The organism is Acinetobacter sichuanensis, assembly GCF_003024515.2.
GTDB classification, from domain to species: Bacteria; Pseudomonadota; Gammaproteobacteria; order Pseudomonadales; family Moraxellaceae; genus Acinetobacter; species Acinetobacter sichuanensis.
On the sequence record NZ_PYIX02000026.1, the window covers coordinates 1 to 57,671 of the forward strand.

The 57,671-nt window shown below is 37.3% G+C and carries 53 protein-coding genes and 3 pseudogenes (1 of these 56 running past the window's edge); 38 read left to right on the top strand and 18 right to left on the bottom strand.

Annotated features, from left to right (window positions below):
• The 7 genes from C9E89_RS14420 to C9E89_RS14455 all read left to right on the top strand — a co-directional run.
• The coding region (locus tag C9E89_RS14420) for a YadA-like family protein (protein WP_171405139.1) at nucleotides 1-2,776 on the top strand (2,776 nt) is incomplete at its 5' end.
• Between the two features lie 65 nt (nucleotides 2,777-2,841).
• A complete protein-coding gene (gene tpgA, locus C9E89_RS14425) occupies nucleotides 2,842-3,642 on the top strand; it encodes a trimeric autotransporter adhesin/peptidogylcan-associated protein TpgA (RefSeq protein WP_107009042.1) in 801 nt (266 codons plus the stop codon).
• Between the two features lie 207 nt (nucleotides 3,643-3,849).
• Nucleotides 3,850-4,275, top strand: a complete 426-nt coding sequence (locus C9E89_RS14430; protein WP_107009043.1) for a hypothetical protein — start codon at nucleotides 3,850-3,852, stop codon at nucleotides 4,273-4,275.
• Between the two features lie 348 nt (nucleotides 4,276-4,623).
• A complete protein-coding gene (gene ilvD, locus C9E89_RS14440; protein ID WP_107009045.1) occupies nucleotides 4,624-6,453 on the top strand; it encodes a dihydroxy-acid dehydratase in 1,830 nt (609 codons plus the stop codon).
• A 234-nt stretch (nucleotides 6,454-6,687) separates the two neighbouring features.
• Nucleotides 6,688-8,022 (top strand): hypothetical protein, encoded by a 1,335-nt coding sequence (locus tag C9E89_RS14445; RefSeq protein ID WP_107009046.1) that lies wholly within the window; start codon nucleotides 6,688-6,690, stop codon nucleotides 8,020-8,022.
• Nucleotides 8,003-8,290, top strand: a complete 288-nt coding sequence (locus C9E89_RS14450; protein ID WP_107009047.1) for a chorismate mutase — start codon at nucleotides 8,003-8,005, stop codon at nucleotides 8,288-8,290. Before C9E89_RS14445 ends, C9E89_RS14450 begins: the two co-directional genes overlap by 20 nt.
• Nucleotides 8,291-8,637: 347 nt before the next feature.
• Nucleotides 8,638-9,381: a sulfite exporter TauE/SafE family protein gene (locus C9E89_RS14455; RefSeq protein WP_107009048.1), complete on the top strand. Its 744-nt coding sequence runs from the start codon at nucleotides 8,638-8,640 to the stop codon at nucleotides 9,379-9,381.
• Between the two features lie 2 nt (nucleotides 9,382-9,383).
• Here the strand turns inward: C9E89_RS14455 and C9E89_RS14460 are convergent, their stop codons facing one another.
• The gene (locus C9E89_RS14460) at nucleotides 9,384-10,289 is read right to left on the bottom strand and encodes a LysR family transcriptional regulator (RefSeq protein WP_107009049.1); all 906 of its coding nucleotides are present in this window, start codon (nucleotides 10,287-10,289) and stop codon (nucleotides 9,384-9,386) included.
• Between the two features lie 194 nt (nucleotides 10,290-10,483).
• On the opposite strand from C9E89_RS14460, the gene dapB reads away from it, so the two are divergent.
• Nucleotides 10,484-11,299 carry a 4-hydroxy-tetrahydrodipicolinate reductase gene (gene dapB / locus C9E89_RS14465; protein WP_107009050.1) on the top strand — a complete coding sequence of 272 codons (816 nt, stop codon included), beginning with the start codon at nucleotides 10,484-10,486 and terminating at the stop codon, nucleotides 11,297-11,299.
• 55 nt (nucleotides 11,300-11,354) lie between these two features.
• Nucleotides 11,355-12,005 carry an START domain-containing protein gene (locus C9E89_RS14470; RefSeq protein WP_107009051.1) on the top strand — a complete coding sequence of 217 codons (651 nt, stop codon included), beginning with the start codon at nucleotides 11,355-11,357 and terminating at the stop codon, nucleotides 12,003-12,005.
• A gap of 58 nt (nucleotides 12,006-12,063) precedes the next feature.
• Here the strand turns inward: C9E89_RS14470 and C9E89_RS14475 are convergent, their stop codons facing one another.
• Nucleotides 12,064-13,236, bottom strand: coding sequence for an MFS transporter (locus C9E89_RS14475; protein WP_107009052.1), 1,173 nt, complete (start codon nucleotides 13,234-13,236; stop codon nucleotides 12,064-12,066).
• A gap of 6 nt (nucleotides 13,237-13,242) precedes the next feature.
• A complete protein-coding gene (gene dkgB, locus C9E89_RS14480; protein WP_107009053.1) occupies nucleotides 13,243-14,052 on the bottom strand; it encodes a 2,5-didehydrogluconate reductase DkgB in 810 nt (269 codons plus the stop codon).
• A gap of 116 nt (nucleotides 14,053-14,168) precedes the next feature.
• On the opposite strand from dkgB, the gene C9E89_RS14485 reads away from it, so the two are divergent.
• Nucleotides 14,169-15,059 (top strand): LysR family transcriptional regulator, encoded by an 891-nt coding sequence (locus C9E89_RS14485; protein WP_107009054.1) that lies wholly within the window; start codon nucleotides 14,169-14,171, stop codon nucleotides 15,057-15,059.
• Here C9E89_RS14485 and C9E89_RS14490 read toward each other — a convergent pair.
• Entirely contained in the window at nucleotides 15,019-15,426 is a 408-nt protein-coding gene (locus C9E89_RS14490) for a hypothetical protein (protein ID WP_107009055.1), read from the bottom strand. The two genes, C9E89_RS14485 and C9E89_RS14490, sit on opposite strands and share 41 nt — an antisense overlap.
• Before the next feature lie 110 nt (nucleotides 15,427-15,536).
• Between C9E89_RS14490 and C9E89_RS14495 the strand changes: the two genes are divergently transcribed.
• Complete coding sequence (locus C9E89_RS14495; protein ID WP_107009056.1) at nucleotides 15,537-16,973, top strand: aminotransferase-like domain-containing protein; 1,437 nt, start codon at nucleotides 15,537-15,539, stop codon at nucleotides 16,971-16,973.
• A 187-nt stretch (nucleotides 16,974-17,160) separates the two neighbouring features.
• On the opposite strand, the gene ahr is transcribed toward C9E89_RS14495, so the two are convergent.
• The 8 genes from ahr to C9E89_RS14535 all read right to left on the bottom strand — a co-directional run bounded on the left by ahr (nucleotide 17,161) and on the right by C9E89_RS14535 (nucleotide 22,384).
• Nucleotides 17,161-18,183, bottom strand: a complete 1,023-nt coding sequence (ahr, locus tag C9E89_RS14500) for an NADPH-dependent aldehyde reductase Ahr (protein ID WP_107009057.1) — start codon at nucleotides 18,181-18,183, stop codon at nucleotides 17,161-17,163.
• Between the two features lie 41 nt (nucleotides 18,184-18,224).
• A complete protein-coding gene (locus C9E89_RS14505) occupies nucleotides 18,225-18,779 on the bottom strand; it encodes a DNA-3-methyladenine glycosylase I (RefSeq protein WP_107009058.1) in 555 nt (184 codons plus the stop codon).
• 27 nt (nucleotides 18,780-18,806) lie between these two features.
• Nucleotides 18,807-19,052 carry a hypothetical protein gene (locus C9E89_RS14510; protein WP_107009059.1) on the bottom strand — a complete coding sequence of 82 codons (246 nt, stop codon included), beginning with the start codon at nucleotides 19,050-19,052 and terminating at the stop codon, nucleotides 18,807-18,809.
• Nucleotides 19,053-19,083: 31 nt separating this feature from the next.
• Nucleotides 19,084-19,620 carry a M23 family metallopeptidase gene (locus C9E89_RS14515; protein ID WP_107009060.1) on the bottom strand — a complete coding sequence of 179 codons (537 nt, stop codon included), beginning with the start codon at nucleotides 19,618-19,620 and terminating at the stop codon, nucleotides 19,084-19,086.
• An 85-nt stretch (nucleotides 19,621-19,705) separates the two neighbouring features.
• A complete protein-coding gene (gene mutY, locus C9E89_RS14520) occupies nucleotides 19,706-20,740 on the bottom strand; it encodes an A/G-specific adenine glycosylase (RefSeq protein WP_107009094.1) in 1,035 nt (344 codons plus the stop codon).
• A 137-nt stretch (nucleotides 20,741-20,877) separates the two neighbouring features.
• Entirely contained in the window at nucleotides 20,878-21,246 is a 369-nt protein-coding gene (locus C9E89_RS14525) for an HIT family protein (protein ID WP_107009061.1), read from the bottom strand.
• Nucleotides 21,247-21,301: 55 nt separating this feature from the next.
• On the bottom strand, nucleotides 21,302-22,042 hold the full coding sequence (locus C9E89_RS14530) for a dienelactone hydrolase family protein (RefSeq protein ID WP_107009062.1): 741 nt from the start codon (nucleotides 22,040-22,042) through the stop codon (nucleotides 21,302-21,304).
• A gap of 183 nt (nucleotides 22,043-22,225) precedes the next feature.
• The gene (locus C9E89_RS14535) at nucleotides 22,226-22,384 is read right to left on the bottom strand and encodes a DUF1328 domain-containing protein (protein WP_107009063.1); all 159 of its coding nucleotides are present in this window, start codon (nucleotides 22,382-22,384) and stop codon (nucleotides 22,226-22,228) included.
• 189 nt (nucleotides 22,385-22,573) lie between these two features.
• Between C9E89_RS14535 and C9E89_RS14540 the strand changes: the two genes are divergently transcribed.
• From C9E89_RS14540 to C9E89_RS14565, 6 genes are all read left to right on the top strand, one after another.
• A complete protein-coding gene (locus C9E89_RS14540; RefSeq protein ID WP_107009064.1) occupies nucleotides 22,574-23,026 on the top strand; it encodes a YcgN family cysteine cluster protein in 453 nt (150 codons plus the stop codon).
• Nucleotides 23,027-23,098: 72 nt separating this feature from the next.
• Complete coding sequence (locus tag C9E89_RS14545) at nucleotides 23,099-24,019, top strand: alpha/beta hydrolase (RefSeq protein ID WP_107009065.1); 921 nt, start codon at nucleotides 23,099-23,101, stop codon at nucleotides 24,017-24,019.
• Between the two features lie 69 nt (nucleotides 24,020-24,088).
• The gene (locus C9E89_RS14550) at nucleotides 24,089-25,363 is read left to right on the top strand and encodes a replication-associated recombination protein A (RefSeq protein WP_107009066.1); all 1,275 of its coding nucleotides are present in this window, start codon (nucleotides 24,089-24,091) and stop codon (nucleotides 25,361-25,363) included.
• Between the two features lie 178 nt (nucleotides 25,364-25,541).
• Nucleotides 25,542-27,860: a glycerophosphodiester phosphodiesterase family protein gene (locus C9E89_RS14555; RefSeq protein ID WP_228199048.1), complete on the top strand. Its 2,319-nt coding sequence runs from the start codon at nucleotides 25,542-25,544 to the stop codon at nucleotides 27,858-27,860.
• A gap of 9 nt (nucleotides 27,861-27,869) precedes the next feature.
• A complete protein-coding gene (locus C9E89_RS14560) occupies nucleotides 27,870-28,697 on the top strand; it encodes a metallophosphoesterase family protein (RefSeq protein ID WP_107009068.1) in 828 nt (275 codons plus the stop codon).
• Nucleotides 28,694-29,251, top strand: a complete 558-nt coding sequence (locus tag C9E89_RS14565) for a DUF4303 domain-containing protein (RefSeq protein ID WP_107009069.1) — start codon at nucleotides 28,694-28,696, stop codon at nucleotides 29,249-29,251. The genes C9E89_RS14560 and C9E89_RS14565 overlap by 4 nt, the downstream gene beginning before the upstream one ends.
• 59 nt (nucleotides 29,252-29,310) lie before the next feature.
• Here the strand turns inward: C9E89_RS14565 and purC are convergent, their stop codons facing one another.
• From purC to dapA, 3 genes are read right to left on the bottom strand one after another with little or no spacing between them, the layout of a single operon-like run.
• Nucleotides 29,311-30,030 carry a phosphoribosylaminoimidazolesuccinocarboxamide synthase gene (gene purC, locus C9E89_RS14570; RefSeq protein ID WP_068975543.1) on the bottom strand — a complete coding sequence of 240 codons (720 nt, stop codon included), beginning with the start codon at nucleotides 30,028-30,030 and terminating at the stop codon, nucleotides 29,311-29,313.
• Between the two features lie 37 nt (nucleotides 30,031-30,067).
• Nucleotides 30,068-30,676 carry a lipoprotein-34 precursor (NlpB) gene (locus tag C9E89_RS14575; RefSeq protein ID WP_107009070.1) on the bottom strand — a complete coding sequence of 203 codons (609 nt, stop codon included), beginning with the start codon at nucleotides 30,674-30,676 and terminating at the stop codon, nucleotides 30,068-30,070.
• Between the two features lie 15 nt (nucleotides 30,677-30,691).
• Nucleotides 30,692-31,585 carry a 4-hydroxy-tetrahydrodipicolinate synthase gene (dapA, locus tag C9E89_RS14580; RefSeq protein WP_107009071.1) on the bottom strand — a complete coding sequence of 298 codons (894 nt, stop codon included), beginning with the start codon at nucleotides 31,583-31,585 and terminating at the stop codon, nucleotides 30,692-30,694.
• A gap of 691 nt (nucleotides 31,586-32,276) precedes the next feature.
• Between dapA and mhpT the strand changes: the two genes are divergently transcribed.
• The 3 genes from mhpT to C9E89_RS14595 all read left to right on the top strand — a co-directional run bounded on the left by mhpT (nucleotide 32,277) and on the right by C9E89_RS14595 (nucleotide 35,346).
• Nucleotides 32,277-33,488, top strand: a complete 1,212-nt coding sequence (mhpT, locus tag C9E89_RS14585) for a 3-(3-hydroxy-phenyl)propionate transporter MhpT (RefSeq protein ID WP_107009072.1) — start codon at nucleotides 32,277-32,279, stop codon at nucleotides 33,486-33,488.
• A 139-nt stretch (nucleotides 33,489-33,627) separates the two neighbouring features.
• Nucleotides 33,628-34,263 (top strand): bifunctional nicotinamidase/pyrazinamidase, encoded by a 636-nt coding sequence (gene pncA, locus C9E89_RS14590; RefSeq protein WP_107009073.1) that lies wholly within the window; start codon nucleotides 33,628-33,630, stop codon nucleotides 34,261-34,263.
• 87 nt (nucleotides 34,264-34,350) lie between these two features.
• Nucleotides 34,351-35,346 carry a bile acid:sodium symporter family protein gene (locus C9E89_RS14595; RefSeq protein ID WP_107009074.1) on the top strand — a complete coding sequence of 332 codons (996 nt, stop codon included), beginning with the start codon at nucleotides 34,351-34,353 and terminating at the stop codon, nucleotides 35,344-35,346.
• 44 nt (nucleotides 35,347-35,390) lie between these two features.
• On the opposite strand, the gene C9E89_RS14600 is transcribed toward C9E89_RS14595, so the two are convergent.
• Together C9E89_RS14600 and C9E89_RS14605 are read right to left on the bottom strand one after the other, a co-directional pair.
• Nucleotides 35,391-35,858, bottom strand: a complete 468-nt coding sequence (locus C9E89_RS14600; protein ID WP_107009075.1) for a DUF523 domain-containing protein — start codon at nucleotides 35,856-35,858, stop codon at nucleotides 35,391-35,393.
• 150 nt (nucleotides 35,859-36,008) lie between these two features.
• The gene (locus tag C9E89_RS14605) at nucleotides 36,009-36,890 is read right to left on the bottom strand and encodes an IS982 family transposase (protein ID WP_107009076.1); all 882 of its coding nucleotides are present in this window, start codon (nucleotides 36,888-36,890) and stop codon (nucleotides 36,009-36,011) included.
• 181 nt (nucleotides 36,891-37,071) lie between these two features.
• On the opposite strand from C9E89_RS14605, the gene C9E89_RS14610 reads away from it, so the two are divergent.
• From C9E89_RS14610 to C9E89_RS14695, 18 genes and pseudogenes are all read left to right on the top strand, one after another.
• Nucleotides 37,072-37,707 carry a TnsA endonuclease N-terminal domain-containing protein gene (locus C9E89_RS14610; protein ID WP_107009077.1) on the top strand — a complete coding sequence of 212 codons (636 nt, stop codon included), beginning with the start codon at nucleotides 37,072-37,074 and terminating at the stop codon, nucleotides 37,705-37,707.
• Nucleotides 37,697-38,689 (top strand): helix-turn-helix domain-containing protein, encoded by a 993-nt coding sequence (locus C9E89_RS14615; protein WP_107009078.1) that lies wholly within the window; start codon nucleotides 37,697-37,699, stop codon nucleotides 38,687-38,689. Before C9E89_RS14610 ends, C9E89_RS14615 begins: the two co-directional genes overlap by 11 nt.
• 171 nt (nucleotides 38,690-38,860) lie before the next feature.
• Nucleotides 38,861-39,613, top strand: coding sequence for a Mu transposase C-terminal domain-containing protein (locus C9E89_RS14620; RefSeq protein WP_107009079.1), 753 nt, complete (start codon nucleotides 38,861-38,863; stop codon nucleotides 39,611-39,613).
• The gene (locus C9E89_RS24040) at nucleotides 39,613-39,954 is read left to right on the top strand and encodes an ATP-binding protein (RefSeq protein WP_171405140.1); all 342 of its coding nucleotides are present in this window, start codon (nucleotides 39,613-39,615) and stop codon (nucleotides 39,952-39,954) included. The genes C9E89_RS14620 and C9E89_RS24040 overlap by 1 nt, the downstream gene beginning before the upstream one ends.
• A gap of 14 nt (nucleotides 39,955-39,968) precedes the next feature.
• Nucleotides 39,969-40,607 (top strand): TniB family NTP-binding protein, encoded by a 639-nt coding sequence (locus C9E89_RS24045; protein WP_265935932.1) that lies wholly within the window; start codon nucleotides 39,969-39,971, stop codon nucleotides 40,605-40,607.
• 28 nt (nucleotides 40,608-40,635) lie between these two features.
• On the top strand, nucleotides 40,636-41,154 hold the full coding sequence (locus C9E89_RS14635; RefSeq protein ID WP_107009082.1) for a hypothetical protein: 519 nt from the start codon (nucleotides 40,636-40,638) through the stop codon (nucleotides 41,152-41,154).
• A gap of 67 nt (nucleotides 41,155-41,221) precedes the next feature.
• A complete protein-coding gene (locus tag C9E89_RS14640) occupies nucleotides 41,222-42,679 on the top strand; it encodes a TniQ family protein (protein ID WP_116746698.1) in 1,458 nt (485 codons plus the stop codon).
• An 80-nt stretch (nucleotides 42,680-42,759) separates the two neighbouring features.
• Complete coding sequence (locus tag C9E89_RS14645; RefSeq protein ID WP_107009095.1) at nucleotides 42,760-45,819, top strand: type I restriction endonuclease subunit R; 3,060 nt, start codon at nucleotides 42,760-42,762, stop codon at nucleotides 45,817-45,819.
• The gene (locus tag C9E89_RS14650; protein ID WP_107009084.1) at nucleotides 45,813-47,447 is read left to right on the top strand and encodes an HsdM family class I SAM-dependent methyltransferase; all 1,635 of its coding nucleotides are present in this window, start codon (nucleotides 45,813-45,815) and stop codon (nucleotides 47,445-47,447) included. The genes C9E89_RS14645 and C9E89_RS14650 overlap by 7 nt, the downstream gene beginning before the upstream one ends.
• Nucleotides 47,440-48,732 carry a restriction endonuclease subunit S gene (locus tag C9E89_RS14655; RefSeq protein WP_107009085.1) on the top strand — a complete coding sequence of 431 codons (1,293 nt, stop codon included), beginning with the start codon at nucleotides 47,440-47,442 and terminating at the stop codon, nucleotides 48,730-48,732. Before C9E89_RS14650 ends, C9E89_RS14655 begins: the two co-directional genes overlap by 8 nt.
• Before the next feature lie 90 nt (nucleotides 48,733-48,822).
• Nucleotides 48,823-49,401 carry a hypothetical protein gene (locus C9E89_RS14660; RefSeq protein ID WP_107009086.1) on the top strand — a complete coding sequence of 193 codons (579 nt, stop codon included), beginning with the start codon at nucleotides 48,823-48,825 and terminating at the stop codon, nucleotides 49,399-49,401.
• 58 nt (nucleotides 49,402-49,459) lie between these two features.
• The gene (locus C9E89_RS14665) at nucleotides 49,460-50,287 is read left to right on the top strand and encodes a hypothetical protein (protein ID WP_107009087.1); all 828 of its coding nucleotides are present in this window, start codon (nucleotides 49,460-49,462) and stop codon (nucleotides 50,285-50,287) included.
• Between the two features lie 79 nt (nucleotides 50,288-50,366).
• Nucleotides 50,367-50,798 carry a 3'-5' exonuclease family protein gene (locus C9E89_RS14670; protein WP_107009088.1) on the top strand — a complete coding sequence of 144 codons (432 nt, stop codon included), beginning with the start codon at nucleotides 50,367-50,369 and terminating at the stop codon, nucleotides 50,796-50,798.
• A 636-nt stretch (nucleotides 50,799-51,434) separates the two neighbouring features.
• Complete coding sequence (locus C9E89_RS14675; protein WP_378228079.1) at nucleotides 51,435-52,883, top strand: TolC family protein; 1,449 nt, start codon at nucleotides 51,435-51,437, stop codon at nucleotides 52,881-52,883.
• Nucleotides 52,883-55,012: a type I secretion system permease/ATPase gene (locus tag C9E89_RS14680; RefSeq protein ID WP_107009090.1), complete on the top strand. Its 2,130-nt coding sequence runs from the start codon at nucleotides 52,883-52,885 to the stop codon at nucleotides 55,010-55,012. The genes C9E89_RS14675 and C9E89_RS14680 overlap by 1 nt, the downstream gene beginning before the upstream one ends.
• A complete protein-coding gene (locus C9E89_RS14685; RefSeq protein WP_107009091.1) occupies nucleotides 55,009-56,244 on the top strand; it encodes an HlyD family type I secretion periplasmic adaptor subunit in 1,236 nt (411 codons plus the stop codon). The genes C9E89_RS14680 and C9E89_RS14685 overlap by 4 nt, the downstream gene beginning before the upstream one ends.
• A 144-nt stretch (nucleotides 56,245-56,388) precedes the next feature.
• Nucleotides 56,389-57,322, top strand: a pseudogene (locus C9E89_RS14690) (IS5 family transposase).
• 52 nt (nucleotides 57,323-57,374) lie between these two features.
• Nucleotides 57,375-57,635: pseudogene (locus tag C9E89_RS14695) on the top strand (oxidoreductase); the annotation flags it as partial.
• 33 nt (nucleotides 57,636-57,668) lie between these two features.
• Here C9E89_RS14695 and C9E89_RS14700 read toward each other — a convergent pair.
• Nucleotides 57,669-57,671: pseudogene (locus C9E89_RS14700) on the bottom strand (IS256 family transposase); it runs 1,203 nt beyond the window's last position.

Here is a 57,671-nt window from a genome sequence, read left to right on the forward strand (position 1 = left end):
TAACTTCGATAAAGTGACTGTGGGCAATGTGGTAACAGATGGCGCGACTGGCAAAATCAGTGGCTTAACGGATGGTACGGTTGCAGCAGGTTCAACTGAAGCTGTGACAGGTAATCAGCTCAATACCACTGCACAAAGCACAGGTGACATTATTGGTGGTGGTGTGACCAATAACGCAGGTAGCTTGACAGGTCCATTCACAACCAATGGCAGCAGCTATAACAACATTTCTGATGCGATTGCAGATCAAGCGAAGAAATCGAAAACCACTGTGACACAAGGTAACAACATCACGGTGACTTCAGGTACTAACGCTGATGGTTCAGTGAACTATGAAGTGGCGACTGCGAAAGATGTGAAGTTTGATAATGTGACTGTCGGTCCTATTTCAATTTCCAAAAATGGTGTTGATGCTGGCAATACGCAAATTAAGAATATTGCCGCGGGTACAGCAGATGGTGATGCAGTTAACGTTAGTCAGTTGAATAAAGTCGTTAATCAGACTATTGAAAATGATGTAACGAAGATTATTGGTACTACTGATGGTAAAGCAAGTGAGCTATTTGAAACCTATAATGTCTCTGGTCAAAAAACTACAGATCGCCGTAACATCCTAGAAACTGTAACAAGCATTAATACGAAGGGGGCAAAATATTTCCATACGAATGCTGTAGATGAAACATTAGAAAGTGGTGTGATTGGAGAGACAAATGACTCTAGTGCAGGAGGCAAAAACTCTACAGCAATTGGTGTCAATGCAATTGTTGCAGATGGAGCAACAAGTACTACGGCACTAGGTCATAATACTTCAGCAACAGATGAAGCAACTCACTCAGTCGTTGTTGGTTCAGGTTCTAAAGTTGGTGGAGCATCAACGATTGCAATTGGTCATGGTGCACAAGCATTAGGTGATCAATCAATTAGTATTGGTACTGGAAATATTGTTAAAGGTAATAATTCTGGTGCTTTAGGTGATCCAAGTATTGTTGATGGAAATAGCAGTTATTCTGTTGGTAATAACAATAAAGTTGTTACAGATAATACTTTTGTACTGGGTAATGATGTTACTCAAACAGTTGAAGGCTCAGTGGTATTAGGTAATAAATCAGCAGCAACAACAGGTGCTGGTGTTGCAGGTTATACATTTGCTCAGTCAACAGCGAAAGACCGTGATGCAATCAATAAAACGACCAGTACAACTGGTGCCGTTGCTGTAGGTGATGCAACGAATGGTGTTTATCGTCAAGTAACAGGTGTTGCAGCAGGTACAGCAGATTCTGATGCTGTAAACGTTGCACAGTTGAAGGCGGTTGATCATCAAGTTACCAACACACAAAATACTTTAGTAAACAGCCTTGGTGGTGGTTCTAAAGTTAACCAAGATGGCTCAATCACAGGTCCAACTTACAATGTTGGTGGTGGTATACAAACCAATGTTGGTGATGCATTAGACGCTTTAAATAGTAAGGTGAATAATGTAGACGGTACTGCAAATGCTGGTTGGACAGTGAAAGCTGGTGATAAATCACAAACCATTAAGCCAAAAGCAACGGTTGAGTTTGTTGGTGATAACAATATCACTGTAACTCAAGAAAACGACAAAGAGGGTAATGCAAAACTTGCTGTCGAGTTGAATAAAAAGCTTGATGTTGAACAGTTAAAAGCTGGCGATACTGTGATTAATACTGGTGGAGTGTCAATTGGGCAAGTTGTACAGTTAGGCGGAACAGGTCTAATTATTCAAAATGGTCCAAGTGTAACAACTGCAGGAATTAGCGCAGGTAATAAAGTGATTACCAATGTTGCAGCAGGTCAGAAAGATACTGATGCTGTGAACAAAGGTCAGTTGGATAGCGCGATTAACAATATTAGCAATAAGGTTGATCAAGCAAATAACAATGTTGTTCAATATGACAAAAATGCTGACGGTACTGTAAATAAAGACAGCGTAACTTTAGGTGGTGGCGATAAAGGTACAACAATTACCAATGTTGCTGACGGTAAAGTGACGCAGGGTTCTAAAGACGCAGTCAATGGCGGTCAATTATGGAATGTTGAACAAAAAGTTAATCAAAATACCAGTGATATTAACAATATCAAAAATGAGATTAACAATGGTTCAATTGGCTTAGTTCAACAAACTGGAGGTTCAAAAGCTGATATCACTGTAGGTAAAAATACAGGTGGTACAACAGTGAATATGGCTGGTAAAGATGGTGATCGTGTCGTTACTGGTGTTAAAGATGGTGCAGTCAACAAAGACTCTAAAGATGCAATTAATGGTTCTCAACTACATGCACAGAAAGTTGAAACGAATCAAAAAGTTGTTGAGTACTTAGGTGGTGGTGCTGCGATTGACAATATTACTGGCAGCTTTACAACCGCACCGTCTTATACAGTCGGAGACAGTAAATACAATAATGTTGGTGGTGCTATTGATGCGTTGAATAAAGCAGATCAAGAGCTTGGTAATAAGATTAATAATGTAAGCAACCGTTTAGAGCAAGCATTCCAATCGACTAACCAACGTATTGATGATGTTGAAAAACGTGCAAATGCAGGTATTGCAGCGGCAATGGCGCTTGAAAATGCACCGTACATTCCAGGTAAATATACTTACGCAGCGGGTGCGTCATATCACGGTGGTGAAAGTGCTATCGGTGTGACTTTACGTAAAACTGCCGATAATGGTCGCTGGTCATTGACTGGTGGTATTGCGGCAGCGAGCGAAGGTGATCCAAGTGTACGTATCGGTATCAGTGGTGTAATTGACTAATTCACTAGACTAGGAAGATCTTCGGATCTTCCTTGGTTTTTCCCTATTTTAAGAGAGATAAATTAATGAAAACATTAAACACAATTTTGCTGTTCAGTGTGCTCAGCGGTCTAGTGACAACAATGAGTTCTGCTGCTGAAATTGATCCACAAAATACACCAGAAGAAATTAACTTTCCTGAAGTTAAAGACAGCTATTTAAAACAAGTTCATCGTTATGAATATGACGAAGTTGCACGTTTGGATAAAGGCTTAACAAAAGATCAAATCCGCTTTATTTTAGGTAATCCCCAATTTAATGAAGGCTTATTTTTTGTTAAAACATGGAACTATGTTTTAGATATCCGCCAACCAAATACTAACCAATACAAGCGTTGTCAGTTACGTGTAGATTTTAATAAAGATAAACTATCTGAAAATTTATATTGGAAAGGTGAAGAGTGCCAAGGCTTAATGGTCTACGGTGCAAATAACCAAGTTCCTCCACAGGTAGTTTATCCTGTAGATAAACAACGTAAAAATGCAAATGTCTTATTTGCATTTGATCGTTACGATCCACAAGCCATTGACCAAAACTATAGTTCAGTATCAACTATTGTTGAACAGATTAAGGTAGATAATCCTGAGCGTATCGAAATATCGGGCTTTGCAGACCGTTTAGGACAATATGCTTATAATCAACGTTTATCTGCAAATCGTGCGAATACAGTGGCACAATTATTAGTACAACAAGGTGTAAATCCTAATATTATTTCTTTACAAGGAAATGGTTCAACAACTGCTTATCAACAGTGCCAAGCAGGTGCTAAAACAGCAGGTTTGATCCAGTGTTTAGCGCCAAACCGTCGTGTAAATGTACAGTGGTAAAGTTGTGATACTGTGAGTTTTTAGAACTTAAGTATATTAATTTTATCTAAGTATAGATATTTGTAATGACCGAAAATAAATCGGTCATTCATTTATTCAAGAACTCATAATTTTGTTATTTTAGAGTGAATTGAGTTTGTAAAGATACTTTGATTTAGTGGATCATGTTGATTGTTTAAGTCAGTAATAGATGAGTAAGGAAATAGAATGTTAAAGAAAATAATCTGGATGTCTGTGGGTATTTTAATGGCTTGTAATGTTCAGGCTTTTGACAAAAAACAGATCAACCCTGAGCAGGACATTTGGGGAACTTGGACGATTCATAATGAAAAATTGAATTGTTCTGAAGTTTACCAGTTTTCTAAACCAAGTCAGTTAACTTATACAAGTAATGAAAAACGAATCACAGGTGATTTTGCTATCTGGAGAAGTATGCTTAATCAAGATCTCGACTTATTGTCAGTGCAAGTGAAGGCTGACAATAAAGCTGCCAGTTGTGGTGGACCTGCTATAGATATGACCAATGGTAAGTTACAACTAAATCTGAAGTGGATTTCTACAACTTCAGCAGAGTTATGTAGTGATCATGAAGCTAAGTTGTGTAGCGGTTTATATTTGATTAAACAGAAATAATGAGATTGTGAATCAAAATTTGGCTTCTTTGGAAGCCTTTTTAATAAAAGCTAAAGTGGAACTATTATTAATAAGTTTTATTTATGTAATTTTGAAAAAATATTCATATAAGTTTTGTATTGAATCTCTTCAAGATAGGTTTATATTAGTTTTCATTACTCAAGGCTTATGGCTATTCGTCATTGAATTTGTCATCCATCAAAATTGTATAAAAATGATCCATGCCTTGATCATCTGTTATGCAGCATCTTATAGTATGATGTAAAAATATTTCGCCTGATTATCAGTTTTAGTCTGCCAGAATGAATAATGACATTCATTTCAGCTCAAATAATGTTGGAAATACACATGCCTGACTATCGTTCAAAAACATCGACACACGGAAGAAACATGGCTGGTGCGCGTGGCTTATGGCGCGCGACAGGAATGAAAGATGAGGACTTTGGTAAACCGATTATTGCGGTGGTCAACTCATTTACCCAATTTGTACCAGGTCATGTACACCTTAAAGATTTAGGACAGTTGGTTGCTCGTCAAATTGAACAAGCAGGCGGTGTAGCTAAAGAATTCAATACCATTGCGGTTGATGATGGCATTGCCATGGGGCATGATGGCATGCTCTATTCATTGCCTTCACGTGATTTGATTGCGGACTCAGTAGAATACATGGTCAATGCACACTGTGCAGATGCGATGGTATGTATTTCCAACTGTGACAAAATCACCCCGGGAATGTTGATGGCATCTATGCGCTTGAACATTCCAGTGGTATTCGTGTCTGGTGGTCCAATGGAAGCGGGTAAAGTCAAAATCCGTGGCAATGAAAAAGCCATTGACCTTGTCGATGCCATGATTGTTGCAGCAGATGACAACTTTACTGATGAAGAAGTGGCTGAATACGAACGTTCAGCATGCCCAACCTGTGGTTCATGTTCAGGAATGTTCACTGCAAACTCAATGAACTGTTTGACGGAAGCTTTAGGTTTGTCATTACCAGGTAATGGTTCAACTTTGGCAACGCATGCTAACCGTAAAAAGCTGTTTGAAAAAGCAGGTCAGTTAATTGTTGAAATTACCAAACGTCATTATGAACAAAATGACTATAGTTTATTGCCACGTTCAATTGCAACCAAAGCGGCTTTTGAAAATGCAATGACGCTTGATATTTCGATGGGTGGTTCAACCAATACAGTTCTGCATTTATTGGCTGCGGCACATGAAGCTGAAGTGGACTTTACCATGACGGATATTGACCGTTTATCTCGTAACGTCCCAGTCCTATGTAAAGTTGCACCAGCAAAACAAGATGTCCATATGGAAGATGTACATCGTGCGGGTGGGATCATGTCGATTCTTGGCGAGTTGGATCGAGCAGGTTTACTCGATACTTCAGTTCCAACTGTACATGAAAAAACCTTAAAAGATGCTTTGGATAAATGGGATATTATCCGTACTGAAGACGAAGATGTTTATCAATTCTTCCGTTCAGCACCGGGCGGTGTTCCAACGCAAACTGCATTCTCACAAGATCGTTATTATTCACGTTTGGATGGTGACCGTGAGGGTGGTGTGATTCGTAATGTTGCCAATGCATTCTCTCAAGATGGTGGTTTGGCAGTACTTTACGGAAACATTGCTTTGGAAGGCTGTATTGTAAAAACTGCAGGTGTGGATGACTCAATTTTGAAATTCAATGGCACAGCACGTGTTTTTGAAAGTCAGGATGCTGCTGTAGAAGCCATTTTGGGTGGAAAAATTACTGCAGGTGATGTAGTGGTGATTCGCTACGAAGGTCCACGTGGTGGTCCAGGTATGCAAGAAATGCTTTACCCAACCAGCTATTTAAAATCCAAAGGTTTGGGCAAAGACTGTGCCTTGTTAACTGATGGTCGTTTCTCTGGCGGTTCATCAGGGCTGTCTATTGGTCACGTTTCACCAGAAGCGGCTGAGGGCGGTGCTATTGGTTTGGTTGAAGATGGCGACCGTATCGAAATTGATATTCCAAACCGTACTATTCATCTTGCTGTAGATGAAGCAACTATGGCTGCACGTCGTGAAGTACAAGAAGCTAAAGGCTGGCATCCTGCCGAAGAGCGCCCACGTAAAGTATCTAAAGCCTTGAAAGCGTATGCGATGCATACCACGAGTGCTTCAAAAGGCGCTGTACGCGAAATTTAATTTTCACGCTGAATGATTTAATATTTAAAAAGCATCCATAAATTGGGTGCTTTTTATATGATTGAATGATTAGAAGTAAATTTTTAGTGATGGGCTGTTTTATGCAGCATGGTGAAAAAATTTTCAATGTAAAATAAATTTTTTAAGCATCATATTGCAATGAATGGTATGCTTGAATGAGTTTCAATCAAATTTTTTCATCACATTATTCAGTGCTTTTTCGAGGCTATACTCATGTCACTGTTACGCCGTTGGTTTGATCCCATTAGATCGAGTTGGTTTTATGAAAAGCCAATACGTCAAGAGGTGTTATCCACGGAACATGGTCTACATATCTATTTGCGTTTAGATGATGTTTATAGTTATCTCGCTGTGCAGCAGTTGATACAACTCGATGATATTTTAAGTGCTGAATTAAAACCGTTGAAAATTATTATTTCAGATACTGCAGCAGAACCCCCCAATGGCATGACGATTGAAGAATGGCGTAAATATAGTTTGAATGACGCCAAGATTTTAGCGAATCAGCACCGTTTTAGTTATGATGAAGAAAAACCAGAACAACCCACTCAAGAAGCATTAAAACAAGCAGAAACAATCCTTCGTAATACGCCATTAACAGGTCAAAATTTTTTATATTTACTTGAAGACGTTTTTCATATGTTGTGGCAGCAACAATATGGAAAATTACGCATGTTATTTGTGATGGCAAGTAAACAACAAAAAGAACAACATTTTCCAGAGCGTATCTTTGATCATACACCTGTTCTAGAAAGTTATTTTGAGCTAGGTGGACGTAAATATCATGCAGTCGATGATTTGCTACGTTTAACACGCCGTTTAAAACAGCAAAAGTTATTGATTGATAACCCTATTTTTCTCATTAATCATATTGAATGGCGCGAACATTTAATGAGTGATGCAGAAGAACTTGCTGAAATTCAGGCAATGCATCCTGAGTTAAATTTATATATTGCGCTCGAAGATCCGATCAGTTGGTTGTTATTGGCTTATATCAAAGAAGAGTTGGCAAATTATTATAATATTCAATTGAATGTTTTTCCGTTAAGTTATCATGGACGAGACTTTTTTGATTGGAGTTTAGCAACACGTTTATCAAAACGTACTGAGGTAAAATTTACCCCATTTTGTCGTCCAACCGCAGACAGTATTTTGCATATGGCACAGTTATTTTATAGTGTTGAACAAGAGCAACGTGTTGATGCCATCTATACTATTTTGGAAGCAGTGTGGGCAAAAGGAAAAGATTTGTCTTATAAGGCACATTTGCAAGAACTACAACAAGAATTAGGTATTGAAAAATTAGTAGATTTGGATGTCAGTGAGTTATTAAAAATAAATGACCAACATTGTGCTGAGAAGCATCAACCTGATTTTCCTGTGCTTGAGTTAGATATTGAAGGAAAACGTTACGTATTTAATAGCTTATATCGTGTATGGATGATTGAAAGTATTTTCAGTAATGTGTTAGAACAGAAGTATAAAAGTGATAATGCTGCCGAGCTAAAATATGCCAAACAACTTAGCGATGAAAAAAGAGAAATGTGAATCACTTGAACAAGCACGTGCTTATATTGATGAACTTGATCAAGCCCTAATCGAAATTATTGCCACACGCCAATTTTATATTGATCAAGCAGTACGCTTTAAACGTACTGCTGAAGATGTACAGTCGCCTGAACGTGTACAACAAGTGATTCATAAAGTTCGTGAAAAAGCCAAAGTATTACATACAGATCCTGACTTAGTTGAAAAGATTTATCGCGAGATGATTCAACATTTTATTCAAAGAGAACTTAAAGAAATTAGACCCTAAAATATTAGATTTATTATATGAATCTTTTTGAATGTTAGACATAAAATGAATAGTGAATGAATCATCAGAATAATCGTAAATAAAAGATTTTTCCTTATATAGATGTAGTTAAGCAGCATTAAAAATGCAATCGTAACGCGCGATCAAATATGACGAAGTTGGATCTATTCGAGTCTTTATTTTTGACTAAGAGCATGACTATTTTTATAGCAACTCTTTTATAAAGGGTTTTAATTTTAATTTTTCATTTAGCCTCAATATTTTATTGAGGTTCACTTCTGAAAAACGTGATATTTCATCTTAAAAAATTTCTGTAGCATGACCTAAAATATGACGAGGGGCGTGTCTTGATAGGTTTTGTGATTGCTGTCTTTGCAGTAGCAGGAATGATTAAAGGTACAATTGGCTTAGGTTTACCTGCGGTATCTATGGGGCTTTTGACGTTGGTCATCAGTCCTTTTCAGGCAGCAGCTTTATTGATTATTCCTTCAATGGTGACGAATATTTGGCAACTTTTTGCTGAAGGTCATGTCATTCGTTTAATTCGCCGTTTTTGGATGTTATTACTGGGTATTATTGTTGGCTCAGTTTGGAGTATTTTTCCAACTTTAGGTCATTCGACAACTCATTTTCAGAGTGAAGCATTATTAGGCACCATGTTAGCTTTGTATGGTGCGTATGGTTTATTTGCCAAAAATATGCCAAATCTTGCACCTTATGAAAAATATTTATCGCCGATAGTGGGTTATTTGGGTGGTGCATTAACCGTTGCAACAGGTGTAGTGCTCATTCCTGTGGTGCCTTATGTTCAGTCTTTACAGTTAAAACGTGATGATTTAGTTCAAACTTTAGGTCTAGCTTTTACTGTATCAACATGTTGTCTAGCCGTTTTTTTACATTTAAATCCTGTAGAAAATACACCCATTAATTATCAATTATCATTGATCGCCTTAATTCCTGCTTTAATGGGGATGTGGTTAGGAACAAAAATTCATTATCGCATTCCTGAACAAAAATTTCGTAAAGTCTTTTTTTGTGGTTTAGTGGTTTTTGGTGTGTATTCTGTTTTACACCAACTGGGTGTTGTTTAACTTTAGTTATTATCTAATTGATTTTTTTGAGAAATTAAAAACTGTGCAAAGTGTTGATAAGACGTATTTAAAATATCGAAATTTTGTGCTGCCAGAAGTAATTTACGATTTGCCCAAGTTCCACTTAGTTTAACTTGATGAAATTTATATATTTTATTTAAATGTTGTGCAGCACGTTTAGGAATAATCGCAATACCTACACCATTGGCAACAACTTGTGCAATTGCGGTGAAATTGGGTAAACGTAAACGATATTGAATCGTACAATGCAGTTGTTTTGCTTGAGCTTCGATCGATTGTTGTAGTGAGTGATGTTGTATTAGCCCAACAAAAGGATAATGTAAAATATCGGCTAAATTAAGTATTTTTTCTTTTGCTAAATCATGGTTTTGAGGGCAAATAAGCACCAATGGATCATCAGCAAAATCTAAAGTATGTAAATGTTGTGAATTAAAAAAACTTGAAATTAAACCAAGCTGTGCGATGCCTTTTTCAAGCGCTTGAATGATGTCTTGGCTTTCAGCCTCTTTGAGTTCGATGTGTAAATGTGAATTTTCCACTAAATATTGAGGCAGCAATAAGGGTAAATATTCACTTTGCGCAGAAGAATTACACCATAACGTGATTTCTGTGATTAAGCCTTGTGAAAAGGGAAGCATTGCATTTTGTAATTGTTGAGCTTGTTTAAGTACTTGCTGTGCGTGTTCTGCAAATACTTGACCTGCAATAGTCATTTTTATACCTGAGCTATGGCGAGTAAATAATGGAATATGGAAGTGTTGTTCTAGTTTTTTTACTCTCTCACTTGCCGCTTGTAAGGAAATCGCTGAGCATTCTGCACCTTTGGTTAGACTGCCATTTTCCACAATATTTAAGAAGAGTCTCAAATCAAAAAAATCAAAACGCATAATGAAGAGCTAAGTTGTACTTTTGATTATCTTAAACTGAATTTTATCTCAGTAGGTCAAAGCGCACATTTTTTAACATGTAGCATGCAAATGAAAATAGAATTATTTTGAGGAAATGTTCTAGTGAAACTTAGCCAATACACAGAGTTTTGCTATAGTAGATCAAATTTTAAATCTAGATTTAGGAAGAATTCATGTCAACAGCTCCACGTATTGGTATTTTAGGCGCAGGCGGTCGTATGGGTCGCACATTAATTCAAGCTGTACAACAAGCAGGTTATCAACTTGCAGCAGCTGTTGAGCGTCCAGAAAGCACTTTAATTGGTGCTGATGCAGGTGAACTTGCAGGCATCGGTGCTGTTGGTATTAAAGTTGTTGGTAGTTTAGAAGAAATTTTAAAAGATGTAGATGTGGTGATTGATTTTACTGCACCTGCGGCAACTGAAAATAACTTAAAACTCTGCCGTGAAGCAGGCGTGGCGATGGTGATTGGTACCACGGGCTTTTCAGAAGAACAAAAACAAGTTTTAAATGAATCTGCAACTCAAACGCCTGTGGTCTATGCAGCGAATTATTCTGTGGGTGTGAATGTTTCAATTAAACTTCTGGAACTTGCTGCCAAAGTTTTTGGTGACACTGTCGATATCGAAATCATTGAAGCACATCACCGTCATAAAGTAGATGCACCATCAGGTACAGCACTCATGATGGGTGAAGCAGTTGCTGATACTTTAGGTCGTGATTTGAAGAAAGTCGCTGTTTATGGTCGTGAAGGGCATACAGGTCCACGTGAACGTGAAACCATTGGTTTTGAAACCATTCGTGGTGGTGATATTGTCGGTGAACATACGGTGATGTTTATTGGTGAAGGTGAGCGTGTTGAAGTGACGCATAAAGCGACCAGTCGTATGAATTTTGCATCGGGTGCAGTACGTGCAGCGGCATGGGTTGTGGGCAAAGATGCTAAAAAATACGACATGAAAGATGTTTTAGGTTTAAATGATATTTAAGCTTTTCTTATGATCGGTTAATATAAAAACAAGAAAACGATTTTGAATAAATAAAATGAATAAGACAGTGATGTTAATTGCTTGTGTAGTCAGTGCTTTGAGTCTGTCTGCGCAAGCAACTTTGCCAAGTAATGCCAAACTTAGCCTTAATAAAAATAATATTAAGGTGTGGACATATAAGGACGCAAATAATCCCGTTTTGTCTTATAAAGCTGAAACCGTGATTGATGTGCCAATAGAAAAAGCTGTGGCTTTAGTGTTGGATGTTAATAACAGTCCAAAATGGGTTCCCAATGTCGCAAAAGCCGAAATCCTTTCACGTGATGATAAAAAGGGCGAGTTTACGCTTTATATGGTTTTAGATTTTCCATTTCCACTAAAAGACCGCGATATGGTGGTTAAAGGCAAAATGTCAAAAGACAGTAATGGCACAATTACGATTAAAAATAGCGCAATCCAACAAGGTAAGGCACTCAATACGGATTATATTCGTTTAAAAGATTATTCAGGAGATTGGACATTTCAGAAACTAGGAGCAAACCAAGTCAAAGTCACAACCAATGGGCATGCTAATCCCGAAGGTGCAATCCCAGCCAGTGTGACCAACATGCTAGTCGAACTGCAGCCTTATCAGATGTTACAGAAAATGAAAGCTGAGTTAGCTAAAAATAAGACATTGCCTGCACTTCCTGATATTTTAAAATAAATTGTGCAAAAGTGAAGATTTAAAAAATCCCACCCATTTGATGGTGGGATTTTTTTATTCAGGATTCAGGTGAATACGCAAGTTTTGGCTCAGGTAAACGCATTTGCAGCCAAACCAGGAGCAGACCCAAAGCGGTGAGTAATGCACCTGTAATCGATACCATGACATAGCTCATGCCCAGACTGAGTACGGCACCGCCTGCTGCTGCACCCACAGCATTTCCTAAGTTAAATGCCCCAATATTGACAGATGATGCCAAACCAGGCGCTTCATGTGCCACAGACATGACGCGCATTTGTAAGGGAGGAACCACAGCAAAAGCGGCTGTTCCCCAAATCACCAATGCCAAAGCTGCACCAATCGGCGTGGTTGCCAAAATAGGGAAAAGCAACATTGACAGCATCAGCAACAACAAAAAACCAGTCAGGGTTTTGGTTAAGGATTTGTCTGCAAATTTACCGCCTAAATGATTCCCAATCGAAAAACCTACCCCGATCAGCACCAGCATGAAGGTGATAAAGCTCGGACTTGCATGGGTAATATTTTGCAGTGTTGGTGCAATATAGGTGTACAAGGTAAACATTGCACCTGCGCTCATCACCGTGGTGAGTAAGGCAAGCACGACAGGCAGACGGGTCAGCACCTTTAATTCAGCTTTGACATTGGGACGTTGTCCCGCAGTGCCCTCAGGCAATGCCTTCCATAAGCACAGCATGGTGACGACACCCAAAACAGCAATAGCGGCAAAGGACATGCGCCAACCAATATTTTGTCCGACCCATGTGGCAAGCGGGACACCGCCAATATTGGCAATGGTCAGCCCCATAAACATGGTGGCAACGGCACTGGCTTGTTTTTCTTTAGGCACAACACTGGTTGCCACAATGGAACCAATCCCAAAAAACACGCCATGATTCAAACTGGTCAGGATCCGTGCGCCCATGAGTCCCCAATAATTGGGTGCTATGGCGGCTAAAATATTCCCGACCGTGAAAATACTCATGGCAAGGATCAGGGCTTTACGTTTGGGAAAATGTCCAAACCAAAGTGTCATGATCGGTGCCCCAATCATCACACCCAAGGCATAGGCAGTGATCAGCATGCCTGCGGTGGGAATGGAAATATTCAGGTTTTCCGCAATCTGTGGCAAGAAACCCATGGGAGAAAATTCTGTGGTGCCAATGGCAAAAGCCCCAATGGCAAGCGCAAATAAAGGAAAATTAATTTTCATTTTGCTCTAGTCCCAAATCGGTGCTAAGCCTTCAGGATCAACTTCTCGTCCGTTGCGTTCCAACTCTGCAATCATCTGCATTTCTTCAGCAGTCAGTTGGATGTCCTGTGCTTTTAGATTGGCGATCAGATTTTCATGTTTGGTTGATGAGGGAATCACAGAGAAGCCTTTTTGTAATGCCCAAGCCAAGGCAATTTGTGCTGTTGACGCTTGATGATGTTGAGCAATTTCAGCCAAAACAGGGTCTTGCAAGACTTTGCCGTATGCCAAAGTCATATATGAAGTCACATCAATATTTTGCGCTTGTAAAAATTCAACAACTTTACGGTTTTGTAAATACGGACTGAGTTCAATCTGATTGGTGGCAATATTTTCCACACCCACCGCAGCAATCGCTTGTTGGGTCAAATCAATATTGAAATTTGAAATACCAATATGTTTGGTCAGACCTTGCTGTTTTGCCTGTAACAGGTTTTGCATCATTTCAGCGACGGAAATACCTGTACTTGGCGCAGGCCAATGGATCAGCGTTAAATCCACAGCATCTGTTCTGAGTTTATGTAAGCTGTCTTTTAAACTTGGAATCAGTTTGTCTGCTGAATAATGTTCTGTCCAAATTTTTGTGGTGATAAATAACTCATTTCGGTTGATTTGGCTTTCAGCAATGGCTTGACACACTTCTGCTTCATTGCCATAGATTTGCGCCGTATCAATGGCACGATAACCAACATCCAAAGCCGTTTTTACCGAATCAATGACGGTTTGACCTGTTAAACGGAAAGTTCCGACACCGAATTGCGGAATGATCGTATTCATGGATATTTCACATTGTTTTTGAGATTATCTGTATTGTGCAAGATTTATTGTTGCGGACAAATACAATATTCTGCAAAATATTATTGATTTTTAGTCAACAATAAACTGTGATAAAAATGAAATCCACCTTAGAAGAATTACAGGCGTTTATCTCTATTATTGATAGTGGCTCCATTGTTGGGGCAGCAGAGCAGTTACGTCAAACCACTTCGGGCGTGAGTCGAGCCTTGCAGCGTCTTGAAACCAAACTCAATGTAACTTTGCTTGAACGCACCACACGCAAATTAAAATTGACGCAGGAAGGGCAAATATTTTTAGAAAAAGCCCGAAAAATCATTCACGATCTGAATGAAGCAGAAGATGCCTTACTCAAATCAGACAACGATACTTCAGGCATTGTACGGGTCGACTCCGCAACACCTTTTGTATTGCATGTGATTACGCCGTTGATTCCTGAGTTTCTCACGCTGTATCCCAATATTCAGATTGAACTGAATAGTAATGACCAAATTATTGATCTGCTTGAACATAAAACAGATGTTGCCATTCGTTTTGGACAATTAACCGATTCAAGTCTACATGCTCGCTTGTTGTGTAAGAGTCGTTTATATATTGTGGCAAGTCCTGAATATTTAGCAAAAAATGGCAAGCCGCAAACGCCAAAGGACATTCTCAACCATCAACAAATTGGCTTCAGTAAAGTGGCACATCTCAATACTTGGCCGATTCAGGTTGATGGTCAGTATTTGACGATTCAACCTCAAATTAAGGCATCAAGTGGAGAAACAGTACGGCAATTATGCGTGGGTGGATTTGGGATCGCGCGCTTATCTGCATTTGAAATTATGCAAGATTTAAAGCAAGGGCGATTGGTGGCTTTATTTGAAGATCAAATCGAACTATATGAGCAGAGCATCCATGCCGTGTACTATCAGCAAGAGCACTTGCCGAAGCGTGTCCGTTTATTCATTGAGTTTTTAGCGCAAAAGCTGTCAAAGTATCGATAGTTTTTTGTGGCGGTAAATCCAAACTGAGCAAGTTTTGTTTGCTATTCTGTGCTTTGTTGACCAAACGGACTTCAAAATGTTGAGCAGCATCCTGCTGACATTCAAAATTTAAATTCTGCTGTGTCGGCATGTTAAGGCGCATTGTGATGTCACTGCTGACACGGTAGGTGTACGCTCTGATCGGTGCTGTATGTTGTAAACTCGGTTGCAGATGATCAAGTTGATATTCGCCCAATCGTTGCGTTTTTAGAAAGCCTTCAATCAATGATTTACAAATAAAATGCTGTTGCTGTGCGATTTGATTGGTGGCTTGGGGTTGGCAGGCACTGAGCAATAAAGCTGTTGTCAGCAATGTGAATATTCTCATTATTTTCTCCTTTCAAATCATTTCAGTTGCAAGATGGGGCTGTGAAAGAAGCATAAATCTGATAGCTTTGTGGGTACAGATACAACAAATACTAAAATTTGGGTACAGATATGGCATTTCAATACCAAAGTTTGGCACAGCAACTTGCACAGAAAATTTATTGTGGCGAATTGACAGTCGGGCAGCGTTTATGTTCATTGCGTCAATTTGCCGAGCAGCAAAGCATTAGTCTGAATACTGCAAAAAGTTGCTATGAATTGCTTGAAGCACAAGGCTTGATTTATGTGAAGGAAAAGTCAGGTTATTTTGTGCAATCACAACAGGATGCACAACACATTGCTGTGCCTGATCATCCGAGTTTTCCATCCCGACCACGTGAAGTTTCAAATTTAGAATTACAAATACAAATTCATGAAGCCTCAGCCAATAACCGTTTGGTACATCTAGGTTCAATACAGTTGTCACCTGATTTTGTGCCTGTAGAAGCGTTGAGACGTTCGATTCAACGTGCACTAAAACACTGTAAACCTGAAGATTTTTTATATAACAATCGACAAGGTCATCCCACTTTACGGGAAGCGCTGTCCGCACATTGGGCGGAAGATGGTTTTTATATTGCCAAAGAGGATATTTATATCAGTAATGGTTGCATGCCTGCATTGTCAATGATGATTCAGAGTGTCAGCCATGAAGGTGACAGTATTATCGTGCCCACGCCCAACTATAATGGTCAATTGCAACTGTTGGCATTGTTAAAGCGCAAGATCATTGAAATTCCTGCCAATACCGAGGGTTTTGACTTGCAGCGTTTAGAACAAGCCATGCAAAAATCAGGTGCAAAAGTCTGTTTATTGACTGCAAATTTTCAAAATCCTTTGGGCTTTTGTCTTAGTAATGCTGAAAAAGAAAAAATTGCACAACTTGCTGAAAAATATCAGTGTTATGTAATTGAAGATGATATTTATGCCGAATGTAGTTTCAATGCCAAACGTCCTTTACCGATCAAATATTGGGATCGTGAAGGTTATGTGATTTATTGCAGTTCGATTTCCAAGTCTTTATCGCCGTCTTATCGTTTGGGGTGGTTCTGTTTGCCACAGCGTTTGAAGCATTTGCATGCCAAATTGATTTTACAAAATGTGTCGGTGAATACGCCGTTGCAATTGGGGCTTGCCGATTTGATTTTTAGTCGGGCGTATCGTCAGCATTTAAGTGAATTGAGACCTAAATTGATGGCACAGGTGGAGCAATATCGTCAGTTTATTTCACAGGCTTTTCAGGGCGTGGAGATTCGATTGAATCAACCGCAGGGCAGTTATGCGTTGTGGTTACAGTTCCATGAACAGGTGGATAGTTTGGCGCTGTATTATCATGCGCAAAAGCACAGTATTAATATCGTTCCTGGTTTAATTTTTGGTGAAGATAATCGTTATAACAATTGTATTCGGTTAAATGCAGGGCATCAGTTATCGGATGAGATTCGAGGAGCGATTGTGTTGTTGGCGGATTGGGTGAGAGGGGAGTTATCTGCTGAGGATGTAGCTTAAAATCTCCCCTCTTGCGTAGCTTTGCTACTCATCTTTAAAAAGAGGGGAATATTACGAATCTGCTTAATATTAGATTCGAACATCTCCTCCCTTTTTTAAAGGGAGGTTGGGAGGGATTCTATTGAACAGAAAAAGTAAGTCAAAAATTATCACGTCCGATAGCAATTAAAGAGGTTAGTACGGTTTATTAAAAATCCGCTTTTAACACAATGCGATAACGTGCCTGTCCTGAATGCAGTCGCTCCAAAGCCTCATTAATTTTCGACATTGGATACAGTTCGATTTGTGGTGCAATATTCTTACGTGCTGCAAATTGTAGCAGTTGACGTAGAGCAAAAGGTGAACCTGTTGGCGAGCCTGTCACTGATTTTGCGCCACTGATTAAAGTTCCCGCAGGAATTGGCATAGGGTCAAGAACCATACCGAGCATGTGAATCGTACCATTGGGTGCAAGCGTGTTCAGATAGGCTTTCCAATCTAGGCTGACATTTACCGTACACAGTAAAAGATCAAATTTGCCACGCTGTGTTTTTAAAGCATTGGCATCACGGCTATTCACCACATGATCTGCGCCCATGGCTTTGAGTTCATCGGTCTTATCCAGACTTGAGGTAAAAGCTGTAATTTCACAGCCCCAAGCTTTCAGCAGTTTAATCGCCATATGACCTAAACCACCAATGCCAATGACACCAACATGGTGAATGGCTTGAATCTGATGTTTTAAAATTGGGTCAAATACCGTGATACCACCACACAGTAAGGGTCCTGCACTTTCAGGATCTAAGTCTTCAGGCAGGGGAATAATCCATTGCCAACCTGCACGGACTTTATCGGCAAAACCACCTGCATGCCCAACAATGGTCGCTTTCTTTTCACCTGTACAGAGGACTTGTTGACCACTGACACAAGGGTCACAGTGCTGACAACTTTCCGCAGTCCAACCAATTCCAACACGCTGTCCGACTTTTAAGCCTTTGGCTTCTGAACCAAGTTGAGTAATCGTGCCAATAATCTCATGACCACCCACCACAGGATAGACTGCATTACCCCATTCATTGTTGATCACGGAAACATCGGAGTGACAAAGTCCGCAATATTCAACTTTGACTTCAACTTGATGTGCTTGTAATTCGCCTGCATCAAATGTGTAAGGTACAAGTGCAGCACCTGCTTCTAAGGCAGCATAGGCATGGATAGTATTGTCAGTCATGTGAATCCTTCCTGTTATTTTGAGTTTTTAATAAAAAAACATCAGCGAAATGAGCAATCATTTTCATGGTCATTAACCATACCTACAGCCTGCATAAAAGCATAGATCGTGGTCGGTCCAACAAATTTAAAACCATTCTTTTTGAGTACTTTAGATAACTGTTGACTGATGTCAGTTTGAGCAGGTGCGAGTTGGTAGTCAGGTACATCATTGACCAAAACTTTTTGCTCGACAAAATCCCACAGCCAGTGCACTACATCAATTCCTTGCGCTTTCATGTTTTGCCAAGCGATGGCATTGTCACGAATCGCCTTCAATTTACCGATATGACGAATTAGACCTGCATCCTGTAATTTATATTCAAGATGCTGATCGGTCAGTTGTGCAATTTCAGTAATAGGACGATGGAAAAAATGCGTCCGATAAGCTTCGCGTTTTTTCAGGACGGTAATCCATGACAGACCTGCTTGCTGACCTTCCAGACACAGCATTTCAAATAAATACTGTTCATTGTGATTGGGCTTGCCCCATTCATGATCATGGTAATGGATATAAATCGGGTCATTGGAGCACCAGCCACAACGCTTATTTGTCATTTTTAAGTGCTCCTGAATTTTATTTTTTTAAAGTTTAAATTCGACCCATTGATCGGTTTTATTGTCCCAATAAAATAATTCAGACTGTTGCAGCTCGTTGAAATTTAGCCACAAATCTTTGCCTGTCTTATCTGCAAAACCTGTACTGATCAGTAAAGCTTCATCGGTGATTTCCATAATCCAGCCTTGATGGCTTTGTCCATTAAAGACAATTTTTTGTTGATTGCCTGATTCTGCAAATTCAACCAAACGCTCAAGTACTGCTTCTGACATGGAATATTCCTAACTGATTTTTTCAATAAAACTATCTTAAATAAGGGTAAGGGTTGACTGCGCCACGACCTTTACCGTTTAAGTATAATCCATAGTGCAAATGAGGGGCAGTGTGTCGTGCATTTCCTGTATTGCCAACATAGCCAATCAGTTCACCACGACGGACATAGTCACCTTCTTTTAAGCCACCTTTATGTCCATTTAAATGTGCATAATAATGATAAGCACCACTAGGACCCATGATCCAAATGACAGTGCCACCTAAGTTATTCCCTTTGAGGCTAGTCACTAAGCCTTCAGTTGTACTATAAACCTTTGTTCCACGTGGAGCCATAATATCAATGCCCTCGTGACTACGCCCTGCGCTACGAGATGCTCCCCAAGTGTCAGTCAAATTTTTTGCTTTAATCCCTTCTACAGGAATAGGCAAACGATTTGGCATCGACATGGATTTTAGTTTTAAAATCGTATTTTGCGGTAAAGGACTTGGTTTTTTAGGCGTAGTGGTACATGCACTGATTAAAATAGCAAAACATGCAATCAAACTATAACGAAAATAAAATGACACAAGAAATCCTAATTATTCATTGTTCAAGTTTTAAAAATACAAATAAAAATTGAAAATAAGTTGTGAAGACCTATGCCTGACTATGTCATATCTCGATGGCTGAGATCAATTTTTTCATAGCAGTTGGAATGCCCATTTGTGTAGCTTTTTGTGGCGAAAGCCATTCACCTGTCAGTTCAGCTTGCAGATATTCCTGTTGATCAGACTCAATCTGGAAAATATGAGCATTTAAAATCCATGTGAAATGGGTAAAGCTATGCGAAATTTGTACAGGTTCAACTTTGGAAATCAATTTAAAATGCTTACAGATATTTTCAAATTCAACAGCATCTTCAAAAATGGGCAAACTCCATAAACCACCCCATAAACCACTGTTTGGACGTTGTTGCCATAACCATTGCTGATTGGATTGAATCAGTAAAACTTTGGCTGTTTTTACAGGGACAGGCTTTTTCGGTTTCTTATAAGGCAGTTCAGTTTCTAAACCTTGTTGATGTGCCTGACAGTGCTGTTGCATTGGACAATACAAACATAATGGTTTTTTCGGCGTGCAGATGGTTGCACCCAAATCCATAATGGCTTGTGTATAGTCATGATTACGTTCAGTTGGACACAGCATTTCTGCACGTTGCCACATTTCCCGTTCATGAATGGGTTTACTCAAATCATCTTCAATGGCAAAAAAACGTGCCAATACGCGTTTGACATTGCCATCCATAATCACGCCATACTGACGTAAACCGAGCGACATCAATGCGCCCCCTGTTGAACGACCAATACCGGGTAGCTCAATCCATTGTTCAAGTGTTACAGGAAAATGTCCTTGTCGACTCACAATTCCCGCCGCTTTATGTAGATTACGGGCACGGGCGTAATAACCCAGACCTGCCCAATACGGAGCAACATCATCCCACGTGGCTTGTCCTAAGTCATCCACAGTCGGAAAGCGGCTCATAAAACGCTCAAAATATTGTAAGACCGTTTTGACCTGCGTCTGTTGCAACATGATTTCAGAGACCCATACTTTGTAGGGATCATCTGCAACTTGCCACGGTAAATCATGGCGTCCATGTTGATCGAACCAAGTGAGCAGGGCATCTGAAAAGGAGAATTGCGACATAAAAATCATGAAAAATAATGAAAAAATAGATCATTAGTATAGCGAATAATGCACAATTTTTAACAGAATAGAGGACGAAAATCAGACCATAAAAAAGACGCTTTAGCGCCTTTTCTACTTTAGATGGGAATCATCAGTTATTGATCACTGATTACGCCCCAACGTTTATCTAATTTTAAATTTTCATTTTTATAGCGTGGAATAATATGAATATGGAAATGTTCGAGTTGATCATCACCAAAGACATTACCATCATTAAATGCGACATGAAAACCTTCAGCATGATGACGGATTTTTAGTTCATTACGTGCAAGTTCAAGTAATGTTGATAAACTATTACGTTCTTTTTCAGTCAACTCAAAAAATGAGTCGGTATGGCGTAGAGGAATAATGACTGAATGACCTTTAGATAAGGGATTTGTTTCAGGTAAAATCACCCCAAAATCATTTTTATCAATAATGTCAAATTCGTCAAATTCACAATATGGGCATTTTTTATCAGTCATTTTACCTTCCTCTTTCAATTTTATTTAAATCAAGACATTCGCTATAGACTTTGAATTAAGCGAGTGTACGGTCTAGTATTTGATACATTGCAGCTAAGCCTTTTTGCTCTGCTTCAACGTTATATCCTAAGTCGACATTATTTGCTTTTGCACGTTCATCTGCAAGAGTATTACTAAAGCCATGTTTTGCACCTTTAAATACAATCACTTCATATTTTACTTGTGCAGTAGTCATTTCTTGTTCAAAGCTTTCAATTGCTTCAAGTGAAAGCATGCTGTCAAGTTCACCATGTAAAACTAAAAGTTCAGCTTTGATATTTTGAGCATCACCTTCTTGACGTGGTGAAACATTAGCAGCGTGGAAAGTCACAACTGCTTTTAAATCCGCACCAGTACGTGCAAGGTCTAACACCACTTTACCACCATAACAAAAACCAATTGCAGCTAAACGTGTTGCATCGACTTCTGGTTGAGCTGCCAAAGTAGCTAAGCCCGCAGTTGCACGGTCAACAATCGTATTGGCATTTTGGAAAGTTTGTGTCATCCATTCACTGGCTTGAGGTACATTTGTTGTGACTTTTTTGTCGCCATACATATCAATGGCAAGGGCTGCAAAACCATGTTCTGCCAACTCACGCGCACGTTGTTCAGTATATTCAGTGCGTCCCCACCATTCAGGAGCAACGATCACACCTGCAACAGCTTGTGTAGATTCAGGGGCAGCAAAATAGCCAATAAGTGTCGTACCGTCTTGTGCTTGGTATTGAATTTCACGTGTTGTTATTGCAAATGTCATTATTAAATCCTGATTAAGATCGGCAAGAATGACATTGATTAAAGCATAAATATGACAAATTCAAATGACTAATTGCATCATTAGTCGTAAATAAATGTGAGAAATTATAAATTTAGTGGGTAAAACAGCGATAAAAAAAGAAGGATATCTATCCTTCTTTTTTTATTTATTTAATAAGTAAATTTAAACTTTTCCCCTAGAGATGAAACCCACAATCGCAAGAATTACTGCGACGACTAAGAGAATGACTGCGAAGTCTTTTGACATACCTGCGACGCCACCAAAACCAAATAGACTCACAACTAATGCAATCACTGCAAAGATTATTGCCCAACGAAACATAGTTTTTCTCCAAGTTGTTGTTATCTTTTTCAGTATATAAAAAGCCTCATCCGCAACATGTATAGTTCTGTGCAATTCATGTGAAATGCCAAACAAAAAACGCTTGTTTTGTGAGCAAATGTAAGAGTGAATATCATTTATGAATACTGTTATAATCATTTTGTAAATGAGTTAAGGATTATTTGGGATATGTCTGCTGAGATTCGACCACAATTTTGGAAAACCCTGACCTTGACTGAGCTTAATCAAGCAGAATGGGAAGCGTTATGTGATGGTTGTGGACTGTGTTGTCTAGTCAAACTGGAAGATGAAGAGAGCAATGAAGTTGCATATACCAAAGTTTCCTGTAAGTTACTTGACTGCCAGACCGCTCAATGTTCTGACTATCCTAATCGGATGCAGTATGTCCCTGATTGCATTCAACTGACCCCCGAAAAACTGCAACAAATTCATTGGTTGCCTTCGAGCTGTGCTTATCGTCGTTTAAATGAAGGCAAAAATTTGCCAACGTGGCATTATTTAAATACGGGATCACGTCAAAGTGTGATTGATGCGAGAAAATCTGCGGCAGGGCGTTGTATTTCAGAAGAACAGGTCGATGAAGAACAAATCGAAGATTATATAGTACGTTGGGTTCGATAATCCTTATAAAATAATTGATAATCATTATCAATTAAAAGTATGATCATTCCATTAAAATGGAGTGAATCAATAATGTCGAAAGTGGCTGTATGGCATCAACCCATCATGTGCTGTGTGTTGGCGCTCGGTTTAAGCATGGCAAACATGACAACGATATATGCCAAACCTGATTTAAGACCTTTAGGTGCCAATATTGCAGAGCAAGGTTCAGCCTATTATCAGTTCAAAACGCAAAAATTTCAGTCAGCCGATCAGCAAAGAAATTATCAGGTTTGGTTAGGCATTCCTAAAAATCACAAAAAAAATCAACAATCCGCTGCCATTTTTATGCTCGATGGCAATTCTGTCATGTCACGCTTAAATGACACTGTGCTGAAAAAACTATCTGAATGGGATGCTCCTGTTTTGGTGGCAATTGGTTATCAGAGCAATTTACCTTTTGAATCAGCAGCACGTTCTGTCGATTATACGCCTGCAGATGAGACAGGAAAAATAATGCCTGATCCACGAAATCCCGAGCGCATGACAGGTGGCAGTGTGCAGTTTTGTGAGTTGATCATACATCAGATTCAGCCATGGGTACGTCAGCAGGTGGCACTTGATCCGCAGCGAACAGCACTATGGGGACATTCTTATGGTGGATTATTTGTCCTTGACACTTTACTGAATACAAAAGATCAGCCATTTTCACACTATTTCTCGGCAAGTCCTTCACTGAGTTGGGCAGATGCACGTATTTTAAATGCAGTTGCCAAAACAGATGCAGCACAGTTACAGCATAAAAAACTGGTGGTGATGGAAGGTGATCACGTGCAGTCACAAGCTCGGTTCAGTATCAATGCTGATCGAGAGATGATTCAAAATAATCGTCAATTGGTGCAAGATTTGGCGCATAAAGGTGTTGATGCAAAGCTAATTTTGTATCCACATTTGAGTCATGGACAGGTTTTTCAGGCAGCATTGATGGATGTATTGAACAATCAATTATTTTAAAATGGGACATGTCATCTGATGGACTTTCCATAGTAGACTAAGAACAGCATTCACCAATTGAAAAGTCATATGTCCGACACTCAAATCCCTCTTCCTGAACGATTACGCCCACGCGATTTGTCTGAAATTATTGGGCAAGATCATTTGTTGGGGGCTGGTGCACCACTGCGTCAAATGATAGACCAGGGACATTTACCCTCGATTATTTTCTGGGGACCACCTGGGGTCGGGAAAACCACAATTGCCTTGCTTTTGGCTCAAGCGGTTGATCGACCATTTGTCAGTTTATCTGCGCTTAATACTGGGGTCAAAGAACTGCGGGAAGTGATTGCGGAAAGCGGCGATTTGCTGACACCTGTGGTTTTTATTGATGAAATTCATCGCTTTAACAAGTCACAACAAGATGCGCTGTTAAATGCAGTAGAAAAAGGCAAGATTACGCTGATTGGGGCAACCACAGAAAATCCATCTTTTGAGGTGAATAGTGCATTACTGTCTCGTTGTCAGGTATATAGCTTACATGCTTTAAGTAATGAGGCTATTCAGGACTTGATTTTACGTGCAATTCAGCAGGATCGCTTTTTACAGGAGCGACATCTTCAAATTGAAGAGTTTGATGCATTGGTGCAATTTGCCGCAGGTGATGCACGTAAGGCACTGAATTTGATTGATTTGGTTGCAAGCACTTTTGAGCCTGAAATTGAAAATATTGTTACCAATGCGATTGTGGTGAAAGTAGCACAGCAAAATATTGCACGCTATGACAAATCAGGTGAGCAACATTATGACCTAGTGTCGGCATTTATTAAGTCCATTCGGGGCAGTGATCCAGATGCGACCTTGTATTGGATGGCACGTATGCTAAAAGGTGGTGAAGACCCTGTCTTTATCGCACGACGGATGTTGATCGCCGCTTCGGAAGACATTGGCAATTCAAATCCGAATGCTTTGTTGTTGGCAGGTGAATGTTTTCGTTCGGTACAAGCTGTCGGTATGCCTGAATGTCGGATTATTTTGGGGCAATGTGCGGTCTATTTGGCGACCAGTGCCAAGAGTAACAGCACTTATTTAGCCATTAATAAAGCCCTTGAACTTGCAGAAAAAACCTCGAATTTGCCTGTGCCTTTACATTTACGAAATGCACCCACCAAGCTGATGAAAGAACAGGGCTATGGTGTGGATTATCTCTATCCGCATCATTATCCTGAACATTTTGTTTTACAGGAATATTTGCCACCTGAGCTCAAAGGGACAAAGTTATATGAATCTGCACGTAATAAGCGTGAAGTGGAAGGCGAACGTTTACAGCAACGCCGTTGGCAACAAGAGCAGCAACAGCAATAGTGAAAAGTAGAAAAAAATAGTAAAAATAGAAAAAGCCCAAACTAAAATACTGTTCTAAAGTAGAGAAAGATTTAGAATAGATCATAACTAGTTTGGGCTTTTATCATTGAAAAATGTCAATATTTTCAATGAATCAAAAAATATTATGAAAAATTCAATACTTTCTCTTGCTGTTTTCATGTTACTTCCATTACAAAGTTATGCTGAAGTTTCTGCCAAAATAACCACAAAAGCACAAAGCACTTCGGCTGTAACTTCCGCACTGAAAGTACTTTATCAACAAAATTTTGCACAACAAAAAACCATTCCCAACGGTTGGCGTATTCCTGGCAATAATGCAGGGAATGTCTATATTGAAAATGGCGTATTGACGCTTGATGGTCGAGCCAATGCTGGACAACCGACATCAATTTTATTGCCACAAAGCTTAGAAAAACAACAGAACTATCGAATCGATGTAGAGTTTAGTTTAGATCAACCAGTCAATGATTCACGTTGGGGCAGTGTGATTTATGATGTCACTGAAACTCAAGGTGTGATTCCAAGCAGTTATTATCAATTTACTTTGCGTGCAGATACTACAGCTAAAAACGGCACAGAGTTCGGTCGTCGTAAAAGCAATGGTCAGTGGGAAGTCATGACCAGTAAAGCATTTTCAGAAAACTTAAAACCAAATCAATGGTATAAAGCCAGCATCGTAGTTTCTGGACAACGCGTACAACATTATCTAAATCATCAGTTGATGCAAGATATTGAACTTGATCAGCTTTCTACCAAAGGGGGTATTGGGTTATCTGCGACAGGTATTGTGCTCAAAGTTAAAAATATTCAAGTGAGTGAACAGCGACAAGCATTGCCTGATTTACAAAATAAAGTCACTCAAGTACAAGAAATTCAAAGCAATGTTGCCTTAGCACCAACGATTATCCAAAAAATTGAGAATAGTGACACAGCTTTGAGCTCAGCAAATCAGGCATATTATCAATTGGATGCTGACTTAAATTTGTTGGATCAACATGGGCAAAAGCTTGGCTTATTACAACACTATTTAGCAAATCCACAACGTAAGACTATTCCTGTCTTAGAAATTCAAACACCTCAAACACTTGAACAATTAAAATTACTTTCAAAAAAACAAGATATCAGTGATATCACCTTATTGTCTAAAAGCGATGTCTTATTAAAAACTGCACATCAAGTTATCCCGATGTTACGTACAGCTTTAGATCTAAGTACCGAAAAATTGAAAGATAATCAACAAAGTCTTTCAGAGATAATGCGTCGTACCAATCAAGCGCATGCACGAATTGTGGTACTACCAGAGTATTTAGCCAATAAAGCCAATGTGAGTTTTATTCAACGCCACTTAATGACGGTTTGGATTGATTCAACAGCAATGCAGCCGAATGAAGTTGCAGCGGTTTTAACTTCAGGGACGAATGGCGTGATCACTACACAAAGTTCGTTATTTAGTCATGTATTAAAGCAATTTCCAAAAAATACATTATTGCGTAAACCTTTGATTATTGGGCATCGTGGTGTGCCAAGTTTAGAGGATGAAAATACCTTAGAGAGTGCGAAACATGCGGTAGCACTAGGAGCAGATATTGTCGAAAATGATATTTATCTGACTAAAGACCAGCAGATTGTGGTGATGCATGATGCAACGATAGATCGAACCACAACCTCTACAGGTAAAATTGAGGAGATGACTTTAGCGCAAGTTCAACAACTTCGTTCAAAAAATAAAAATTATAAAATTCCAACTTTAGCGGAATATTTCACTGCATTTAAGAACAATCCTAATTTTGTTTTGATGATTGAAATGAAAAGTAAAAATCCTCACTTGGTCGCTAAAATGCAAGAGGAAATAAAAAAATACCAAGTTGAAAATCAGGTTGTCACGACGTCCTTTAATACCGATCAAGTGGCACGTGCTCAGTCACAAATGTCGGAGATTCCACGTGGTTTATTGGTTGGGAAGATGCCAAATAGTGCCAATGTTTTAGTGAGTAGTAAGCAAATTAATGCTGATGTACAAAAGTTTAATTCAAGTTATAACCCAGCTTATCGTGCAGATTTGAGCAGTATTTTAGAAGCTTCAAAACATCGTGGTATCAGTTTTTGGCCATGGGCACTGAATGATGAAACATTTAAACAGTTGTATATTGCGGGAACAAATGGCATTACGACCAATTCAGCACAGCTTTATTCAAAGTATATTGTGGATATTCAAACGGCTGAAAGCATCAAAGCTAAACTGAATCAAGCTGTGCAAGTTAAAGCGCAATTAACTCAGCAAGATGGCATAAAAATATCGCAAAATATTAATTATTTCATCGTATTAGCAGGCTCACCTAAATATGAGATGGTTAATGGTCAGTTGACTTTCCTAGAGAAAGGGAAGGCTGATGTTTTAGTAATTTATAAATATCAGATTGATCAACAAAACTATTATCATATTGTATCTAAGCCTATGAAAATCATTGTAAATTAGGTATGATTGATGAGTCGTCTGAGTATAAAAACAATGGATTCAAATCCGATTGAATATATTGAGTATTTCACTATTCCTCATGGCGCTTTGACGGCACAAAAATTTCAGCTTCCGATTTATCGGGGTGAAATTGAAGGTTTACCGCAATCTATTGATTCAATCGTGGTGACTTCGGATTTGCAAGGCGTATGCAACTTTAATAATGATCAGACTTTGCTATTAGGAGAAGTTGTAGCAGAAAGTTTGGCGCTGATTTATGAGATCTATTTTCCTCAGTTGAAACTTGAAAAGTCATGGGGGTTTTTATGTGGCGATTTATATACCAATTTAGAAAAGCGTGGCAGCAGTGGCAATCCGATCAACGTCTGGCAAGCTTTTGCCCAAGTTTTTCAGCAAGTGATTGGCATTGCAGGCAATCATGATGATTTTGGAAAAGATTTATATCAACTTGCAGAAATTGAGAATATTCATTTTTTAGACAATGATTTTATTGAAATAAATCATTTAAAAATCGCAGGGCTGAGCGGAATCATTGGACGTGTAGATAAAAATTTCAGGCGTTCAGAAACAGATTACTTACACGCTTTTGAAAAACTTTTAAAACAACAGCCCGATCTTGTACTCACGCATTTGTCACCTCACTTGGAAGAATATGGTTTTTTAGGTGAACCACAATTGCTTCATTTACTTGAAAAGTACGCTGAAAATTTATTATTTTGTGGGCATTCACATTGGGACACTTCACAAGTTGTCACTTTAAAAAATAATACACAGATTTTAAATGCAGATAGTAAAGTATTTATTTTGATCAATAAAAATAGGAATAATGAAAAATGACTGAAAAAACAAATTTGTATTTAACGATTTACCAAGATATTCAAGATGCTTGTTCAGAACTCAAACAAGAGACATTAGGACAGCATTTACAGATAATTGGGTTAGTTTTAGTTGAGGATTTATGCGGTTATTTTGTGGTGGGGATGACGCTCGAAGAATTTAGTCAATTTGATCAAGAACTGGTTTGGTTTATTTCTGAATGGAGCATTGAGGCGAGCCACAATAATCATGTTCATCAACAAATTCAAAGATTATATGAGCAATTGGGTGAAGAATACACAGAAGAACAGTATATTGAGCTTCGACAACATTACCAAAATACAATTATTCAAGTATTACAAGATTTAAGAAAAGAAGGAAAACTACAAAATCAGCAAGGCGATGAAATGATTTTTATCCTTCAGTATGCAGATGCTTTTGATGAAGATTTTGAAGAAACTAGTTTTGCACAGATTAATCCTCAGAAATATGTACCATTATTTGCTCAGCGTTTTAAACAGAAAAAAGGTGAAAATTTGCATGATTTTCTTTTAGAGAAATATAAAAATTTATAACACTGAACATAAAAAACCGAGCTAAAAAGCTCGGTTTTTTGAAGAATCAGAATCTAAGATTAGATGTCTGAAAGATCTACACCAATACGTGCAGCAACTTCTTCATAAGCTTCAACAACACCACCTAAACCTTGACGGAAACGGTCTTTGTCGAGTTTTTTCTTAGTGTCTTTATCCCATAAACGGCAACCGTCTGGAGAGAACTCATCACCTAAAACGATACGGTCATGGAACACACCAAATTCAAGTTTGAAGTCAACAAGAAGCATGTTGCCTTGAGCGAACAAATCTTTAAGCACAACATTCACTTTTTGAGTGAGTTCTTTCATTTGTGCCAATTGTTCAGCATTCGCCCAACCTAAAGCAATCGCTTGAGACTCGTTCACCATTGGATCGCCTAAAGCGTCATCTTTGAAGAACAACTCAAATGTAGGAGGAGTCAGTTCTAAACCTTCTTCAACACCTAAACGACGGCATAATGAACCCGCAGCATAGTTACGCATTACGCATTCTACAGGGATCATTTGTAATTTTTTCACTAAAACTTCAGTTGGAGAAAGAAGTTTTTCAAAGTGAGTTTCGATACCAGCCGCAGCCAATTTTTCCATGATAAAGGCATTAAAACGGTTATTCACCTTACCTTTACGATCTAGTTGCTCTATTTTTTCGCCATTAAATGCTGAAGCATCGTCACGGAAAACTAGAATTAGATGATCTGCGCTATCTGTTTCATAAACGGATTTCGCTTTACCAGTATAGAGCAAGGTTTGTTTTAACATGGGGGAACCTTTTGCAAAAAAAAATTGCCTAGAACGACTAGGCTGGCCAGTTTTGGTATATCTGGGTCAACACTTCCGCAGCTTGGTCTTTATCTGCAAAAGAGTTGTTCGCATTAAACAAAGCAATGGTATTACTTGAGCCTACAGAAGTCATTTTTAATACATAACTGGTATTATCGAGTTTAAATGTAACTTCCGTCACATTTTTACTTTGCCCAATGATGTTGTAATTTAGACTATTGAGGGTTGCTAATGCATACCGCCAAATTATAGCAGAATCTCCATCAACTTTAAGCAGTGGATTCGCATTTCCATCAGTTAAAAGTTGTGGGCGACTTACCGCTGTCGCAGTATCATTATTGCTTTGTGTTACGGAATTTGTTTGCGTAAACTCTGGACGAGGTACGTCATAGCGATTGCCGCGCTTGTTTTCAAACTTAGGAGCATGTTGAATCGCAAGCGGGTCAACCACTGGAGCTGGATACAATGGCGTTGATGGTCTAATCGTTGTGCCTTGAGGGTATTTAAGCAGTTGCACATCAGTTGTATTTTTATAGTCTAAAGAACCATTTTTGATTCCTAAAGAACTACAACCCGCTAAACTTAAAGTTAACAGGGCAAGGGTTAAACCAAAACGTAATTGCATAATACTAAGCTCTTATTAAATGACACCCGCTGCTTTGAGTTCGTCACGCAGAGGAGTGCGGTATTGTTCTGCAAGCGGAGTTAATGGTAGGCGGATACCTGTACCAATTAGTCCCATTTCATGTAGTGCCCATTTCACTGGAATTGGGTTCGATTCACAAAATAGAATATTGTTTAATTTTGCAACTTGAGCATCTTTTGCTTTTGCTGTATCCATTTCACCTGCGATTGCAGCAGCACAAAGTTCGCTCATAATTTTAGGTGCAATATTTGCTGTAACAGAAATATTTCCTTGCGCACCTGCAGCGATTAGGTCACATGCAGTTGCATCATCACCTGAATACACTGCCATATTTTTACCTTTTAGCGCATTAATCAGTTCTGTACCACGTGGTACATCACCTGTAGCGTCTTTAATGCCAACAATTTGAGGAAGATCAGCTAAACGAATCGCTGTTTCGTTTTGTAAATCTACACCTGTACGACCTGGTACGTTATAAAGAATGATTGGTAAATCTACAGCTGCTGCCACTGCTTTATAATGTTGGTATAAACCTTCCTGAGTTGGTTTATTATAATAAGGTGTCACTAAAAGAGCGGCATCTGCGCCGAGTTCTTTTGCTTCTTTGGTGAGCTCAATAGCTTCATGTGTTGAGTTTGCACCAGTACCGGCAATAATTGGAATACGTTTATTGGCAACACGGATAATTTCTTTAATTACTTCTGTGTGTTCTGCCATGCTAAGCGTTGATGCTTCGCCAGTTGTACCGACGGCAACAATGCTATTAGTGCCTTGTTCTATGTGCCACTCAACCAGCTTCTCGAGACCCTTCCAATCTACGCTGCCATCTTCTAACATTGGGGTGACGATTGCGACAATTGAGCCTTGAATCTGTGCTTGCTGAGTCATTTTGAAAAAATATCCTATGTGTCCATCCGCATATACTGATTTAAAAATAAGATTGGGATGGTTGCAGTATTTTGATTTGAGCAAAAACAATCACTTTAATAATTGCATATTGCTTACGCAAATTATGACTGATTCAGCGATTGAGAACAATATACTTTATTCAAAGCATGGAAATTCTTTAAAAAAAGCAACAAATAACTCACAGTTTAAGCTTCATATTCTACTTTTATCAGCGACTTCTTAGGTCTAAGTAAAATTAGAGAGATTCAAAATGCGCTAAATCAAACTTTTAGCTCAACTATCTTAACAAAAAGTCAATCATGAAGATTTAGAGTTTTTAAAGATGATAAAAGACACAATTATTCTTAGATTTTTTACTTTTTTTAGCTAAAATTTTGATCATGGCAAAAATATTGAGTGTTTTTTTATATAGGAGGTATTTTGACTTGTTCTTAGATGGTGAGAATTTGTTCTTTAATTGTGTTTTAACTACTCTATTTTATGGCTTAAAGAGATAGATTTTAGCGTGATTTATTGCTTTTTAAACTTATTAAATTTTTATTAAAAATAATTTATTTATTTTAAATTTCTGATTTAAACCAATATTCTACGACCTTTAGATAGTTATTTTGCAAAATATTTTTCTAGATGATGATTCATTCGATAATATTTTGTAAAAGGACTTTTCAATATGGATCGATCAGCCGATTTAGATAAAAAACATGCCACCATTACGGTGCTGATTTGTTTTTTAATCGCAGTGATTGAAGGATTAGATATTCAAGCAGCAGGTATCGCAGCAGCAGGTATTCGAGAGCATTTTGCTTTAGACAGTTCACAATTGGGCGTATTTTTTAGTGCAGGCATTTTGGGATTATTGCCCGGCGCATTAGTGGGTGGTCGTTTTGCTGACCGTATTGGTCGTAAAAAAGTTTTGATTTGGTCTACAGCAGTATTTGCAGTTTTTACTTTATGTACTGTATGGGTAAATAGTTTCCAAAGTTTATTGGCAGTTCGGTTTTTGGCAGGTGCTGGTTTAGGTGCTGCAATGCCTATTTTAATTACGCTGGCGTCAGAGGCAGTGTCTCCTGAAAACCGTGGACGTGCAGTAGGTTTGATGTATTGTGGTATGCCTGTTGGCGCTGCAATTTTATCTTTGGTTGCAAGCACTAATTTTGGTGCAGAATGGAAAAATATTTTCTATTTAGGTGGTTTATTACCGATTATTGTTATTCCAATTATGATTCTATTTTTGCCAGAATCTAAAGAATATTTAAAAACGCAAAATAACAATACGAATGAGGTTACGCCTCAAGCTTCATTTAAAGATCTATTTAATACGCAAAATTTTGTCCGTACTCTTCTGATTTGGGTGAGTTACTTCTTCACTTTGATGGTGGTTTACATCATGTTGAGTTGGTTGCCATCATTATTTACTGAACTAGGTTTCACACGTAAAGAAGGTGCAACAGCACAGTTTTACTTTATGGTCAGTGCAACAGTTGGTACTGTAATCTTAGGAATGTTAACGGATCGCTGGAAAAAGACCTATGTCATTGTATTAATGTATGGCGGTATTTTGGCAGGTTTATTTGCTTTAAATGCAGCAGGTTCATTGACTCAAATGTATATGGCTTCTGCATTGGTTGGTGCATTTGTGATTGGTTGTCAAGGTGTACTCTATGCGTTTGGCAGTATTGTATATCCCACTGCGGTACGTGGTACAGGAGTAGGTATGGCTTCAGCGGTGGGGCGTATAGGTGCAATGCTCGGACCCGCGATCGCAGGTCAACTTCTTGCAGCAGGTTTTGGTGCAGCAGGGGTAATTTCAGCAGCGATTCCTTGTATTGTTATTTCAGCTATTTTTATGCTGATTTTAATTCAACGACTAAAAAGTGAATAAGATCAAAATATATTTAAGCCCACAATGATGTGGGTTTTTTATAGACTTCATTTTTATAAAAATGGTCAATTGAGGCAATGTACTGAATTTTTTGTAATATGCTAAAGTGAAGTAAAATATTAAGTTAAGAAAGATGGATATGCAGCATAATTCGGTACTCATTGTGGTGGATGTGCAAAATGGTTTTACGTCTGGGGGAAATTTAGCCGTTGCCCATGCAGAACAGATTATTCCAACCATTAATCAACTGGCACAACATTTTAATAATATTGTTTTGACCCAAGACTGGCATCCTGCCAATCATATTTCTTTTGCAGAAAATCATCCGAATAAAAAAGCTTACGATACGATTCAACTGGCATATGGCACACAGGTGTTATGGGCGACTCATTGTGTGCAAGGCACGCATGATGCTGAATTTCATCCTGATTTAAATATTCCACAAGCACAGTTGGTGATTCGTAAAGGTTTTAATGCTCAGATTGACAGTTATTCAGCATTTATGGAAGCAGATCATAAAACGACAACAGGACTGGCGGGTTATTTGAAAGAGCGTGGTATAGATACAGTTTATATTGTTGGGATTGCCACAGATTTTTGTGTGGCATGGACAGCAATGGATGCTGCGAAACTAGGTTTTAAAACTTTTGTGATTTCTGATGCGACCAAAGCGATTGATTGGCAAGGTTCTTTACAACATGCATGGCAAGAAATGCTGGCAGCAGGCGTAAAACGTGTTGTGGCAAAGCAGATTTTAGAGACAGAAAATTTGTGATAATCCAGAAAAAAATACTGAGTGGTATAAAGTTCTATTAAAATCTGACAAATCTGGGACAATTAAAAAAGATTCAGGACGGACTTTATGGCAGCCATTTTACGTTTTAGTCAGTTTGTGCAAAAGACCTTCGCGCTTTGGGTGGTGGTCTTTGCATTGATTGCGCTGTGTTTTCCTGCCGCATTTGTATGGTTAAAAGCCTATATTCCGTGGGTGTTAGGCATTATCATGCTCGGAATGGGCATGACCATGACCGTAGATGATTTCAAAGGTGTGTTGCAAAATCCCAAAGCTGTGCTAATTGGTGTAGTTGCTCAGTTTGTGATTATGCCAAGCTTGGCTTATCTGCTTTGCAAGTTATTGCAGTTGCCTGCTGAAATTGCAGTAGGTGTTATTTTGGTGGGTTGCTGTCCTGGTGGTACAGCCTCCAATGTCATTGCTTATATGGCTAAAGCCAATACCGCCTTATCGGTTGCTTGTACTTCTATTTCAACATTTTTAGCCCCGATTTTAACCCCCACGATTTTTTATTTGTTGGCGAGTCAATGGATTCCGATCGATGCTGGTTCAATGTTTATTGATATTCTGAAAGTGGTGATTTTCCCCATTATTTTAGGGGTGACACTGAGAACGTTCTTCAAACAAAAAACTGAACAATATATTCAAATCATGCCTTTGGTATCGGTGATTGCCATCGTGGTGATTGTGGCGGCGATTATTGCAGCCAGTAAGGCATCTATTTTGCAATCGGGTTTGTTGATTTTGGTTGTGGTGATCTTACATAACAGTTTGGGTTTTTTACTAGGTTATTGGGCAAGTCGCTTATTGAAATTACCTTATCTAGATGCCAAAGCTGTCTCGATTGAAGTCGGTATGCAAAACTCTGGTTTAGGTGTGACTTTAGCAGCGATTCATTTTGCAGCTTCACCTATAGCTGCGGTACCTAGCGCAATATTTAGTCTATGGCACAATATTTCTGGACCTGCATTGGCAACTTATTGGGCATCTAAGGCAGATAAAATGGCACAAAATACCATAGAAAACGATTTAGAAAATCCATCAGAAAATCAGCATAGACATTAACGCCTTGAAGCTACAGCATTGAAGAGCATCTATGCGCTCTTTTTTTATAGACTTTTTAATGGGTTTAAAAACTCATCTTCGGTCATGACTTTAAAACCATATTGCTCAAGTAAGGCTGTCGTAACACCTTTACCGTGAATTTTGTTTCCTGAAAATGAACCATCATAAATCCATGTAGAACCACAGGAAGGGCTATTTGCCTTGAGAATGACATGTGTGACTTGATGATGTTGGGTGAGTTTTAATGTTTTTTCTGCACCTTGAATAAAAGCCTGAGTCACATCATTACCTTGTGTATCAATGACTTTAGCTTGTCCTTTGAGTACTGCATGTCCATCACCACCGACAATTTCAGCGGCAGCGCGAGGTGTGCTGAGTCCACCTGAAACTTCGGGGCAAATCATGATGGCTTGACCTGTTTTAAGCAAAGATTTAAGTTGAGTATGTAAACAGTTTTGACCGTCATAACGAACATTTTCACCAACAAGGCAGGCACTAATTAAATATTTCATCTTGTGTAAATAAGTGGATAAATAAAAAGAAAAATTAAATAAAAATATATAGCAATTTTTGATTATAATCCTTATTTTAAATATGGTTTATTTCAAATATATTAAAATCATAGATTTAATTATTAGATTATACCATTCTTTACGCCACTCTCAACTTTTAATTAGGTTTCCCAACTGTAAAGGAGGATGACCTAATTGAGAGTTTAAAATAACTGAAACTGTATGCGAAAGAATTTTTCGCGTGATCCGATGGGTTAAATGCCATAGATCTCTAGCCCTTACTTTTTGGATATTAAATTGCTCTGTAAGTTGTCCTATAACTGTTTCTATTTTTCTTCGAGCTTTCATAAGTATTCTCATTGCTTCTTTAGAGCGATGATCAACCATATTGCGTCTAAATGGTGTTTGTAAATCAACATGTTGTAAATAATAATATTCTTTCAATTCAGGTCTTATATACCCTTTATCTGCACCAAGCAGACCATGAGTGTTTTGTGTGATTTCAGGGGCAATATCTCGCTCATCGCAGTTAGCTGGAGCAAACGTATAATCTGTAATCATTCCTGAAAAATTAATGACGATATGACCTCTAAAACCATAATATTTCTCTTGCTTGGCAGCACAGTCGCTAAATCCAGCATTGGCTTTAAAATTCTTATGCTTCTTTGCTCGAGCATAACGACAAACAGGGATAGGGAAGCCGTCAATAAAATGAATATTATCGCACATATAGGTTTGTTTGAGTTTTTTCATAATTTGCTGATTAACTCCCCATAGATTTGCACAGTGTTTACAAAAATTAGGATAAGAACCCAATTTTGGAAACCAATCTAAGTAATTGTGTTTAAAGTATTGCCATATATTTTTATCAGAATCTAGTCCTAAAAACTCGCCTACGATTTGAATTGTGATGATTTCTAAATCAGTTAAAGTAGGGGGAAACCCTCGTGTTTTTAATGGCTTAGTAACAATCTGTGGATATAAAGAGTCTATAAATAAGTAAACAGAAATGATAAAATCGTGAATGGACATAACATAAAATGGTTTTCTTGGTCGAAATCTAAATTGTGTTATGTCCTTTTTATTTCAAGGGGTTAGAAATGTAGATTGTAGGATAAGTTTATAAAATTGTAGGAATAGCCTATAAATTATGTAGGATAAACTTATAAAAAAGCTTATAATTTGAACAAGGAAGTTCAGGATGAGCTAGAAAATGAATAGCCCTGCGCGCAAAATTCAGAAATCTGCTGTTAAGAATATTGTTCGTTTTCCTTCAATAAAAGCGAATGATGGAAAGACAATTCTTGTTGAATCCATCTTAGAGTCGAAATATTGTCTTCATTTAGAATTTGACACTGAGGTAGAGACATATTTTCCGCAACCTCAAAAATTTGAAGTTTCTGATAATGATGGACAATGTAATATTTATACACCTGATTTTGAAGTTGTTTATACTTCTGGTGTTAGGAAATATGTGGAGGTCAAACCCTCTGAAAATGCTCAAACTGAACACTATCAACTTCTCTTTTCTCGCTTTTCCAATTTCTTGCATGGTACTAATACAGACTTCTTGATAGTGAGTGAAATTGAAATCTATCAGCAACCATTACTATCAAACTATGAAAAGCTTTATCAATATAAAAAGCGCCCTTTATTAAAAATGAAGAATCTTCAGCAGTGCGCCGAAGATATTAATGATTCGATGCCATTAGCACAGTTAGTGCATAGACTTGGTGACCGAGCACACTTGAGAGAAATATATTCATGGATTGCGCTAGGGTATTTGCGATTTGATATGCGTTCTGAGCCATTGAGTATGACAACAGAGGTGAAATTCGATGTCTGCTGAGTTATGGGAACAAGGTGTAATCATTGAGTTTAACAAGGGTATTCCTTGTCATCGTGCTATGGTTCGGTCTGTAGGAAAAGCAGAAGTCGTTTTAGTAGATATTGAGAATGGAGCCGTATCTAGATTGAGTCGAGAAGAACTAGGTACAGTTTACGCTTCAGGAGGTATCAAATTTCTTGCGGAATCGCGAGATTTTGGGGATCTTAAGTTTATTGATCTTTCAGAAGCTGAACAGCGTGAAACCAATAGAAAATATAAATATATCAAAAGGCTTAAAGAAAATGGTATTAGTAAAATTACTGAGAAAAGTGCCAGAAATACGATACAGGAAGTCGCTTTAGAGTTAGGTGAGAAAGCACCACATTGGCAATCAGTAAGAAGTTGGTACGCTAATTTTGTCGAGGCAGGTCTAAAGATACAAGGTCTTTATCCTAAGCACCGATTTAAAGGGCATAGAAATCCTAAGATTGATGCTAAAGTTGTTGAAATTATTGAATATTGTGCAAAGAAATATTACACACTCAGCCAGTCGTCAATGGCTTCAGTGGTTCGTAATGTTGAAGCTAAAATTATGTCACACAATTTAGATCATCCTGATGCGCCGCTTCAGAAGCCAACATATCATACTGTTCAGAACCGTGTGTTAAGTGGGCTTTACCAAACTAAGAGAAAAGGGCGATATGGTGCTCGAGTTTTGCAGGCTGAACTTGCTAAAGCATTAAGTGGAATGACTACCACTAGAGTCTTAGAGCGTATTGAGCTTGATCATACAGAGTTGGATATTCATGTTCTACATGATGACTATAAGACTTTACTTGGTCGACCTAATATCACTGCTTTGATAGATCATTATTCTGGAATGTTACTTGGATTCCAAATTTCTTTTGAAGCGCCTTCATATGGCTCAGTTTGTTTGGCTTGTTTGAATGCATTCTTACCGAAAAATGACTTTATGAACGAGTTGAAATTGGACGGTTCTTGACCTGCCCATGGAATTCCTTCGACGCTTGTAACAGACAATGCTAATGAGTTTTGGGGTAAGAAATTTATTGCAGTTGCGGATGAAATAGGGACAGTTTTTCAGTATTGTCCGATTCGTAAAGGTAATTATAAAAGCCGTATTGAACGTTTCTTCGGTATAGTCAATGCACTAGTGCTTGATGATTTGCCTGGTGTGGTTAGAAAAATTGGTAAATCTGGTGATGGCTATGACGCAAGGCAAGAAGCTGCGCTCACATTTTCAGAGTTTAAACGATATTTTGTGAAGTGGGTGACAGAAGAGTATCACCATACACCTCTAGAAGACTCAGATTTAACACCTTATGAAATTTGGGCTAGCTCGGAGGAGTGCTTCCCAGTGCCCGTAGAAGATAAAATGGAATTGACTACTATTTTACTGGCTACTGCCACACGTACGCTGAATAAAAGTGGTATCGAAATTTTTTCGATGAACTATGACTCAGGTCTTCTTAAAGATTTATATAGAAGAGATGGGCCCGGGGAAGTAATTGTAAAATACAATCCTTTTGATATTGGTTATATATTGGTGCTAGATAAGATTAACAAGGTCTATTTAAAAGTAGATTGCCTGAAATATGCTTATGCTTCCAATCTTTCTGAGTTTGAACATAATAAGATTAGAGCTACTGCAAGAGCTGCTCGACAATCAAAATTTGACAACCTGAATCTCCAAAAAGCTAAAATTCAACTTGCTAAAGAGCGTGAAGAATTTCATGCAAGAAATGTTCGAAGAAGTAAGCAAGTAACAACGTCTAAAGCCGCAAGATCTGATAAAACAGGTGTCCCTAATATCAGCCTTGTGGTGGACAATTCACATCGTACGATGAAAGTTGATTTTGAAGATGATGGGGATAATCTCAGCTTAAATGGATGGAGTATGGGCTAATGAAAACTAGTTTCGAGGATCGTCCATTCATTAAAAGTCCATTTCTTACAAAAATGGTGAATCTATTTGATTCTTTGCGCAATAAAAAGAAAAAATATGGTGTTGCTTCTTGCATGTTAGTAACTGGAGAATCTGGAAGTGGAAAGTCTGAGTTAGCAAAATATTATGCAAAGAATAATCCGAAAATAGAACAAGCGGAGCGGACACATATCCCTGTTCTACACTACGAATTAAGATCAGTTTCGACACCAGAAGAATTCCTAAGATCGTTGTTGGTCACAATTGGTGATCCACAGTGCGGACGGGGCGCTAGAAACAAGGTGAGCTTTATGAGCGATTGATTACGTTGCTTAAGGTGGTTGGCATAGAGTTGCTGATCCTTGACGAAATTCAGGTGATCATTGAACGTCGTAGTGCAAAGGTTGTCACAGGAATTGCGGATTTATTTAAAGATCTAATCAATGATACAGAAATACCGATTATTTTTATGGGAATGCCTTGGAGTAGATATCTCGTTGAATCAAATCAGCAATTAGCACGTCGGATATCATATCGATATACCATTCCACCTTTTAGAATCAGCAGTAAAGAAGATCGTGATGATTATAGAAGGCTTTTGATGTGCTTATCTGAGGCATATGGGCTTTTTAAAAAGATTAAATTGGAAGAAATTACAATGTCACTAAGGTGTTTTAGTGCAACGAGTGGGAATCTAGCAGCTACGGCTAATCTTGTTCGCGATGCTAAGATGATGTCTGAAATGGAAGACATGAAAGTAGATACAGATTTGTTTGCTGAGGTTCTTGGCAGCTATGGTATTGATGAGCGAAATAATGCTTTTTTACTGCCGATTGACAAGTTGGTGTTGAGAGAACTCATCGTTCATTCAGATTGGCATTTTGGATATAGGGCAAATAAAAATGCGATCATCGATGCTGAATATGTTGAGTTTGGCGTATCAAAAGGCAATAAAGTGTTTTGTTTGGCAGGATAAATGATAATTTATCTCAAGGTGAAGCATTGTGTTACTTGATCGATCACGACCAAATGATCAGCAAAAATTTAGTGATTACTTGAATGATTTGGGAAAGAAAAATGGTTTTTCTGATATCCAAACCTTTAAAAAATTTCTAATAAATTCCTCTAGAAAATGGTATTGCATCTATTCTTTTGACAGCATTGATATATTTAGAATTATTTCTGGGCTTTATATTGAACTTGGTATTGATCAAGTAGAAGAGTTGGATGTTATGCGGTCACAATGTTTCAGGTGCCTTGATCGATACCCAGAAAATTGGTCATGGAATAAGATAGCTGAATATCCATGTGTAGGGCCGACCTTTACTAGTAAAAGATTTGAGCCATTACAGCAATTATTTAAAACTAAAAATAAAGAAGAATATTGTGGTTTGATACAGTGTTCTATGAGTAAGCTTGGGCTAAATACTTCACCTTTGTCAGATAGGATTTATTTCGCTGATCTAATCCCAGAAGGAACTTTATCTTCAAAGAAATATGGACTGATAAAGAAATATCTATAGATATAATGATAGTCTTAAGATTTTGGTGGGTATTGGATACTTTACTATCGATTGTGAGATCATTGAGATGCTTCTCGCCAGACCTAGCATCGAACCAAATGAATGCTTAGTTAGTTATTTGATCCGAATATCAGAGAAAAATGGCTTTAAGCATATAGGTCATTTGATGCGTCACGCTGGTTTGGCTTGGAAAAATAATCGTGTACCAGTTCATCAGATTTTAATTGGTGAGTTTGATCTTAATGTGTATTTATTGCAGCTTGGGTTAACAACTTTTTCCTCTAAAATTGGGCCAATATCTAAATCTTTTCAAAATGTTATTGATACGCACTATCTAATTGTTAAATATCCAAAGGTATGTCCAGATTGTATTGAAGAATTTGGATTCTGTAGATTTGAATGGAGCTTATTGCCGTACCTTGCATGTGTTCGACATGGAAAATTATTGATAGATATTCACTCTGGAACTGGCAAACGACTGAGTTGGTATCGTAGGTATTTAAATAAGTTTGATGATACTGAAGTTATCAGCTCATTAAGTAATGTTGCTCCATCTGAGGCAATCAAACTCAGCCGATATATTGAAGTACTATTGAACGGTAGAAAAGGTGTTTCTTGCCCTGAAATTCTACATGGTTTGGAGCTCCGAGAATCCCTTAGTGTAATCCATTTTATTGCTCATTATAGATCAAGGTTATTGGATGTTTCGTTTCAACCTCTTTCGATAACGAATGGTGAGCTTGTTCAACATTATCAGTACGCATGGACAATGCTTGAAAATTGGCCAGATGCTTACTACAAGTTTCTCAACCAATATCTTGAGCATCCGATGAGCAATAAAGGTGTTGGTGGCTTACATAAACATTTTAGGGATTTATATGAGTCTCTACATCGTCAGAGTGAAAACAAGGGGATTGCTCGGATAAAAGTTGAATTTGACCATTACATAGAGATTTATTGGCCTAGTGTCTTAGAGTCGAAGCGTATAACACGCATCCAGTTAACTACCCTAGGACGAAATATTGTTTCCAGAAAGGAAGCTGCCAAAATTCTTAATTGTCATCCAGATAGAGTAGATAAATTAGTACAACAACAAAAGCTCACACCTAATATTTTTGGAGGGAAAAAACACTATTCTCGTGAACAGGTTGAAGGTCTTGCAATACAGATATCCTCAAATTGGACGATGGATGAGGCTTGTGAGGCATTACAGCTAACAAGATACCAGCTAAAGCAGTTGTTAGATGCTGGTATATTACATACGTTTCAGCGCCCAGATATGTTCAACCGAGATTGGATCGTTGATAAAGTACAATGCCAAGAGATGATAGCAAGTTTGTGCCAGAAGGCACGGAAGAACACTCCACCTTCGGGAGTATTATCAATGACAAGTATGCAGCGCAGAGGCTACTCAATAGTTCGATTAGTTCTAGCTATGCAAACTGGGCAGATTGAATTTGGACAACTCTACGTTGTTGATCATCCTTTAAGTTTTAAGCAATTTACAGATTTTTCTTTAATTTAAATAGTTATTAGTTTATTAGCCAAAGGAAGAGATTATTCAGTATGATAAACAAAACTTTATAAATGATATCTGAGGGTTCCATGAAGTTTAATGAAGATGCTCGCGTAAAAATTCCAACAATTCTTCATTTAACAAGGCTTGGTTATAAGTATCTTTCTTTAAAAGAACATACATGGGATATGGAGTCTAATATTTTCCCTGAAATATTCTTGGAATCAGTAAGCCGAATTAACCCTTCATTTGAAAAAGATGATATTCGAAGAGAATTACAAGATTTAAAATTAGCTTTAGACAATGATGACTTAGGAAAAATATTTTTTCATAAGTTGGTCAACCGCTTTGGTATCAAACTCATTGATTTCGAAAATATAAATAACAACACATTTAATGTTGTTACAGAACTTACTTGTCAGAATGGAGATGAGGAATTTCGCCCTGACATCACTATCTTGATAAATGGCATGCCTTTAGTTTTTATCGAGGTGAAGAAGCCGAACAATAGAGATGGTGTTTTAGCTGAGCGAGACAGAATTAATAAGCGGTTCCAAAATCCTAAATTTAAAAGATTTGTTAACATCACTCAGTTCATGATCTTCTCAAACAATATGGAATACGACGATGAGGCTATTCAGCCAATCATGGGAGCTTTTTATGCTACCCCATCGTATTACAAGCCAAGTTTTAATTACTTCAGAGAAGAGGAAATTTTTAATCTAACTCATTTACTTAGCCCTTTAGCTGAATCAGAAGAAATTTGTATTCTTAAAGACAATAATTTTGAGGTGATTAGAAATAGCCCTGAATTTATTACCAATAAAGATCCTAATAGACCTACCAACCGAATTTGTACTTCTTTGCTAAGCCGAGAGCGTTTAGCATTTATGTTACGTTATTCAATTGCTTATGTGGAAACAGAAAATGGTGTGCAAAAACATATCATGCGCTATCCACAACTGTTTGCAACCAAGGCAATTGAAAGAAAATTAGATGAAGGTATTCGTAAAGGAATTATTTGGCATACTCAAGGTAGTGGTAAAACAGCATTAACTTACTATAACGTCAAATTTTTGACGGATTATTATCAACGAAATAATATAATTCCTAAGTTTTATTTCATTGTAGATCGACTTGATTTACTACAGCAAGCACAGGGTGAATTTACTAGTCGTGGGTTAGTTGTACATACGATTAACTCTAGAGATGAATTTACTAAGGATATTAAGGCAACTAAGGTCATCCACAATAACAGTGGCAAACCAGAGATTACTGTCATCAATATCCAGAAGTTCGCAGATGATCCAACGATTGTTTCAACAAAGGATTACAGTGTTGATATTCAGCGGGTTTACTTCTTAGATGAGGTACATCGTAGCTATAATCCTAAAGGTAGCTTTCTTGCAAATTTAGATGTTTCTGATCGTAATGCAATCAAAATTGGCCTCACAGGAACTCCGCTATTAGGAACAGACTACAATTCAAGATCGCTGTTTGGAGATTACATTCATAAGTATTACTACAATGCTTCAATTGCTGATGGCTATACATTACGTTTGATTCGAGAAGATATTCAAACCAACTATAAAATTGCTTTACAAGAGGCATTAGCACAAGCAGAGGTTAAACAAGGAGATGTCGATAAAAAAATTATTTATGCGCATCCGACTTTTGTAGAACCAATGCTACACTACATTGTTCAAGATTTTGAGAATAGTCGTGGTGCTTGCAATGATTCGACTATAGGTGGAATGGTCATCTGTGATAGCTCAGAGCAAGCGAAACAGATGTTTGAAATTTTTAATGCAAAATATAAAAAAGACAATGATGTTACTAAGACAGATACATCGTATACAGAGCATTTAAAAGAAAAAAACAAAGTTAAATCTGCTGCACTCATTTTACATGATGTAGGTAACAAACAAGAGCGTAAAGATTGGATTGATGCTTTTAAAGCAGGAAAAATTGATTTTCTCTTTGTTTATAATATGTTGCTGACTGGTTTTGATGCTCCTCGATTAAAGAAGCTTTATATTGGTCGTGTGATCCGAGAGCATAACTTGCTTCAGGCATTAACTCGTGTGAACCGTACCTACAAAGATTTTAGGTATGGTTACGTTGTTGACTTTGCAGATATTCGAAAAGAATTTGATGCAACAAACAAAGCTTATTTTGAGGAATTGCAGGCAGAGTTAGGCGATGAGATGGATAGCTATTCTCATCTCTTTAAATCTAAAGAAGAAATTGATCAGGAAATTAATCAATTAAAAGATTTGCTATTCCGTTTTGATACGGACAACATGGAAAATTTCTCAGAGCAAATCCAACAAATTGCTGACCGTAAACAAGTATTAGAACTCAAGAAAAGTTTAGCTGATGCAAAAAGCTTATATAACCTTATGCGTTTACAAGGTGAATATGAACAGTTGCGTTCTTTAGATTTTGAAAAGATTAATATCATGTTCCGAGAGACTAGCAATCATTTAGATATGCTGAATTTAAAAGAAAGTATTGAAAGTGGTGAGGACACTACAAATTTACTTAATTTAGCTCTTGAAGATGTGATTTTCAAATTTAAGAAAATTGCTGAGGAAGAATTAGTTCTAGCAGATCAACTTAAAGATACGTTACGTAAAACGAGAGAGGCTCTCGCGAGTAATTTTGATCAACAAGATGAGAAATTTATCAGCTTAAAAGAAGAACTCGAACGTTTGTTTAAAAAGAAGAAATTGAGTGAAGTCACCCAGCAAGAGATGGTCGCTAATATTGGTACTTTGCAACAAATTCATGAGCGAATAAAAGAGCTGAATCGTGCGAATAGGCAACTCAGTGATAAATACAAAGGGGACATTAAGTTCACACGTGTGCATAAAAGACTGCATGAACAAGGAGATATTTCAAAATCTGAAAGACAGATTTATGAAGCTTTGATTGGACTCAAACAGGATGCAGATGAGCGTGTGCTAGACAGTGAAAATGTATTAGATAACGAAGCATACTTTGCTCGAGTGATGATGCCAAATATTATTAAACGCTTTAAAAATGAACAGAACATTGCATTAAATCCAACGACTACACGGTATATTAACCAGCTTGTGGTAAATGAGTACCTCAAAGAGTTCAATGGTGGTTCAGGGCAATGGTAGAAATTCAGTTTCAGCAAAAAGTTAGAGAGCTTATTGATGGTTTAAAAGCTATCTGTGCTAACTATGGACTTGGTAATGATGGTAATGAATTTAAAATTATCACGCAGGCTTTTTTATATAAATTTTTGAATGATAAATTTGCTTATGAAGCAAAAAAAGTGGAATCAAATTTAGCTGAAGCTGAAAAATGGGAAGATGTGCTCTCTAACATGTCAGACGATGAGTTAGAGATGCTTGCATTACAGATGCCAGCAGACACAGCAACTCTTAAACCTCAGCACTTTATTAGCTATTTATTCAGCCAACAAAATGAACCTGATTTTGCAAAGCTTTTTGATGATACATTAAGAGATATTTCTATTCAAAATAATGAGATTTTTGCTGTTCAAACCGATGGTGGTGCAAAAATCAAGCTCTTTGATGAGCTTAGTCAGTTTATTAGTGATCCTTCTAAGCGTGATGAATTTTGCAAAGCGATCATTAATGAATTAGTAGAGTTTAGTTTTGAACGAATTTTTGATCAGAAGTTCGATTTCTATGCTTCTATTTTTGAATATTTGGTCAAAGACTACAACTCGAATAGTGGTGGTAAGTACGCAGAATATTATACGCCTCATGCAGTCGCACATATTATGGCAGAGATTCTTGTTCCTAAGGATCAGCAAGGACAAATTAAAAATGTGACTTGTTATGACCCAGCAGCAGGTTCAGGCACTTTGCTAATGAATGTGGCGCATGTTATTGGTGAAACTCGCTGTTCTATATATACACAAGATATTTCTCAGAAGTCTTCAAATTTATTACGTTTAAATTTAATTTTGAATAATTTAGTGCATTCAATTCCGAATGTGGTTCAAGGTAATACCATACAGCATCCTTACCATCGGGATGGAAAACTACTGAAGAAGTTTGATTATATTGTTTCAAATCCGCCTTTTAAATTAGATTTTAGCGATTTTAGAGATGCTTTAGATACTCCAGTAAATAGTGAACGTTTTTTTGCTGGAATACCTAAGATTAAAGAAAAATCTAAAGATAAGATGGAGATTTACCAATTATTTTTACAACATATAATTTATTCGTTAACTGACAAGGGAAAAGCTGCGATAGTTGTACCTACAGGATTTATTTCTGCACAATCAGGAATTGATCAAAAAATCCGACAATATTTAGTTAAGAATAATTTGATATCAGGTGCTATATCTATGCCATCAAATATTTTTGCTAATACTGGGACTAATGTATCTATCCTTTTCTTATCAAAAGGTTTTAATAATGAAGTTATATTAATTGATGCTTCAAAACTAGGTACAAAAATTAAAGATGGTAAAAGCCAGAAAACTGTATTAGATGTTAATGAAATAAAGAAAATTATTTCAACTTTTAATGAAAGGGTATCTGAAGAAGAATTTTCTATATTAGTTAGTGCTGATGATCTTAAAAAGAAAAATTATAGTTTTAGTGCGGGGCAATTTTTCAAAGTTAATCAGGAGATAGTAGAAATAACTGAACAGGAATTTCTAGAAAAAGTTAAAATTTTTCAATCAGAAATTAATGATCTATTTAAGTGTTCTAATGAGTTGCAAAAGCAGATTAATTTGTCATTAGGGGGGATCTATAGTGAATAAATATTCCTTCGAAGATATTGTAATCCCCCAACAAGGGTTCTTGAGAGGACCATTTGGTGGTGATTTAAAGAAAGAAATCTTTGTTGAAAAGTCATCTGATACTTATAAGGTTTATGAACAAGGTGTAGTGTTAAATAAAAACTCCGAATTAGGTAGATATTATATATCTAATGAATACTTTAATAAGAAAATGAAAAGATTTGAGGTTAAGCCAGGAGATTTTCTAGTTTCTTGTTCAGGGGTAAATTATGGAGCAATATATCAATTAGGTGATGATATTGAAAAAGGTATTATTAACCAAGCTTTACTAAGAATTAGATTAAATAGTCAATTAGTAGATGATAGCTATTTTATATATTTATTTAAAAGCTATATTGTAAATATGATTGTAGGTAGGAAAGGTGATTCAACGATTCCTAATTTTCCACCTTTGAGTTTTATTAAGAAGCTTGAGTTTCCTTTACCTGATTTGAAGACTCAAAAAAAAATAGGTCATTTTTTGAAATTAATTGATTCAAAAATTGAATGTAATAATACTATTAATTTAACTTTAGAGAAGATGGCAAAAAAATTATATGATTTTTGGTTTTTAAACTATCAATTTCCCGATGAGCAAGGTCGATTTTATAAGAACAATAATGGTTGTTTTAAGTTTTCAGAAGAACTAAATGTAAATATTCCAACTAACTGGTCAGTAAAATCACTTTGTGAAATTGCTAATATTACTATGGGGCAATCACCTGATGGTAGTTCTTATAATGAATCTGCGCAAGGCACAATTTTTTACCAAGGTTCAACAGATTTTGGTTGGATTTTTCCAAAAGTACGTCAGTACACTACAGAGCCTGCTCGTATGGCTAAAAAGGGCGATATTCTGTTAAGTGTACGAGCACCTGTCGGTGATATGAATATAGCAAATACAGATTGTTGCATTGGTCGAGGATTAGCTGCACTGAATAGTAAATATGGATTTGATGGGTTTCTGTTTTATGTGATGAAATACTTTAAACAAGTATTTGATAGAAGAAACTCAGAAGGAACAACTTTTGGCTCAATTACCAAAAATGACTTATATTCCCTAAAGTTAGCTTATCCTCCAAAAGAGCTTCTAGAAAAATACGATAATATCGTTTCAAAATACAATGAGATGATCTTTATTAGAAGTATGGAAAACCAAAAGTTGGAGGAGTTGCGAGATTGGCTCTTACCTATGCTGATGAATGGTCAGATTTCTATTCGAGATGCGGAAGAGCATATAGCTAAAACTTTTGAGCACAACGAGTAAAGTGTTAATGCGTCAGGTTGTGTCTCTTTAGGCTGTAGAAGTGGGTGAAAATCAAGCATAATAGAATCTAACATGAGATGGGGGCATAGCATGAAACATATACTACATGTGGTTTTAACGGCTATTTCCATCGCTTTAGCAGGATTGATTTTTCTTATTTCTCATGAGGAGAATGTTTGGCTGCAATGGGATTCAGTCAAGCATTTGATCTCATTTTTAACAAGCATTGAAAATATTACGCTTACTGAAAAATTTGTTACTCAGTCAATAACATATATTGCTTATACAATATATCTTATTGTTTTACTGCTACTTTCATTGTTCTCGATCAATTTTAGTTTTAAGCATTTAGATCAGGATGTCATTGAGAGAGCGAAAGTTAAAGAATTTGAGCAAGCAAATGATTTTTATCTTCCAATTTATTTAGGTTATGCATTTGTTGCTATTAGTTTACCTACATTGAAATCATTTCTTCTTTTCTTTGTATTGATGCTAATCGTACTAGCTAGAACTCGATTTTTTTACTTTAATCCAATATTTTTAGTATTAGGATATAAATTTTATTTTATAAAACAGACAGATGATTCAAAAGTTCTGGTGATTTCTAAGCAAGAAATAAAAACTATTGATGAGCTTTTTGAAGATGGTAATAGTGATATAGGGGGATAATATTGCCGTGACTAGAATAAATGATTTTACATTCTTAATTTTAGAGTAGGGAGGGGGAATGAATTTTTTATACTCAAGAAATAATAGGAAATTTCACACTGTACTATCAGGCTCAAAGTGTCCTGATTTTTTTACATCAACAGACCCTACTCAGCTCACAAAAGTTACTTATTCATCAACTGCTGTATTACAGGCAGATGAGTGGTTTGAAGTCGATCTTAACACTTTACCGAATGTAAGCGATCCTTTAGAAAAGTTAAATAGACAGGTCAATAATAGCTTACCAACAATTTCTAGAATTCAATATAAAGATATATTGTATATTGTTTTTAAGAAATCTAATGAAGACTATTTTTATCTTCAGAAGATTTTACCTAGTGCAAAAGTCTATGGTAAACAATTGGTTTCGTTCTCAAGCCAACCTGATCTAATTGAGCAGCCAATTGTAATTGTTGCAGAATTTCCAGATGCTATATATGAAATTAGTACTAAAAAATTAATTTTTAAAAAATTAGATTTTTTAGAGTCAATATTTACGGGATTGAATACTCTATTTAGAACTGCTACTACAGCAGAAGTTACCCAGTTTTTCCAATTAGGTGGATTATTGGCAATCGATCCGTTATATACAGTCGACAAAGTTGGGATTCCAAATCGAAAGAATATTGCAAAAGCATTAGATATATACAATTCATATACTCCTCAGATTCAGCAAAGTTTACACGCTTATATCCAAACACTTGGTTTGCCTGCTGATGCCAAGGGTAAGTACATTATTACAGATGAGCAGTCTTTAAAGAATTTTGCATATGCTATTCAAGAGCGGTTTTATACAACACAAGCATCTATGCAAGATCGTTTAGCGCAAGCTTATGTTCCAGTTTAAGAGACGTTAGGGTGCAATTTTAGATTCGCGAGGCATGTGAGTACGCTCTAAAATTGTGTTTATATGCAGTGAGACAAAAATGTATTTATTTCTAGATTGTGAATTTAATGGTTGGCATGATCAAGGTACAGGTGAGTTGATTTCATTAGGCTTGGTGTCTGCCGATGGCAAATATGAGTTTTATGAGGTGGTAAACTGTAAGAATCCTAGTCCTTTTGTTGAACAACACGTACTTCCAATTTTAGGGCAATCCGCTATCCCTATGTGGGAATTAGTGAACAAGCTGTGCAGTTTCTTATGGGAAGTGAACTCTCAAGGAGAGGAGAGCATTACTATTGTAGCTGACTATCCTTCAGATATAGAGTTATTTAACCGTATTTTGCTCTTAGGACAAGGGCAATGTATCAATGTGCCTGTATTAGGATTCCTACTCGATTTGTCGCTCACGACAAAGAATTCTGCGATTCCCCATAATGCATTAGCTGATGCTAGAGCTCTGAGCAAAGATTAAAGTACGCTAATAAGATCACAAAGTGAGTGAGCTTTGAATTTAGCTCTACCTGACTAAAGGTAGCTTTTTATAATCTTATCCTACAATTTAATTTATAGACTTATGCTTCAAAAGGCTTAGTTGAGCGGGGGCTGGGCCATTTTTTTATAAACTTATCCTACAACTGACAAGAAAGTTGAGATTCGCGTATTCTTTATATTTTAATATTTATTAAAATATAGTTTTATTAATTTTGATAAATATTTTTTATTGGATATTTATCACATTTTTTATAATAAGTGTTGTGTGGTCTAAACATAATGATTATGAATTTTGAAAAATATTAAGGTTATAGGTTTTATTTTATTAGTTTTATGGTTTAATCATTGGTGTTTTGTTTATTCAATTTGAAAATTAATAATCAAAATTTTGATTTAGATGTCGGTTGTTCTCAGTTAAACCGTTGAAAAATGAAACGGTGATATAGCAAAATCTTTCATTTTTGATATATGGGAAATAATGTCAAAAAATGCAAATGATTACAGAGAATTCAATATTATTTCTAGGTACAGTTTACACATGTGTAAAGTGAAATATCTCACATTTTCTATTCAAAAATTAAATACTTTTATCGCGCTGAGTTTATGTTTAAACAGCATGGTTTATGCAGAAACTCGGCAAGGGTATTTTCAAGAGATTAAACAAAATATTGGAAGTTTAATTCGTCCTCAAGCGGATGAATCTTATAGCACAGTACAACTGAGTCAGTTGTCAAACTTTCAAGTTGAAACAGATCCAATTTATCAACAATTGCCTGTGGTTGGTCATCCAATGACAGATGATAATAATGCCCCTTTGTATAATAATGCTGAAATACAAAGTCGTTTGAGTTTACAAAATGCAGTGCAAATTGCAGTAAAACGTAATCCAAATATTTCACAATCTTTGGCAAATTTAGCTGCACAAAATGCCAATATTGATGTGGCAAAAGCACAATATTATCCGCAGTTAAAAGCAGGTTTAAACACAGGTGATTTTACTTCGAGTGATCGTGGGCGTCAGGTCTATACAGTTGAAGCAAATCAGATGCTCTATGATTTTGGTAAAGTAAAATCTAGTGTTGATACGCAAAAAAATAAATTAGAAGCAGAACAAGCCAATGTTTTAGTGAGCATTGATGAAATTTCAACAGAAACTTCACGTGCCATTATTGCTGTTTTGCGATATCGAGTTTTACTTAATATTGCACAAGATCAAGTCAAAGGTGTGAGTCGTTTACATGAAATTGCTCGATTACGTTCCGAGGCAGGGATTAGTAGTTATGCAGATCCTGTGCAAGCTCAAAGTTATGTAGAATATGCAAAAACGTATTTATTGACACAACAAAATAAATTGCGTCAAGAAGAGCAAAAACTTCGCACATTATTGGGCTTTGATGTCAGTCGCACTGATTTTATTATTCATGATGATTTCTTAAAAAAATCAGAACTTTATACTTCTCCAAAAATGAATACGATTCCGAGCATGATTGCAGCCCAAGCTGAAATAGAAGTGGCGCGTAGTCAAAAGAAACAAACGGAGTTAAGTCGTTATCCAACTGTGTCTTTGGTCGGTTCACTCAATCAAGCACTGAATGGTAAAAACCCAAATACAGGTAAAGAAGATGATACTGATAGCTCAATTGGTATCTCTATGAGTAGTAATTTTTATCAGGGTGGTGCAGTCAGTTCACAAATTCGCTCTGCAGGTTATGCAGAGCAAGCTGCACGTTCAAAGTTGAATGCCACTTATTTAAATATCATGGATTCTACGCAAATTGCCCGTGAAAATATTGAAAATATGGACAAGCAAATTTGGGTGTTGATTGAACGAGAGCGTTCTACTGCAAAAACACGTGAACTTTACGAAGAACAATACAAGTTAGGAAAACGGTCTATTTTAGATTTACTGAGTTCTGAACAGTCTTTTCATAGTTCTCGTGCAGAACGAGAATCTGCCCGTTACGATATTTATGACACACTTGCGATTTATATCAATGTAATTGGTAAAAGTAGAGATATTTATCAACTTAATAATACGAAAATTCAAGGGTTTGAAGTACAGTAATGAACCAAACACTCAATTATCAACCTTGGCTGCAAGCCATTTTAACGGTTGCTCAGCATTATCGTATTCAGCCCTCAGAAGAGCAAATACGTTTACAGCTAGATTGGAATAAATATCATAATATTGATGATTTATTACAGATTGTCACCAAACAATTGGGATTAAATTATCGTCGTGCCGATTTTTCAAAAGATGTACTGAACCCTTGGCGTTTACCTGTAGTCATCGAATTTACAGATGGGCAAGTTGCGGTTATTGAAAAAGTAGACCAACAAGGTAACGCAAGTCTACAGCTGAGTGGGGATCAAGGTTTATCACAAACTTTTGATTTAAAAGCCTTACAAGCCAATGCTAAACAAGTTTTTATTTTCCGACCAGAAACATCTATTCCTGATGCGCGTGTTGATGAATATATTAAGCCCTATGAGCAAAGTTGGTTTTGGAGCATTGTTCTAAAAGATTGGAAACGCTATACCGATATTATGGTTGCGTCCATGATTGCCAATATTTTAGCTTTGGCAACCATTATTTTCTCCATGCAAGTGTATGACCGTGTTGTGCCATCACAATCCATCCCTACGTTGTGGGTTCTGGCAGGTGGGGTGCTGATCGCAGCTATTTTTGAATTTACTTTGCGTGTGGCACGGGTGTATTTGTCTGACATTATTGGTAAACGTGCGGATTTGAAAATATCTGATCGTGTGTTTGGTCATGCATTGCGTATTCGTAATAAAGATCGTTCTAAATCTACAGGATCATTTATTTCACAAATTCGTGAGTTAGAAGGGGTGCGTGAACTTGTTACCTCAACCACGATCAGTGCAATTGCCGATTTACCATTCTTCCTATTATTCCTTGCAATTTTTTGGGTGATTGGTGGCAACCTATTTTGGGTGATGCTAATCGTTGTACCATTGATGATTATTCCAAGTATTTTGGCGCAAAAGAAGCTCGCACAGCTCGCACAAGAAGGCATGCGTGAAGGTGCTATTCGTAATGCAATTTTAGTTGAAGCTGTTCAAGGCATTGAAGATATTAAATTATTACGTGCAGAAGCCAGATTTCAAAACCAATGGAATCACATGAATGAGGTTTCAGCCGATGTCAGTATGCGCCAACGTAAAATTACTGGTTGGTTAAATGCATGGACTCAAAAAATTCAGGGTTTGACTTATGCAGTTGTCGTATTGGTGGGTTGTTTTGCAGTGATGAAAGGGGATATGACGACTGGTGCGCTAGTTGCATGTTCGATTTTATCTTCAAGAATGTTAGGACCTATTTCACAAATTACGGGTGTTTTAGGGCGCTGGCAACAAGCCAAAGTGGCGAAGCAAGGTTTAGATGAGTTAATGAAAAAACCTGTGGATCGTCCTGATCGAGCACAACTGATTCATCGCCCAACGATTTTAGGTAACTACGAATTTAAAGGCGTTTTATTTAAATATAGTGAAGATGATCCTCGTCCATCCGTAGTTATTCCACAGTTAAAAATTAAAGCTGGCGAAAAAATTGCAATTTTAGGTCGTAATGGGGCAGGTAAATCAACTTTACTGCAATTATTGGCAGGAATGCAGACGCCAATTCAAGGCAAAATCACTTTAGATGGAGTTGACCAAAATTTAATTGATCCTGATGATATTCGTCGAGATATGACTTTGTTGAATCAAAATGCTCAACTTTTTTACGGTACGATTCGTGAAAATTTGACTTTAGGCGCACCATTGGCAACAGATCATGACATTATCAATGCTTTAAAACTGGCAAATGCACTTGAAATTGTAGAACAGAAAAAAGAAGGCTTAGATCACGTTGTGCTTGAAGGTGGTACAGGTTTTTCTGGTGGTCAGAAACAATCTTTATTATTAGCACGTTCTATATTACGCAATCCAAGTATTCTGTTATTAGATGAGCCAACAGCAGCATTAGATGATGTTTCTGAACGTACTTTAATTAATAACTTAAAAGAATGGTCAGCACATCGAACTTTGATTGTGGCAACACATCGCCCCGCAGTATTGCAATTGGTAGACCGTATCGTTGTGGTTCATGAAGGAAAAATCGTAAAAGATGGTCCTCGTAATGAAATCTTGAATTCGAGTCAAGCCAATGCACGAGGTACTTCAGCATGAGTTCAGCACAATTACCTGAAAATAAAACAAAACCAGAAAATGGCTTAGACACATTAAAGCGTCCAAGTAATCCTTCGGCACTCAAATTTTCTGAGCCACCTTTACCCAAATCAAGCTTGGTGATTTGGATCGTTGCTTTAGGCTTAATTGCTTTTATTGTTTGGGCATGTATGTTCAAATTAGAAGAAGTATCGACAGGAACAGGTAAAGTCATTCCTTCATCTAAAGAGCAAACCATCCAGTCTTTAGATGGTGGTGTCGTGACTAAGCTAGAAGTAAAAGAAGGTGATATTGTTGAAAAAGGGCAAATTTTAGCGCAAATTGACCCCACTCGTTTTGAATCACAAGTTGGTGAAAGTTTAAGTAAATTACGTGCGATGCAGGCAACTGCAGCACGTTTACAAGCTGAAGTAAATGGTACTCAGTTGAGCTTTCCTAAAGAAGTCCATGAGATTCCAAGTTTAGTTTCAGAAGAAACAGCACTTTATACTTCTAGACGTTGGAACTTAGAAGAGTCGATCAAAGGTTTACAACACGCGTTGTCTTTGGTGCAAAACGAATTACAAATGACACAACCTTTGGTTGCAAAAGGAGCTGCTTCAGAAGTTGAAGTGTTACGTTTAAAGCGTGATATTAATAACTTTGAAAATCAGATTAATGACAAGCGTAATGATTACTATGTGAAAGCTCGTGAAGAATTAGCCAAAGCCAACGCAGATATTAAATCTTTACAACAAGTCGTAACAGGACGTAATGACTCTGTAAAACGTTCGACTTTCTATGCACCTGTGCGTGGCGTAGTGAAAGAACTTGCTATTACCACGATTGGTGGGGTTATTCCGCAAAATGGAAAATTAATGACTTTAGTTCCATTAGATGAAAAGTTATTAATTGAAGCACGTATTTCACCAAGAGATATCGCTTTTATTCATCCTGGACAAGCAGCACTTGTGAAAATCACAGCCTATGATTATTCAATCTATGGCGGCTTAGATGGCAAAGTTGTCGTGATTTCACCAGATACAATTCGAGATGAAGTTAAACAAGATCAATTTTATTATCGTGTTTATATTCAAACTGATGTTGATAAATTGGTCAATAAATCTGGGCAATCATTTGCAATTACACCTGGTATGGTCGCGACAGTAGATATTAAAACAGGGCAAAAAACGATTATGGAATATTTACTTAAACCATTTAATAAAGCACAAGAAGCATTAAGAGAAAGATAATTTATTTATTAAAAAGCCAGTATTTATACTGGCTTTTTTGTGAGCAAAAATATATAAGGTAATAAAAAATATGATGTTCTAAGTTAAAATGGCTTTGTTGCACAAACCTACCGAATAAGTTCTTATTCCACAATATATTCGCAAATGAATAAACCTACACCTAAAATCTATCGTACAACCAATTGGTTCACATATAACAGAGCCTTAATTAATCGAGGCAATATTTCCATTTGATTTGATCCTTTGACTCAATGGTATGTTCATACGCAAGGAAAACATGGGCGAAATCAAACTTACTCCGCTACAGCTATTCAATACTGTTTAATGATCAAATCTTTATTTAAATTGTCTTTGCGAATGGTTACTGGCTTCGTCCAAAGTCTGATTAAGCTTTGCGGGTTAATTGGATAGCGCCAGATTATTCCACACTGTGCAGAAGACAAAGGTGTATCGATATTGCGATTGGATATTAAAAAAGTAGTGATGGTCTTTATCTACTCGTGAACTCTACTGGTTTGAAGTTTTTAGGGGAAGGTAAATGGAAGTGTAAGAAACATGGATCTGAATATCGTCGCCAATGGCGTAAGCTTCATATTGCTATAGATGCTAAAATCCTTCAAATACGTGTTGTACAACTTACCACAAATAATGTCGGTGACTCACAGGTACTGGAAGATTTACTTGCTCAAATTCCTTTAGATGAACAAATCGATTCTGTCTATACAGATTGCTTATGACACAAAACAATGCCGTCAGGTCATTGCAGATCGGCAAGTGTATGCATTGATTCCACCTAGAAAAAATATAAAGCCCTGGAAAGATATAAAAATGCATTCACGAGAGCGAAATGAACTACTTTGAATAGCTAACTAAACGTTTCGGCAAAACACCATAGAAAAAATGGTCGGGTTATCATCGGCGAAGTTTGGTTGAAACTAAGATACATTGCATCAAATTATGAGGTGATAAACTCAGTGAGAGGAACTTTGACAGCCAAGTTAACGTGATTCATGTACGTATGACCGTCTTAAATAAATTTACGATATTAGGCAGACCTCATACCCAAGTTGTCACTTAAATTTGAGTAAAATAGGATAACTTTGATTTTTAAATCTTTGTGCAACAAAACTCCACAAATGGATGAGTTAGCAGAACGTGGTGCAAATTACGAGTTGCATTACGCATTTCGTTCACCTGAACATGCAGCTTTGTTAGATGAACTCAAACAAGGCATACATGCTGAACATGTGTATAGCTATATTGATAGCGAAGGTACACATTTAGATTTAAATGTATTAATCGGTACTCAGCCAAAAGGTACACATGTCTATATATGTCTACCAAAACCAATGATTGGTGCGGTGATTAATAGTTGTAATCAGCACTATTATGAGTCTGTAAATTATTTTGTGTAAGTTCCATTTTTA

What these genes read in the sequence shown, in the direction of transcription:
- C9E89_RS14540 (WP_107009064.1), top strand. Translation starts at nt 22,574, where the DNA reads ATGTCTGCTGAGATTCGACCACAATTTTGGAAAACCCTGACCTTGACT.
- C9E89_RS14595 (WP_107009074.1), top strand. Translation starts at nt 34,351, where the DNA reads ATGGCAGCCATTTTACGTTTTAGTCAGTTTGTGCAAAAGACCTTCGCG.
- C9E89_RS14665 (WP_107009087.1), top strand. Translation starts at nt 49,460, where the DNA reads ATGAATTTTTTATACTCAAGAAATAATAGGAAATTTCACACTGTACTA.
- C9E89_RS14680 (WP_107009090.1), top strand. Translation starts at nt 52,883, where the DNA reads ATGAACCAAACACTCAATTATCAACCTTGGCTGCAAGCCATTTTAACG.
- C9E89_RS14535 (WP_107009063.1), bottom strand. Translation starts at nt 22,384, where the DNA reads ATGTTTCGTTGGGCAATAATCTTTGCAGTGATTGCATTAGTTGTGAGT.
- C9E89_RS14575 (WP_107009070.1), bottom strand. Translation starts at nt 30,676, where the DNA reads ATGCAATTACGTTTTGGTTTAACCCTTGCCCTGTTAACTTTAAGTTTA.
- purC (WP_068975543.1), bottom strand. Translation starts at nt 30,030, where the DNA reads ATGTTAAAACAAACCTTGCTCTATACTGGTAAAGCGAAATCCGTTTAT.
- C9E89_RS14615 (WP_107009078.1), top strand. Translation starts at nt 37,697, where the DNA reads ATGTCTGCTGAGTTATGGGAACAAGGTGTAATCATTGAGTTTAACAAG.
- C9E89_RS14550 (WP_107009066.1), top strand. Translation starts at nt 24,089, where the DNA reads ATGTCCGACACTCAAATCCCTCTTCCTGAACGATTACGCCCACGCGAT.
- C9E89_RS14545 (WP_107009065.1), top strand. Translation starts at nt 23,099, where the DNA reads ATGTCGAAAGTGGCTGTATGGCATCAACCCATCATGTGCTGTGTGTTG.
- C9E89_RS14640 (WP_116746698.1), top strand. Translation starts at nt 41,222, where the DNA reads ATGCTTCTCGCCAGACCTAGCATCGAACCAAATGAATGCTTAGTTAGT.
- C9E89_RS14685 (WP_107009091.1), top strand. Translation starts at nt 55,009, where the DNA reads ATGAGTTCAGCACAATTACCTGAAAATAAAACAAAACCAGAAAATGGC.
- pncA (WP_107009073.1), top strand. Translation starts at nt 33,628, where the DNA reads ATGCAGCATAATTCGGTACTCATTGTGGTGGATGTGCAAAATGGTTTT.
- C9E89_RS14430 (WP_107009043.1), top strand. Translation starts at nt 3,850, where the DNA reads ATGTTAAAGAAAATAATCTGGATGTCTGTGGGTATTTTAATGGCTTGT.
- C9E89_RS24040 (WP_171405140.1), top strand. Translation starts at nt 39,613, where the DNA reads ATGAAAACTAGTTTCGAGGATCGTCCATTCATTAAAAGTCCATTTCTT.
- dkgB (WP_107009053.1), bottom strand. Translation starts at nt 14,052, where the DNA reads ATGAATACGATCATTCCGCAATTCGGTGTCGGAACTTTCCGTTTAACA.
- C9E89_RS14505 (WP_107009058.1), bottom strand. Translation starts at nt 18,779, where the DNA reads ATGACAAATAAGCGTTGTGGCTGGTGCTCCAATGACCCGATTTATATC.
- C9E89_RS14605 (WP_107009076.1), bottom strand. Translation starts at nt 36,890, where the DNA reads ATGTCCATTCACGATTTTATCATTTCTGTTTACTTATTTATAGACTCT.
- C9E89_RS14525 (WP_107009061.1), bottom strand. Translation starts at nt 21,246, where the DNA reads ATGACTGATAAAAAATGCCCATATTGTGAATTTGACGAATTTGACATT.
- C9E89_RS14675 (WP_378228079.1), top strand. Translation starts at nt 51,435, where the DNA reads ATGGTTTATGCAGAAACTCGGCAAGGGTATTTTCAAGAGATTAAACAA.
- C9E89_RS14610 (WP_107009077.1), top strand. Translation starts at nt 37,072, where the DNA reads ATGAATAGCCCTGCGCGCAAAATTCAGAAATCTGCTGTTAAGAATATT.
- C9E89_RS14470 (WP_107009051.1), top strand. Translation starts at nt 11,355, where the DNA reads ATGAATAAGACAGTGATGTTAATTGCTTGTGTAGTCAGTGCTTTGAGT.
- C9E89_RS14530 (WP_107009062.1), bottom strand. Translation starts at nt 22,042, where the DNA reads ATGACATTTGCAATAACAACACGTGAAATTCAATACCAAGCACAAGAC.
- C9E89_RS14555 (WP_228199048.1), top strand. Translation starts at nt 25,542, where the DNA reads ATGTTACTTCCATTACAAAGTTATGCTGAAGTTTCTGCCAAAATAACC.
- C9E89_RS14660 (WP_107009086.1), top strand. Translation starts at nt 48,823, where the DNA reads ATGAAACATATACTACATGTGGTTTTAACGGCTATTTCCATCGCTTTA.
- C9E89_RS14600 (WP_107009075.1), bottom strand. Translation starts at nt 35,858, where the DNA reads ATGAAATATTTAATTAGTGCCTGCCTTGTTGGTGAAAATGTTCGTTAT.
- C9E89_RS14560 (WP_107009068.1), top strand. Translation starts at nt 27,870, where the DNA reads ATGAGTCGTCTGAGTATAAAAACAATGGATTCAAATCCGATTGAATAT.
- mhpT (WP_107009072.1), top strand. Translation starts at nt 32,277, where the DNA reads ATGGATCGATCAGCCGATTTAGATAAAAAACATGCCACCATTACGGTG.
- C9E89_RS14445 (WP_107009046.1), top strand. Translation starts at nt 6,688, where the DNA reads ATGTCACTGTTACGCCGTTGGTTTGATCCCATTAGATCGAGTTGGTTT.
- C9E89_RS14510 (WP_107009059.1), bottom strand. Translation starts at nt 19,052, where the DNA reads ATGTCAGAAGCAGTACTTGAGCGTTTGGTTGAATTTGCAGAATCAGGC.
- C9E89_RS14450 (WP_107009047.1), top strand. Translation starts at nt 8,003, where the DNA reads ATGAAAAAAGAGAAATGTGAATCACTTGAACAAGCACGTGCTTATATT.
- C9E89_RS14670 (WP_107009088.1), top strand. Translation starts at nt 50,367, where the DNA reads ATGTATTTATTTCTAGATTGTGAATTTAATGGTTGGCATGATCAAGGT.
- dapB (WP_107009050.1), top strand. Translation starts at nt 10,484, where the DNA reads ATGTCAACAGCTCCACGTATTGGTATTTTAGGCGCAGGCGGTCGTATG.
- tpgA (WP_107009042.1), top strand. Translation starts at nt 2,842, where the DNA reads ATGAAAACATTAAACACAATTTTGCTGTTCAGTGTGCTCAGCGGTCTA.
- dapA (WP_107009071.1), bottom strand. Translation starts at nt 31,585, where the DNA reads ATGACTCAGCAAGCACAGATTCAAGGCTCAATTGTCGCAATCGTCACC.
- ahr (WP_107009057.1), bottom strand. Translation starts at nt 18,183, where the DNA reads ATGACTGACAATACTATCCATGCCTATGCTGCCTTAGAAGCAGGTGCT.
- C9E89_RS14645 (WP_107009095.1), top strand. Translation starts at nt 42,760, where the DNA reads ATGAAGTTTAATGAAGATGCTCGCGTAAAAATTCCAACAATTCTTCAT.
- C9E89_RS14475 (WP_107009052.1), bottom strand. Translation starts at nt 13,236, where the DNA reads ATGAAAATTAATTTTCCTTTATTTGCGCTTGCCATTGGGGCTTTTGCC.
- ilvD (WP_107009045.1), top strand. Translation starts at nt 4,624, where the DNA reads ATGCCTGACTATCGTTCAAAAACATCGACACACGGAAGAAACATGGCT.
- C9E89_RS14495 (WP_107009056.1), top strand. Translation starts at nt 15,537, where the DNA reads ATGGCATTTCAATACCAAAGTTTGGCACAGCAACTTGCACAGAAAATT.
- mutY (WP_107009094.1), bottom strand. Translation starts at nt 20,740, where the DNA reads ATGTCGCAATTCTCCTTTTCAGATGCCCTGCTCACTTGGTTCGATCAA.
- C9E89_RS14490 (WP_107009055.1), bottom strand. Translation starts at nt 15,426, where the DNA reads ATGAGAATATTCACATTGCTGACAACAGCTTTATTGCTCAGTGCCTGC.
- C9E89_RS14485 (WP_107009054.1), top strand. Translation starts at nt 14,169, where the DNA reads ATGAAATCCACCTTAGAAGAATTACAGGCGTTTATCTCTATTATTGAT.
- C9E89_RS14650 (WP_107009084.1), top strand. Translation starts at nt 45,813, where the DNA reads ATGGTAGAAATTCAGTTTCAGCAAAAAGTTAGAGAGCTTATTGATGGT.
- C9E89_RS14565 (WP_107009069.1), top strand. Translation starts at nt 28,694, where the DNA reads ATGACTGAAAAAACAAATTTGTATTTAACGATTTACCAAGATATTCAA.
- C9E89_RS14460 (WP_107009049.1), bottom strand. Translation starts at nt 10,289, where the DNA reads ATGCGTTTTGATTTTTTTGATTTGAGACTCTTCTTAAATATTGTGGAA.